We start from the raw sequence: 57,281 nt of genomic DNA, 5'->3' as shown, positions 1-57,281 counted from the left end.
CCGTGGCTGACGTTGGCCGATCCCTGGGACCCGGTGGACCAGGGGGCCGCGTGCACGTACTCGCCGCTCCAGGTGACCCGGGTCGCGTAGTAGACCGGCAGGTCGTACGAGTCGGCGCTGCCCTCGGAGATCCCGATGCTGGTACCGCGCATCCGTACGAAGTACTCCTTGCCGAGCACGACCTTGACGCCGTTGCGGGTCTCGAAACCGGGCTTGCCGGTGGTGACGGGGATCTCGTTGATCTCCTCGTCGTTGCGGTAGACCCGCATCGTGTGCGCGGCGGCGTCGGTCAGGGCCACCACCCGGTCGCCCGTGCTGAGGCTCAGCGGTTTGGCCTCGCCGCCCCACAGCCGGTCGCCGATCTTGATGCCGTCGAGGTTGGCGTGCGCCTGGATGGTGGCGTGCGCGGGCCAGTACTCCTTGGGGCGGAAGTGGAGTTCCTTGTCGTCCACCCAGTGCCAGGCGCCCTCGACGGCGGGTGTGGAGTCCACCTTGAGCGCGCGCTCCACGACGGCCCGGGACGCGTTGTCCTTGATGGGGGCGCTGAGTTCGGCGGTGACGGGCTGGCCCACGCCGTACTCGCCGGCCTTCGGCCCGAAGGTGACGTCCAGCCGCTTCTTCGCGGTGGGCCTGCTGGTGTCGAAGGCGAGGACCTTGCGGCCGGGCGCACCGTCCTCGTTCTCGGTGCTCACCCGGACCGTGTAGTGGGCGTTCGCCGCGAGCGGTGAGGTGCTGTGCCAGCGGGTGCCGTCGGCGGACAGTTCGCCGGCGACGTACCTGCCGGTCGCGTCCACGGCCGTCACGTCCGTGATGCGGCTCTCCGAGCCCTTGGCGGTGATCTCCAGGGGCTTGTCCGGGTCGGCCTTGCGGCTGCCGCCCGCGGGGCCGCTGAAGGCCACCTGGCCCGCCGCGTCGTACGGCTCGGCCGTGAGCGGCTTGTCGTCCCCGCCGCAGGCGACGGTGCCCGCGCCGAGGGCGGCCACCAGCACGGTGCAGCCCACGACCGTGCGGACGCGGCGGCGTGGCGGTGTCGAGAGGCCGAGGGCGCGCGGGCCCGAAGGGTCGAGCACGGTCGGCCTCTCGACACCGGCTCTTGCGCCTCGGAAGAACACTGTGTGGTTCATGGCCTCACGCTACGAACCCCGGTCGGCTCCGGCGCGGCGGGTGAGCCGTGCGGGGGACACCGTGTAGGGCAAACGAGGGAGCCCGGACCCTCCTGACGGAGTGTCCGGGCTCCCGTGCGCTCGAAGCGTGCTACTGGGTGCGGTTCTCACCGCGGTAGTACTCGAAGACCCAGCCCCACAGACCGATGAAGATGATCGGGAGCGAGAAGTAGAGCAGCCACCAGCCGAAGACGACGCCCATGAAGGCGAAGGCGCCACCGATGCCGAGGGCGAGGGGCTGCCAGCTGTGCGGGCTGAAGAAGCCCAGCTCGCCGGCCTCGTCCGCGACGTCGGCCTCCTTGTCGTCCTGCGCGAGCTTGTCGACCCGCCGGGCCGTGAAGGCCAGGTAGTAGCCGATCATGATGCTCAGGCCGAAGCCGAGGAACAGTGCCGTGGTACCGGCCGGCTCCTTCGACCACACGCCATAGACGATCGCCATGACGAGGATGAAGACGGCGAGCCAGATGAACATCTTGCCCTGGATCTTCACTTGCCGGCCTCCTTGCCACCCGCGAGGGCACTGGCACCGTGGCCGCCGTGGCCGAGCTGCTCCAGGGCGGCGATCTCCGGGTGGTGCAGGTCGAACGCCGGGGATTCGGAGCGGATCCGCGGCAGGGTGAGGAAGTTGTGCCGCGGCGGCGGGCAGGAGGTCGCCCACTCCAGCGAACGGCCGTAGCCCCACGGGTCGTCGACCTCGATCTTCTTGCCGTACTTGGCGGTCTTCCAGACGTTGTAGAAGAACGGCAGGATCGACAGGCCGAGCAGGAACGAGCAGATCGTCGAGATCGTGTTGAGGGCGGTGAACCCGTCGGCCGCGAGGTAGTCCGCGTACCGGCGCGGCATGCCCTCGGCGCCCAGCCAGTGCTGCACCAGGAACGTGCCGTGGAAGCCCACGAACAGCGTCCAGAAGGTGATCTTGCCGAGCCGCTCGTCGAGCATCTTGCCGGTCATCTTCGGCCACCAGTAGTGGAAGCCGGAGAACATCGCGAACACCACGGTGCCGAACACCACGTAGTGGAAGTGCGCCACCACGAAGTACGAGTCCGAGACGTGGAAGTCCATCGGCGGCGAGGCCAGGATGACGCCGGTCAGACCACCGAAGGTGAAGGTGATCAGGAAGCCGGTGGCCCAGAGCATCGGTGTCTCGAAACTCAGTGAGCCCTTCCACATCGTTCCGATCCAGTTGAAGAACTTCACGCCGGTCGGTACGGCGATGAGGAACGTCATGAAGGAGAAGAACGGGAGGAGGACGCCGCCGGTGACGTACATGTGGTGCGCCCACACGGTCACGGACAGGCCGGCGATGGCGATGGTCGCGCCGATGAGGCCCATGTAGCCGAACATCGGCTTGCGGGAGAACACCGGGATGACTTCGGAGATGATCCCGAAGAACGGCAGGGCGATGATGTACACCTCTGGATGGCCGAAGAACCAGAAGAGGTGTTGCCACAGCAACGCGCCGCCGTTCGCGGCGTCGAAGATGTGTGCCCCGAATTTCCGATCCGCCTCCAGGGCGAACAGGGCCGCCGCGAGCACGGGGAAGGCCAGCAGCACCAGGACCGCGGTGAGCAGGACGTTCCAGACGAAGATCGGCATGCGGAACATCGTCATGCCGGGCGCGCGCATGCAGATGATCGTGGTGATGAAGTTGACCGCGCCGAGGATCGTGCCGAAGCCGGAGAAGGCCAGACCCATGATCCACATGTCGGCGCCGATGCCCGGCGAGCGGACCGCGTCCGAGAGCGGGCTGTAGGCGAACCAGCCGAAGTCGGCCGCGCCCTGCGGGGTGAGGAAACCGCCCACCGCGATCAGCGAGCCGAACAGGTAGAGCCAGTAGGCGAACATGTTCAGCCGCGGGAACGCCACGTCGGGCGCGCCGATCTGCAGCGGCATGATCCAGTTGGTGAAACCGGCGAACAGCGGCGTCGCGAACATCAGCAGCATGATCGTGCCGTGCATCGTGAACGCCTGGTTGAACTGCTCGTTCGACATGATCTGCAGACCCGGCCGCGCCAGCTCCGCACGCATCAGCAGCGCCATGACGCCACCGATGCAGAAGAACGCGAACGACGTGATCAGGTACAGCGAGCCGATCGTCTTGTGGTCGGTGGTGGTGAGCCACTTGACCACGACGTTGCCGGGCTGCCTGCGCCGGACCGGCACCTCGTTCTGGTAGTGCTCAGCGTCCGCCCCGGCAGCACCCTGAGGTTCGTTGAGGATGCTCACAGTACGTTGCTCTCCCGGTTCTTCTCGTGGTCCGTCTGCTCGATGCCGGCCGGGACGTAACCGGTCTGCCCCTTCTCGGCGAGCTCCTTGAGGTGGGCCTCGTAGCGCTCGGGAGAGACGACCTTCACGTTGAACAGCATCCGGGAGTGGTCGACGCCGCAGAGCTCGGCGCACTTGCCCAGGAAGGTGCCCTCCTTGTTGGGGGTCACCTGGAAGGAGTTGGTGTGCCCCGGGATGACGTCCTGCTTCATGAGGAACGGCACCACCCAGAAGGAGTGGATGACGTCACGCGAGGTGAGGACGAACCGGACCGTCTTGCCCTTGGGGAGCCAGAGGGTCGGGCCGGGGTTCTTGGTCTGCGGGTTCACCGTGCCGGGCGTACCGACGTCGTAGACGCCGCCGGCGTTCGCCGGGAAGTCGTCCTTGTACTTGCGCGGGATCGCGGCCAGGTTCTTGTCGGTCTTCGCGTTCCCGGTGGAACCGTCGACGTTCTCGATGTAGTTGAAGCCCCAGCTCCACTGGTAGCCCACGACGTTGACAGTGACGTCGGGCTTCTTGTCGAGACTGAGGAGCTTCGACTCGTCGCGGGCTGTGAAGTAGAACAGCACGGAGACGATGATGAGCGGGACCACCGTGTACAGCGCCTCGATGGGCATGTTGTACCGGGTCTGCGGGGGAACTTCGACCTTGGTGCGGCTGCGCCGGTGGAACATGGCGCTCCACAGGATCAGGCCCCACACCAGCACGCCAACGGCGAGCGCGGCCGCCCACGACCCCTGCCACAGGGAGAGGATCCGCGGAGCCTCTTCCGTGGTCGGGGTGGGCATACCAAGGCGGGGGAAGTCCTTGTATGTGCAACCGGTGGCGGTCGCCAGGACCAGGCCCGCAGTCAGTGCCTGCAGCAGCTTCCGCCGCATCGGGCGCCGCGGCGAGCGGTCGGAGCCGTTGGGACTCACGTAGCGCCTTCCCGAGAGTCTCGCCCGCGCGGTCGGCTGCGGCCTTCTCGCTGGTCGGTCGCCGCCCTGCGTCGGGCAGGGGTTTGGATGTTTATGCGGACCAAACCCTACTGGACGCTATTTGGGGTCGCGCGGGGAGGGTGCCCAACGCGCCGTCGGGCACCCCGAAGGGGTGCCGTTCGCCCTGGAGAGCACCCCGGGAAGCTCCGGAATGCCCCGCTCCGGCCGTTTCTGACGTTCTCTCCGGGCCGGGGACGGAAGAGTTAGCGTGTGGGCGTGTCCTACTTCGACGCCGCGTCGTCCGCACCTCTGCACCCCGTCGCCCGCCAGGCCCTGCAGGCCTCCCTCGACGAGGGGTGGGCCGATCCGGCCCGGCTGTACCGCGAGGGGCGGCGGGCCCGGCTGTTGCTCGACGCCGCCCGCGAGGCGACCGCGGAGGCGGTGGGCTGCCGGCCCGACGAACTGTCCTTCACCTCGTCGGGGACGCGGGCGGTGCACACGGCGATCGCGGGCGCCCTCGGGGGCCGGCGGCGCGTCGGACGCCACCTGATCGTGTCAGCGGTCGAACACTCTTCGGTGCTCCATTCGGCCGAGCTCCACGAGTCGGGCGGCGGGACGGTGACGCAGGTCCCGGTACGGCGCACCGGTGCCGTCTCCGCCGAGGTCTACGCGGGCGAACTGCGTCCCGACACCGCGCTCGCGTGCCTGCAGTCCGCCAATCACGAGGTGGGCACCGTGCAGCCGGTGGCCGAGGTCGCACAGGCGTGCGGGGAGGCGGGTGTGCCGCTGCTGGTGGACGCGGCGCAGTCGCTGGGCTGGGGCCCCGTGGAGGGTGATTGGTCCCTCCTCGCGGCGAGTGCCCACAAGTGGGGCGGCCCGGCGGGGGTCGGGCTCCTCGTCGTGCGCAAGGGCGTCCGGTTCGCGCCCCAAGGGCCGGTGGACGAGCGCGAGTCGGGCCGGGCGGCCGGGTTCGAGAACATCCCCGGGATCGTGGCCGCGGCGGCCTCGCTGCGGGCCGTGCGGGCCGAGGCGGCCGCGGAGGCGGACCGGCTGCGGGAACTGACGGAGCGGATCCGGGTCCGGGTCCCCGCGCTCGTCCCCGACGTGGAGGTGGTCGGCGACCCGGTCCGCCGGCTGCCCGGCATCGTCACCTTCTCCTGTCTCTATGTCGACGGGGAGACCCTGCTGCACGAGCTGGACCGGGCCGACTTCTCGGTCTCGTCGGGCTCGTCGTGCACGAGCAGCACGCTGACCCCGAGCCACGTCCTGAGGGCGATGGGTGTGCTCAGCGAGGGCAACGTCCGGGTGTCGCTGCCGCCGGGCACCGCGGCGGAGGAGGTCGAGCGCTTCCTGTCGGTGCTGCCGGGCACGGTCGCCGCGGTCCGCGAGAAGCTGGGCGCCCCCGCCGGACCGACGAGGACGCCCGCCGCGTCGGACGCCGTCGTGGTGGACGCGCTGGGGAGGCGCTGCCCGATCCCCGTCATCGAACTGGCCAAGGTCATCGGCGACGTACCGGTCGGCGGCACCGTCCGGGTCCTCGCGGACGACGAGGCGGCGCGGCTCGACATCCCGGCCTGGTGCGAGATGCGGGGGCAGGAGTACGTCGGCGAGGAGCCCGCGGACCGGGGCTCGGCCTACGTGGTGCGCCGCCTGTCGTGACGCCCGGGCGGGAGGGCGCCGCCGGGCTCCGGAACGGCGGGGCGCACGGGGGTCCCGCCCGGGTGACGGCGTCACCCGGCGGACCCGCGCGGCCGGCCGGCGTCAGGCGAGGTGCGCCCGGACGTCGGCGGCGGCCTCGTCGCCGTACGCCTTGGTGAAGCGGTCCATGAAGTGGGCGCGGCGGAGCTGGTACTCCTGCGTGCCGACGGTCTCGATGACCAGGGTGGCGAGCATGCAGCCCACCTGGGCGGCGCGCTCCAGCGAGACGCCCCAGGCCAGGCCGGACAGGAAGCCCGCGCGGAACGCGTCGCCGACGCCCGTGGGGTCGGCCTTGCGCTCCTCCTCGGGGCAGCCGACCTCGATCGGGTCCTCGCCGGCCCGCTCGACGCGCACGCCGCGCGAGCCGAGCGTCGTCACGCGGTGGCCGACCTTGCCGAGGATCTCCTCGTCCGTCCAGCCGGTCTTGGACTCGATGAGCCCCTTCTCGTACTCGTTGGAGAAGAGGTACGTGGCGCCGTCCAGCAGTATCCGGATCTCGTCGCCGTTCATCCGGGCGATCTGCTGCGAGAAGTCGGCCGCGAAGGGGATCCCGCGGGAGCGGCACTCCTCGGTGTGGCGCAGCATCCCCTCCGGGTCGTCCGCGCCGATCAGGACGAGGTCGAGACCGCCGACCCGGTCCGCCACCGACTTGAGCTCGATGAGGCGGGCCTCGCTCATCGCGCCGGTGTAGAAGGAGCCGATCTGGTTGTGGTCGGCGTCGGTGGTGCAGACGAAGCGGGCGGTGTGCAGCACCTCGGAGATGCGCACGGACGCGGTGTCGACGCCGTGCCGCTCCAGCCAGGCGCGGTACTCGCCGAAGTCGGAGCCGGCGGCCCCGACCAGGACCGGCGACGTACCCAGCTGGCCCATGCCGAAGGCGATGTTCGCGCCCACTCCGCCCCGGCGCACGTCGAGGTTGTCGACCAGGAAGGAGAGGGAGACCGTGTGGAGCTGGTCCGCGACGAACTGGTCGGCGAAACGGCCGGGGAAGGTCATGAGGTGGTCGGTGGCGATGGAGCCGGTGACTGCGATACGCACGGCGAGGACACGCTCCTGCGGGAGGGAGGGGATGACAGTTCACGCTACCCGGTGCACCGGCCGCCCTGAAGCGGGCAAAACTACCCGATAGTAGATCTTTCTTCGTACCCTCTCCGTGCATACGGTGCCCCTATGACGAACCTCAAGGTCCACGGCCCGGCCCCGCTCGACCTCGACGGCGACCTGGCGTCGCTGCGCGGCGACTGCGCCCGCATGGCCGGGCACTGGGCTGCGCCCGACCAGGCCGCCCCCCTCCCCGTCTCCCCGTCCCTGATCCACGGCGTGACCGTCCCCTCCACCTCCGCCCGGCTGCTGGACGCGATGTCCGACTACGGCGACTGACGGCACCGACCGGACGGGCCCGGCGCCCGGAAGGGAACCGCGCGCTCCCCCGCTGCGTCTCATCGCCGTCCCCCGTCGAGGGGACGGGGTATACGACCCCTGAGCATCCGCCTTTGACAGGGCCGGGTCATCAGGGACAGCAGCGGAGCCGAAGGAGCGATGCGGTGAGCACCGAGCGACCCGACAACGACGCGACCGAACCGACCGAGGACGCCTCCGGTACGGCCGGGACGCGCCGCCGGCACTCCCCGGTGGCCGTCGTCTCGGTCGCGGCCGCGGTGCTGCTGGTCGGCGGCGGCGGGGCGTACGTCGCCACGACCGCCTCCGGCGGCGACGACCGGAGCGCGGCCGGCGCCGGCCGCGACGGCACTCCCCCGCCGCTGGTCCTCGACGGCTACACGGAGGGCGGCGCCGGGGACACCGAGGGCATCGCGCCCGGCGAGCCCGACCCGTACGGCGTGACCTACCGCGCGGACGGCGAGCTGCCCGACGGCCCCGGCTCCGCGCCCGTGTACCGGGCGAAGGGCCAGGTCACCGAGGGCGAGGTCGCCCGGCTGGCGAAGGCTCTCGGCCTCTCGGGCACGCCGAGGCTCGCCGGGGAGACCTGGAAGGTGGGACCGGACAAGGACGGCTCGGGACCGAGCCTCCAGGTGAACAAGCGGGCGCCGGGGACCTGGACGTTCAGCCGGTACGCGCCCGGCACCGACGACTGCGGGAGTGCCACCAAGTGCGGGAGCGCCCCGGCCGCCGGGAGCGGGGACCCGGTGAGCGAGGCCGCCGCGCGGAAGGCCGCGGCGCCGGTGCTGAAGGCGGTCGGGCAGGACGACGCGAAGCTGGACGCGCGGCAGCTCATGGGCGCCGTCCGCGCCGTGAACGCCGAGCCGCGCGTCGGTGACCTGCCGACCTCCGGCTGGACGACCGGCATCCAGGTGGGCACCGACAGCCGCGTGGTGGGCGGCAGCGGCCAGCTGAAGGCTCCGGTGAAGGGCGACACGTATCCCGTGATCGGCGCGCGCCGGGCGCTGGACCTGATGAACGGGCCGGCGCCGGAGGGCGGGCGCAAGGGCATCGGGGGCTGCGCGAGCCCCGTACCGCTGAAGGACCGCGACGAGACTCCGTGCGAGGGATCGGCCGCGACGCCGGCACGGGAGTCGGTGGCGGTCGAGAAGGCCGTCTTCGGGCTCGCCTCGCACTTCGTGGACGGCCGGCAGGCCCTGGTGCCGTCCTGGCTGTTCGAGGTGCGGACCGAGGGGGCGAAGGAGGCGTTCACGGTGACGCATCCGGCCGTCGACCCGCGGTACCTGGCCTCACCCGATCCGGCGGAGACCCCCACGGAGCAGCCGAGTCCGCGGCCGACCGGGCCCGGTGACGAGCCGACCTCGCAGCCGGCCGAGCGCGACGTGCGGGTGCAGGGCTACACCGCCGACGGCAAGGACCTGACCGTCAGCTTCACGGGCGGGGTCTGCGCCGACTACTCGGCCACCGCCAAGGAGAGCCCGGGGAAGGTGGAGGTCACCGTGACCGAGAAGCCGCACCGGGGCAAGGCCTGCATCCTGATCGCGAAGGTCTTCCATCAGACGGTCCGCCTGGACGCGCCGCTCGGCGGCCGCGAGGTCGTGGGGACCGACGGCAAGGAGGTCCGGGAGGGGAAGGTGACCACCCCGGAGGGCAGCGCGAGCCCGCGGTGACGGCAGGCCGGCCCGGGTGCGGGACCCCGGGTCATCTGCCGGATGCCGATCGCGTGGAGTCCACGCCGGGCCGGGTGACGGCAGGCCAGTGCGGGTGTGGTGGGGCTCGGTGATCCCAGGCCGGTCCGGGTGACGGTCCCGGGCCACGGTGGGAGACCCGCCCCCGGAACACACGAAGGCGGCGCCCCTTACGGGGACGCCGCCTTCGTCGTGTGTCCTGGCGTACGACCGGGCCGCACCACCGGCTGCGCCCAGCCGGAGGACCGACTAGCTGAAGGAGTCGCCGCAGGCGCAGGAACCCGTCGCGTTCGGGTTGTCGATCGTGAAGCCCTGCTTCTCGATGGTGTCCACGAAGTCGATGGAGGCACCGCCCAGGTACGGGGCGCTCATGCGGTCGGTGACGACCTTGACGCCGCCGAAGTCCTTGACGACGTCGCCGTCGAGGGAGCGCTCGTCGAAGAAGAGCTGGTAGCGCAGGCCGGAGCAGCCGCCGGGCTGAACGGCGACGCGCAGCGCCAGGTCCTCACGGCCTTCCTGGTCGAGCAGGGCCTTGACCTTGGCAGCGGCGGCGTCGGACAGGATGATGCCGTCGCTCACGGTGGTGGTCTCGTCCGATACGGACATCTGCTTCTCTCCCGGGTTGTACGGAGACTGCTTGCCGACGGTTCCAACCGGCGGGGCCGCGGATTCATTCCGGGCCGATGCGTGTCTTTTCGCTTCTCTGCTCTTCATGCTCGCACATGCGAGAGGGAGCGGACAGCGCCTGTGGACAACCATGCCCCGGGATTCACGTCACATCGACGCTATGGGCATCGTCAGCATGACGTGAAGCGGTTATCATAGATAGCGTCATTTAGACGAGAAGGCTTGTCCCACATGTCCCGCCGGAACGGTCGAACGGTCCGGCGAGCCGCAGAACAGAAAGGGTGCGTGTGGTGACCACCGCCCAGCCCCAGGAGCTCGACGTACAGCCGACGCCTCTCGCCCTGCTGCTGCTCGGCCGCGAGGCCGACCCGCGCAGCGAGCGCGGCGTCGAGTGCCCCGGCGACCTGCCCTCCCCGTCCGACCCGGACCTGGTGGAGCGCGCCCGCGCGGCCAAGGAGAAGCTCGGGGACAAGGTCTTCGTGCTCGGCCACCACTACCAGCGCGACGAGGTCATCCAGTTCGCCGACGTGACGGGTGACTCGTTCAAGCTGGCCCGGGACGCGGCCGCCCGCCCCGAGGCGGAGTACATCGTCTTCTGCGGTGTGCACTTCATGGCCGAGTCCGCGGACATCCTGACCTCCGACGACCAGAAGGTGGTCCTGCCCGACCTCGCCGCGGGCTGCTCGATGGCCGACATGGCGACGGCCGAGCAGGTCGCCGAGTGCTGGGACGTGCTGACCGAGGCCGGCGTCGCCGAGCAGGTCGTGCCCGTGTCGTACATGAACTCGTCCGCGGACATCAAGGCCTTCACCGGCAAGCACGGCGGCACGATCTGCACCTCGTCCAACGCCAAGAAGGCGCTGGACTGGGCGTTCGAGCAGGGCGAGAAGGTGCTGTTCCTGCCGGACCAGCACCTGGGCCGCAACACCGCCGTCCGGGACATGGGGATGTCCCTGGAGGACTGCGTCCTGTACAACCCGCACAAGCCGAACGGCGGCCTGACCGCCGAGCAGCTGCGCGACGCGAAGATGATCCTGTGGCGCGGCCACTGCTCCGTTCACGGCCGCTTCTCGCTGGAGTCGGTCGAGGACGTGCGGGCCCGGATCCCCGGCGTGAACGTCCTGGTCCACCCGGAGTGCAAGCACGAGGTGGTGGCCGCGGCGGACTACGTCGGCTCGACCGAGTACATCATCAAGGCGCTGGAGGCGGCCCCGGCCGGCTCGAAGTGGGCGATCGGCACGGAGCTGAACCTGGTCCGCCGCCTGGCGAACCGTTTCGCCTCCGAGGACAAGGAGATCGTCTTCCTCGACAAGACGGTCTGCTTCTGCTCGACCATGAACCGCATCGACCTCCCGCACCTGGTCTGGACCCTGGAGTCCCTGGCCGAGGGCAACCTCGTCAACCGCATCGAGGTGGACAAGGAGACGGAGGCGTTCGCCAAGCTGGCGCTGGAGCGGATGCTGGCCCTGCCGTAGCCCTCGCGCTTCTCGTACACGCCGACGGGGCGCCCCTCCTTCCGGAGGGGCGCCCCGCGCGTGTGCAGTGAGCTGCCGCGTCAGACCTGGGCGGGTTCCGGGTCCTCGGCGTCGGTCCGCGCGGAGGACTGCGGCGGGACGCCGGCCTTGTCCGCGCGCTTCGCCGCCCGCTTCTTCGCCCGGCGCTCCTTGCGGAGCTCGATCATCGCGTAGAGCGTCGGGACGAGGAGCAGGGTGAGCAGGGTCGACGTGATCAGGCCGCCGATGACGACCACGGCCAGCGGCTGGGCGATGAAGCCGCCCTCGCCGGTGACGCCGAGCGCCATCGGGAGGAGGGCGAAGATCGTCGCCAGCGCCGTCATCAGGATCGGGCGCAGCCGGTGCCGGCCGCCTTCCAGCACGGCCTCGACGACGCCGTAGCCCTGCCGGCGGTACTGGTTGATCAGGTCGATCAGCACGATCGCGTTCGTCACCACGATGCCGATGAGCATCAGCATGCCGATCATCGCCGGGACGCCCATGGGGGTGCCGGTGACGACCAGCAGACCGATGGCGCCGGTGGCCGCGAACGGGATGGACACGAGCAGGATCAGCGGCTGGACCAGCGAACGGAAGGTCGCGACCAGCAGCATGAAGACGATCGCGATCGCCGCGAGCATCGCGAGACCGAGGGACGAGAACGCGTCGTCCTGGTCCTGCGAGACCCCGCCGATCTCCGCCGTCGCGCCGGCCGGCAGCTTCAGCTTGTCCAGCTTCGCCGTCAGGTCCGCGCTGACCGCGCCGGTGTTGTCCCCGGTCGGCTTCGCGGTGATGGTCGCCGCCCGCTGACCGTCGATCCGGGTCATCGAGACCGGGCCGTCGACCAGCTTCACGGTCGCGATGTCGCCGAGCTTCACGGCGCCGAGCCGCAGGCCCTTGAGCTCGGCGAGGGTGTCGGCGGGCTTCGCCGACCTGATGACGACGTCCCGCTCGGTGTCGTCCAGGATCGCCTTGCCACTGGTGGTGCCCCGGACGGCTTGGGCGACGGCGGCACCGAGCGTGGTGTCGTCGAACCCGGCGGCGGCCGCCTCGGAGTTGGCCTTCACCGAGATCCGCGGCACGCTCTGCGACAGGTCGCTGGTGACGTCGGTGACGTGGTCGAGCCCCGCCACCTCGTCGCGGACCTGCTCGGCGGCCTTGCGCAGGACGTCGCCGTCGGCCGCCTTCACGACCACGCTGAGGTCCTGGTTGCCGAAGCCGTCACCGGCCGCGACGGTCGTCGTACCCGCCCCGGAGAGCTTGCCGAGCCCCTCCTCGATGCGGTCCTGGACGTCCTCGTACGACGCCGAGTCCTCCAGCATCACCTGGTACGAGGCCTGGTTGGTGTCCGTGCCGCCGCCGAAGGCCGCGAGGAAGCCGGACGAGCCGATGGTGACCTGGTAGTCCTTGATGCCGTCGACACCGTCGAGCATCTTCTCGACCTTCCGCGCCGCGGCGTCGGTCGCCGCCAGGCTGGTGCCCGGCTTCAACTCCTGCTTGACGGTGAGGACTTCCTGGTCGCCCTGGTCGAAGAAGTTCGTCTTCAGCAGCGGCGCCATGCCGAACGTGCCGACGAGGACGACGACCGCGATCGCCACGCTCGTCAGCCGGCGACGCGTCGCGAAGCGCAGGACGGGGACGTAGAGGCGCTGCAGACGGCTGCGCGCCTCCTTCTCCTCCGCCTCCCGGCGCGCCTCGTCGGCGTCCTCCGGGGTGCCCTTGGAGGCGCGCAGGAACCAGTACGACAGAACCGGGACCACCGTCAGCGACACCAGCAGCGACGCCAGCAGGGCCGCCGTGACCGTCAGGCTGAACGAGCCGAACAGCTCGCCCACCATGCCGCCGGTGAGCCCGATCGGCAGGAAGACGGCGACCGTGGTGAGGGTGGACGAGGTGACGGCGCCCGCGACCTCGCGCACCGCCTTGAGGATCGCCTCCTCGCGCTCCTCGCCGTAGCCGAGGTGCCGCTTGATGTTCTCCAGGACCACGATCGAGTCGTCCACGACACGGCCGATGGCGATGGTGAGCGCGCCAAGCGTCAGCATGTTGAGCGACAGGTCGCGGGTCCACAGGACGATCAGGGCCAGCACCACCGACAGCGGGATGGAGACCGCGGTGACCAGCGTCGAGCGCACCGACGCCAGGAAGACCAGGATGACGAGGACCGCGAAGAGCAGGCCCAGCGCGCCCTCGGTGGTCAGCCCCTTGATGGACTTGGAGACCGCCGGGCCCTGGTCGCTGACGACGGTGATCGCGGCACCGGAGCCGAGGTCGGCCCGCAGGTCCGGCAGCTTGTCGTGGACGGCGTCGGAGATGGCGACCGCGCTGCCGTCGTGGTCCATGGTGACCATGACCGCGAGGCTGGGCCGGCCGTCCGTACGCGTGATCGAGTCGGCCTTCGCCTGCTCCTGCCGGACGGCCGCGACGTCGGCGAGGCGCACCGGCTTCTTCACGCCTTCGCCGGTGATCCGGAGGTCCTCGATCTGCTTCAGCGACGTGAAGCCGCCGCCGACCTGGACGGTGCGGTTGGCGCCGTCCTCGTCGAAGGAGCCCGCCGGGACGGTCGCGCCGCCCGCACGGAGCGCCTGGCCGAGGGCGGCCGTGGTGAGCCCGGCCCTCGCGAGCTTCCGGTCGTCCGGGGTGACCGTGACCTGGAGGTCGCGGACGCCGTCGACGGTGACCTGGCCGACGCCGTCGATGTCCTTCAGCGCCGGGACGACGGTCCGGTCGAGCTGGTCGGAGAGGGCCTGCTGGTCCTTGCCCGAGGTGACGGCGAGGACCACGGTCGGCATGTCGTCCGTCGAACCGGCGACGACCTGCGGGTCCACGTCGTCCGGGAGCTGGACGCGGGCCCGGTTGACGGCCTGCTGGACGTCGGCGACGAGCTGCTTGGTGTCGTTGCCGTAGTCGAAGGACGCCATGATCACGGCGTTGCCCTCGCTCGCCGTGGAGGTGACACCGGTGATGCCGTCGACGGCTTCGAGGTTGTCCTCGATGGGCTCGACGACCTGCTTCTCGACCACGTCCGGGGACGCACCCTGGTACGGCGCCAGGACGGACACCATGGGCAGTTCGATGGTGGGCAGCAACTGTTGCTTGAGCTGCGGGATCGCTATCGCTCCGAAGGCGATCGCGATGATCGACATCAGTCCGATCAGGGCCCGTTGCGCGAGGCTGAATCTGGACAGCCAGGACATGGGTGGCGGGTCTCTCTTCCGTGGTGTGAGCGGCAGGAGGGGCACATGTGAGCGCCCCACGTCACACCCTGAGCCATCGCCGGAAGCCGATCCGTAGCCCCCAGGTCCATTTCCTCGCCCGGGCCTACTGCGGGCGCAGTACACCGCGGTGCGGCTCAGTCCACCCTCGGACGTACCAGCCCCGACTCGTACGCGATCACGACCAGCTGCGCCCGGTCGCGCGCGCCCAGCTTGGCCATGGCCCGGTTGACGTGCGTCTTCACGGTGAGCGGGCTGACCACGAGCCGCTCGGCGATCTCGTCGTTGGAGTGCCCGCCGGCCACCTGCACGAGCACCTCGCGCTCCCGCACGGTGAGGGTGTCCAGCCGTTCGGAGCGGGCCGGGTCCCGGCCGTCGTCCGACGGGTCGCCCTGCGCGAGGAACTGCGCGATCAGTCCCTTGGTGGCCGCCGGCGACAACAGCGCCTCGCCGCCCGCCGCGATGCGGATCGCGCTCAGCAGTTCCTCGGGCTCGGAGCCCTTGCCGAGGAACCCGGACGCGCCCGCCCGCAGCGACTGCACCACGTACTCGTCGACCTCGAACGTCGTCAGCATCACCACGCGGACGTGCGCGAGGCCCGGATCGGCGCTGATCAGCCGGGTCGCGGCCAGCCCGTCGGTACCCGGCATGCGGATGTCCATGAGCACCACGTCGGCGCGCTCCTCGCGCGCCAGGCGCACTGCCTCCGCGCCGTCGGACGCCTCTCCGACGACCTCCATGTCCGGCTCGGAGTCGACCAGGACGCGGAAGGCGCTGCGCAGCAGGGCCTGGTCGTCGGCGAGCAGGACGCGGATGGTCATGCGGAGTCCCCCGTGACGGCTGTGCGGTTCTTGACCGGAAGGATCGCATGGACCCGGAAACCGCCGCCGTAGCGGGGACCGGCGGTGCAGGTGCCACCGAGCGCGGTGACCCGTTCGCGCATGCCGAGGAGGCCGTGGCCGCCGCCGTCCCGCGGCCCCTGGTCCTGGCCCGGCCCGTCGTCGAGCACGGTCACCTCGACGTTCGGCCCCACGCGTACGACGCTGACCTCGGCCTTCGCGCCGGAGCCCGCGTGCTTGCGGACGTTGGTCAGGGCCTCCTGGATGATCCGGTACGCGGCGAGGTCCACGGCGGCGGGCAGGCTGGTGCCGTGGTCGGTGCGGGCGACCTCCACGGGCAGCCCGGCGTTGCGGAAGGTGTCCGCGAGCTCGTCGAGGCGGTTCAGGCCGGGGGCCGGTTCGGTCGGCGCCTCGGGGTCGCCGCTCTGGCGCAGCAGGCCGACGGTGGCCCGCAGCTCGTTGAGCGCCGAGCGGCTGGCCTCCCGGACGTGCCCGAGCGCCTCCTTGGCCTGGTCGGGCCGCTTGTCCATGACGTGCGCGGCGACGCCCGCCTGCACGTTGACCAGGGCGATGTGGTGCGCGACGACGTCGTGCAGGTCGCGGGCGATGCGGAGGCGCTCCTCGGCGACGCGGCGGCGTGCCTCCTCCTCGCGGGTGCGTTCCGCGCGCTCGGCGCGTTCCCTGATCGCGTGCACGAAGGCCCGCCGGCTGCGTACGGCGTCGCCCGCGGCGGCGGCCATGCCGGTCCAGGCGAAGATGCCGAGGTTCTCCTGGGCGTACCAGGGCAGCGGGCCCGCGAGCATCGCGACCGCGGTCAGCACGGTCATGGTGAGCAGTCCGACGCGCCAGGTGGTGGGGCGGTCGGTGGCCGAGGCCACGGTGAAGAGGGCGACCACGGCACACATCGCCACCGGGGCGCGGGGGTCGCCGGTCACGAGTTCCACGAGCGAGACGGCGACGGTCCCGGCGAGGACGGCCACGGGGGCGCGGCGGCGGAGGACCAGGGCCGCCGCGCCGAGCACCATCAGGGTCAGGCTCATGGCGTCGGGGGTGCGGGCGCCCCAGGTCGCGCCGTCCTCGCCGTGCGGGTCGACGAAGGAGCCCGCCACCATGCAGGCCAGGACGCCGGCGGCCAGGGCCGCGTCCAGGGCGAGGGGGTGGGCCCGGAGTCTGCACCGGGTGCGGTCTAGGGTGCTCACCCGGCCACGGTACGGGGGGTGGCGCCTCGGGGGGCGCCCTCTCTCCTGGCCCGGGTGGGATCGGGCGGGTTCGTCCGGCGTGCGGGGGCCTGTGGGGGTCGGGGGCGCCGTTCCCCGCGCCCCCTGACGGGGCACCCCGAGGGGGGTGGATTTCCCGGCCCGCCGTGGTGGTTGCTCGCGCCGTTCCCCGCGACCCTGGCAGGGCACCCCGGGGGGGGGTGGATCTCCTGGCCCGCCGTGGTGGTTGCTCGCGCCGTTCCCCGCGCCCCTATCGGGGCCGCCCCAGGAGCGTGGATCGGTGGCCCGCCGTCGTGGTTTCTCGCGCCGTTCCCCGCGCCCCTGACGGGGCCGCCCCAGGAGCGTGGATTACCCGCGCCGCCGTCGTGGTTGCTCGCGCCGTTCCCCGCGCCCCTGACGGGGCACCCCCGGGACGTGACTTCCCCGCGCCACCGTCGTGGTTTCTCGCGCCGTTCCCCGCGCCCCTGTCGGGGCACCCCTGGGGTTTGGGTCAGCCGGGGATCAGGCCGTCGTCGCTCAGGAGGTTTCTTACCTCTTCCAGGGACGCGTCGGAGGAGGGGAGGATCAGCTCGGACGGCTCCAGGGAGTCGTCCGGCAGGGGTGTCCCCAGGCGGCGGACCGCGTCCAGGAGGGCGGCCAGCGTGCGCCGGAAACCCTCCTGGTCGCCGCGCTCCATCTCGGCGAGCAGCTCGTCGTCGAGCTTGTTCAGTTCGGTGAGGTGGCCGTCGGCCAGCGTCACCTGCCCCTCCCCCATGACCCGTACGATCATGTCACCTCCTCAGGCGTGGGACCCGGCGGATTCCGGTGCGTGCCTACTGCTTGTCGAAGCGCGGAGTGTCCTGCGGCTGCTGCGGGGACCGGGACCGGCTCTCGCCGCCCTCGATCGCCTGCTGCGGCGAACCGCCCGCCAGCTCCGCCTTCATGCGCTGCAGTTCCAGCTCCACATCAGTACCACCGCTGAGCCGGTCCAGCTCGCTCTGGATGTCGTCCTTGGCGAGCCCGGACTGGTCGTCGAGCGCCCCGGAGGCGAGCAGCTCGTCGATCGCGCCGGCCCGCGCCTGGAGCTGGGCGGTCTTGTCCTCGGCACGCTGGATGGCCATGCCCACGTCGCCCATCTCCTCGGAGATGCCCGAGAAGGCCTCCCCGATCCGGGTCTGCGCCTGGGCCGCGGTGTACGTGGCCTTGATGGTCTCCTTCTTCGTGCGGAAGGCGTCCACCTTGGCCTGGAGCCGCTGGGCCGCGAGGGTGAGCTTCTCCTCCTCGCCCTGGAGGGTCTGGTGCTGGGTCTCCAGGTCGGTCACCTGCTGCTGGAGCGCGGCCCGGCGCGAGAGCGCCTCGCGCGCCAGGTCCTCGCGGCCCAGGGCGAGCGCCTTGCGGCCCTGGTCCTCCAGCTTGGAGGACTGCGACTGGAGCTGGTTCAGCTGGAGTTCCAGGCGCTTGCGCGAGGTCGCCACGTCGGCGACGCCCCGGCGGACCTTCTGGAGCAGCTCCAGCTGTTTCTGGTACGAGTAATCGAGGGTCTCGCGCGGGTCCTCGGCCCGGTCAAGGGCCTTGTTCGCCTTCGCGCGGAAGATCATCCCCATACGCTTCATGACACCGCTCATGGGCTTCGCGCGCCCCCTTCTGACGGACTACGGCCTCAGCACCTGCGACAGAACCCACAGTACGGGCCCTGCATCCATTACCGCACTGTTCGGGGACGGATGCGCTCATCCCCAAGGACGACTGCGCACGGCCCCGCTCCGGCGTAGGGAGTAGGTGTCTCTCGGGGTCCCCCGGAGGTCCTGGCGGAACTCCCGGGTCGAACGACACGCAACGTCCCCCTTGTCCCAGTACAGACGTCCGGTGTTGCCGGATCGTTCCCCGGTCGGCGGCGGTCCATGCCCCCGCACCCCGTACCCTTGGGTTTTGTGTTCCGTAGCCGTGCCAAGGAAGAGAAGGCCCCCGCCGTCAAGGCGCAGGTGACCGACTCCAAGCAGCCCCGCGACCCGCAGGCCCCCAAGGGTCGCCCCACGCCCAAGCGCAGTGAGGCACAGACCCAGCGCCGCAGCGTCGCCAACACTCCGACGTCGCGGAAGGAGGCGGCCAAGCGGCAGCGCGACGAGCGCCGGACCCAGCTGGAGAAGCAGCGTCAGGCGCTGGCGAGCGGCGACGAGCGCTACCTGCCCGCGCGCGACAAGGGCCCCGTGCGCAAGTTCGCGCGGGACTTCGTCGACTCGCGGTTCTGCGTCGCCGAGTTCTTCCTGCCGATGGCCGTGGTCATCCTCGTGCTGAGCATGGTGCGGGTGGGCTCGCTGCAGAACATCGCGCTGCTGCTGTGGCTCGTGGTGATCGCGATGATCGTGGTCGACTCGGTCGGCATCGCGATCCGCCTCAAGAAGCAGCTGAACACCCGCTTCCCGGACGCACCCAAGAAGGGCGCGGTCCCCTACGCGCTGATGCGCACCCTGCAGATGCGTCGGCTCCGGCTGCCGAAGCCGCAGGTCAAGCGCGGAGAGCGGCCCTGAGCGCGACGTCTTTCTCCGGAGGCGCGGCGGACGCCTGGCTGAGCAGGCTGGGCGGGCTGCGTGATGTCGTACGGCAGGAGCTGGTGGCCCGGCAGCTCGACGAGCAGATAGCCGGGCGGTTCCCCGTCGGGCAGCGGCTGCGGATCCTCGACGTCGGCATGGGGCAGGGCACGCAGGCGCTGCGGCTGGCCAGGGCCGGGCACCAGGTGACCGGTCTGGAGCAGGACGCGAGGATGCTGGGCGTCGCCCGGGAGGCGCTGGCCGCCGAGCCCGAGGGCATCCGGAGCCGCGTCCGGCTCATCGAGGGCGACGGCCGGGAGACGGGGGTCCACTTCCTGCCCGGCAGCTTCGACGTGGTGCTGTGCCACGGGGTGCTGATGTACGTCGAGGAGCCCGACGCCCTGCTGGCGGGCCTGGCGCGGATGCTGGCCCCCGGCGGCCTGCTCTCGCTCCTCGTGCGGAACGCGGACGCGCTGGCCATGCGGCCGGGGCTGGCCGGGGACTGGGCGGGCGCCCTCGGGGCGTTCGACACCGTCGCCTACCGCAACCGGCTCGGTCTCGACGTCCGCGCCGACCGGCTCGCCACCCTGACGGCGACGCTCCTGGGCATCGGGGCACCGCTGCACGCCTGGTACGGGGTGCGGGTCTTCACGGACACGGCGGCCGACGGGGCCGAGGTCCCGGCGGACGTGGACGCCCTGCTGGCCGTCGAGGAACGCGCCGGACGCACCGATCCCTACCGCCGGGTGGCGGCGCTGCTGCACCTGTGCGGAGTGCGCGGCTGAGTCGTCCGCCCGGGCGGACGAACACGGCGGTGACACCGCCTGTTCGGGTGTGCAACGCGGGCCGGACCACCGTCCGGAAGGGACACTTCGGGCATGGATGCCTCCCGTGCCCGCACGCGTCTGTGCCTGTCCGCGGCCGCCGCCTGCTCCGCCTCCCTGCTCGCCGGCTGCTCCGCCGCGGGCCCCGCGGCCACGGAGCGTCCGGCGACCACGGCGCGGGCCGCCGCGCCGAGGGCCGCCGGTGACCTCCAGGACGACTACCAGCGCGTCATCAGGGACGTCCTGCCGTCGGTCGTGCAGATCCAGGCACGCGACGACCTCGGCTCGGGGGTCGTGTACGACGACCGCGGGCACGTGGTCACCAACGCGCACGTGGTCGGGAACGAGAAGACGTTCCAGGTGACGACGGCCAACAGCGAGGACGTGCTGACCGCCCGGCTCGTCCACGCCTACCCGGAGCAGGACCTCGCCGTCATCAAGCTGGACAAGGTACCGCGCGGCATGCGGGCGGCGACGATGGGCGACTCGTCGAAGGTGGCCGTCGGCCAGATCGTCCTCGCGATGGGCTCGCCCCTCGGCCTGTCGTCCAGCGTGACGCAGGGCATCGTGTCGGCGACCGGACGCACCGTCAGCGAGGGCAGGTCGGGCGGCGGGACCGGCGCGACGATCCCGAACATGGTGCAGACGTCGGCCGCGATCAACCCGGGCAACAGCGGGGGCGCGCTGGTGGACCTGGACGGCAGGGTCGTCGGCATCCCGACGCTGGCCGCGGCGGATCCCGACCTGGGGGGCGGCGCGGCTCCCGGCATCGGGTTCGCCATCCCGGCGTCGATGGTGAGGACGGTCGCCGACCAGATCATCAAGGACGGCCGCGTCACCGACTCGGGACGGGCCGCGCTCGGCATCACGGGCCGCACCGTCGTGGACGGCGGCTACCGGGCCGCGGGGGTCGCCGTGGTCGAGGTCCAGCGGGGCGGCGCGGCCGGCCGGGCCGGCATCGAGCCGGGCGACATCATCACCCGGTTCGGCGGGACGGCCATCGGGACGATCACCTCGCTGACCGAGGCGCTGGCGGCCGAGAAGCCGGGCGACCGGGTCCCGGTCACGTACACCCGGAACGGCGGCGGGAAGACCGTCGACGTGACGCTGGGCGAGCAGTGAGCCGGCGGAGCCGCGCGGGGCGGGCCCTGCTCCCGCGGGCTCGCGCGGGACGGACGGCGGGCGGTGCTGCCGGGAGCGCGGCCCCCGGCAGCACCGGGGAGCTACGCCTCCTCGGCGTGCAGGCTCATCGGCCCGTAGATCTCCGCGCTGTCCTCGAACAGCCGCACCTGGTCGGCACCTCCGTCCGCGAGGTCCTTCCAGTGCTCCCCGATCCAGGACTCGGCGTCCCCCTGCGTGGTGAACTCCTCGGGCACGACAGCGGGCGGGACCTCCGCCCCGTCGGCCTTCTCGAACCGCCACGTCCATGCCGCCATGTACGCCTCCAAGGTATGAGCACACTGCACAGCGGGGGCCGGACAAGATCCAGCCCCTGCCCGAAGCCTAGCCGGACGCGCAAGACCTGCACCGACAGGCGAAAATCAGCTCCGTGGAACTGACACTGCTCGGCACCGGTGCCCCCGCGGGCCTCCCCCGCCCCGACTGTCCCTGCGCCGCCTGCGCCGCCGCGCTCGGCTCCGACGCGCGGGCGGCGACCGCGCTGCTGGTGGACGGGACCCTGCTGCTCGACCTCACGCCCGGTGTCGCGTTCGCCGCCGCCCGCGCCGGACGCTCGCTGGGCGGCGTACGGCAGGTGCTGCTCTCGCATCCGCACAACGGGCCCGCGGTCGAGGTCCCGGCGGGGCTGGCGCAGCCCGGGCGGGTGCCGGACGGGCGGGAGCTGGCGCTGCTGACCGGGCACCGGGTGCGGGCGGTGCCGCTGGACGCGCCGGGCACCGGGTACGCGGTGACGGGGCCCGACGGGCAGCGGCTGCTGTATCTGCCGCCGGGTGCGGCGCCGGCCGGGCTCGACGCGAACGGCGGGCCGTACGACATGGTCGTCGCCGACGTGACCGGGCGGCCGGACGCGCTGGCGAGGCTGCGGGCCGTGGGCGCCGTCGGGCCTACGACCGACGTCGTCGCGGCGCACCTGGACCACGACGTGCCGCCGGGGGCCGAGCTGAGCCGCCGGCTCGCCGCGGCCGGGGCGCGGGCGGTGCCGGACGGCACGACGCTGACCGTCGGCGTGTACGAGGACGTGCCGGACGTGCCGCGCCGCACCCTCGTGCTGGGCGGCGCCCGTTCCGGCAAGTCGGTCGAGGCGGAGCGCCGTCTGGAGGCGTTCCCCGACGTGCTGTACGTGGCGACGGGCGGCACCCGCGCCGGGGACGGCGAGTGGGCCTCGCGGGTGCACGCCCACCGCGAGCGCCGCCCGGGGTCCTGGCGCACGGTCGAGACCTGCGACCTCGTGCCCCTGCTCACCGAGGACGGTCCGCCGCTGCTCGTCGACTGCCTGTCCCTGTGGCTGACCGACGCCATGGACGCGGTGGGCGCCTGGGACGACGCGGAGTGGGCGGGCGGCGGCGAGCGGGCCCTGCGGCACCGGGCCGGCGAGCTGACCGACGCCGTGCGCCGCACACGCCGGACCGTCGTCGCCGTCTCGAACGAGGTCGGGTCCGGGATCGTGCCGGCCACCGCGTCGGGCCGCCGCTACCGCGACGAGCTGGGACGGCTGAACTCCGCCTTCGCGGCGGAGTGCGAGCACGTACTGCTGGTGGTGGCGGGCCAGGCGCTGCCGCTGCGGTCCTGAAACCGATCTTCACGCCCCGGTTCACGCCCCGCGGCGGGCGATGATCCGGTACGCGTTGGAGAAGCGGGTGCGGCTGAACAGCGGGGCGAGGGCGTGGTCCAGGGCGGAGGCCGCGGCCAGCAGGGGGACGGTGGCCTTCATGAGGACCGCGCGGAGGGCGCGCTGGAGTTCGGTGGGGGGCTTGGCCCGCCAGGGGGCGTCGACGTCGGGCAGCAGCCGGGCGAGCGCCAGCGCGAGAGCGCCCGTCAGGTCGTAGGGGATGTGGGGTTCGCGGCGGTCGGTGGCGACGATCTCGCAGCCCAGGGACTCCAGTTCGGCCAGCAGGTTGGGCAGCGGCAGCAGGTGCAGGTGCTGCGGCTGGCCGGAGTTCACCCACCAGCGGCCCAGCAGGGTGCCGAACACGCAGGCGGGGTCCGGGACTTCGACGAGGAGGTGGCCGCCGGGGCGTAGCGCGGACAGCGCCGCGCGCAGTTCGCCCCGCGGGTCGGGGGTGTGCTCCAGGTGGTGGAACATGCTCACGACGTCGTAGCGGCCCCGCACCCGGGCGGCGATCCCCGGGTCGGTGAGCCGGCCCAGATGGGCCTCGTCGACGCGGCCGGCCGCGTACGCCTTCTCGATCGCCACGGTGGCGTCGACGCCGTCGAAAGCGGTGTAGGGGTGCACCTGCCGGGCCGTCTCCGCGAAGTGCCCGTGCCCGGTGCCGACGTCGAGCCAGCTCTCCGGTTCCCGATAGCGGAGCATCGCGCGGGCGGCGGCGCGGTGGCGTCTGCGGCTGCCGCGGGCGGCGAGGATCCGTTCCGCGAAGCCGTCGTGCCCCTCGTGGAAGTCGAGGTGGTAGAAGGCCAGGCCCTCCGCGGTGAGCCGGGGGTTCTGGAAGGCGTGGGCGCAGTCCCGGCACTCGTCGACGACGAAGGTGCCCGGCTGGTGCCGGCGCAGGTTGGGCGTCCGCAGCCGGGTGCGCAGCCGGGTCGAACCGCACCAGGGGCAGTCCTCCCGGCGCGGTTCGTGGAAGCGGTCGGTGCCCTGGGCGAGTTCGCTGAGGTAGGCGGCTCGGCGCAGGGCGCTCGTCCGCGGGGTGGGGGTCATGAGCGGCTCCTGGACCCGGATGGCAATTCGATGCAAACCGGAACGTATGGGATCCCGATCATGGGTGCAATGACGTGGCTCCGCCGTGTTCGATCGCGGCCGGTACTGTTCGGCGAATGAGCTCGCTTAATCTCGACGACTTCACCGATCTCATCGAGCGCCCCGACGGTGGTGTACGCCGTGACGCCGAGGCGCGCAGGGAGCGGCAGGGCGTGCCGCCCGGGTCGCTCGGCCGCCTCGACGAACTCGGCGAGTGGCTGGCGGCGGCGCAGTCGGCGGTACCGGTGCGGCCCATCGAGCGGCCTCGCGCGGTGCTGTTCGCGGGCGACCACGGAATCGCCGGGCTCGGCGTGTCGGCCCGGCCCGCGGGCACCGCCGACCGGCTCGTGCGCTCGCTCCTGGAGGGTGCGGGACCCACCGCAATCCTGGCCCGCCGGCTCGGCGTGCCGGTGCGGGTGGTCGACATGGCCCTCGACTGCGACCCGGACGGGCTGCCGGACGAGGTCGTACGGCACCGGGTGCGGCGCGGGTCCGGGCGGATCGACGTCGAGGACGCGCTGACCCCCGAGGAGGCCGAGGCCGCGTTCCTGGCGGGCGTCGCCGTCGCGGACGAGGAGGCCGACTCCGGTACGGATCTCGTCGTCCTCGGCGACCTGAGCGTCGGCGGGACGACCGCGGCGGCGGTGCTCGTCGCCGCGCTGTGCGGGACGGACGCCTCCGTCGTCACCGGGCGGGGCGGGCAGCCCATCGACGACCTCGCGTGGATGCGCAAGTGTGCGGCGGTGCGGGACGCGTTGCGCCGGGCCCGGCCCGTGCTCGGGGACCAGCTCCAGCTGCTCGCCGCGGTGGGCGGGGCCGATCTCGCCGCCATGACCGGGTTCCTGCTCCAGTGCGCGGTGCGCAAGACGCCCGTCGTTCTCGACGGGGTGGTGTCCGCCGCGTGCGCCCTGGTCGCCCAGCGGGTCGCCTTCCGGGCGCCGGACTGGTGGCTGGCCGGGCAGCGCAGCGGGGAGCCTGCGCAGGCGAAGGCGCTCGACCGGATGGCGCTCGAACCCCTGCTTGATCACGGGGTCACCGTGGGTGAGGGGGCGGGGGCGTTGCTGGCGCTGCCGTTGGTGCAGGCTGCTGCCGCGTTGGCCGCGGAGTTGCCCGAGGTGGGGCTCGGGTCCCCGGAGAGTTCTCCGGGGGGCTCCTCTGTCGAGGGGGGTGCGGGGGGTGTTTCCTCGGGCGAGGGGGCCGGTGCGGATTCCGGTGCGGGGTCCGGTGCCTCGGAGGGGCGTCCCTGACCGGGCTGGCCTCGGTTTGGTTTCCCGTGCGGGTTTGTGGGGGCTGGGCGCGCCGTTCCTCGCCCCCCTGACCGGGGCCGGTTGGGTCCCGTGTGCGGGTTTGTGGGGGCTGGGCGCGCCGTTCCTCGCGCCCCTGGCCGGGCCTCCGTTGAGTTCTCCGTGCGGGTTTGTGGGGGCTGGGCGCGCCGTTCCTCGCGCCCCTGAACGGCCTCCGTTGAGTCCTCCGTGCGGGCTCGTGGGGGCTGGGCGCGCCGTTCCCCGCGCCCCTGACCGGGGCCGGTTGGGTCCCGTGTGCGGGTTTGTGGGGGCTGGGCGCGCCGTTCCTCGCGCCCCTGAACGGCCTCCGTTGAGTCCTCCGTGCGGGTTTGTGAGGGCTGGGCGCGCCGTTCCCCGCGCCCCTGACGGGGACCCGGGTGTCGTTTCTTGCGGTGTTGGCCCGGGGTGTTTGCGGGTCTTTGGGGGCTCGGGGGTGGCGGCGGGGTGTGAGGGGGCTTGGGACCTATCATCCCGGCTCATGGGAGATGTCCGAATTGCCACTGGGCGGGAGCGGGCCCCGGTCCGTCAGGGTGAGCGGGACGCCCGGCCCGCCGGCGTCCCACGCCGGGCCGCCGCCTTCGCCGTCTGGTATCTGCGGGGTGTCGCGTTCGTCAACTTCCTGAGTGCCGGGTGGGTCTCCCTGGGGCAGGACGTGCGACGGCACAACACGGACGACTACTTCACGCCGTACCTGCTGACGGCGGGCTTCGCCTCCGGTGTCTTCACGATGTTCCTCGCCCTCACCATGCGGCGCCGGAAGCGGGCCGCCTGGATCCTGAACCTGGTGCTCAGCGGTTCGTTCCTGCTGCTGTTCTCGTTCGCGATGACCTTCCCGGAGGTCCGGCGGTACCCCCAGAACTGGGTCTCGCTCGGCCTGACCGCGGCGTTCGTGGCGTCGCTCGTCGTCGGCCGGCGCGAGTTCTACGCGAAGGGCGACCGGTCGAACCCCAAGCTGGCGGCGGCCGTCGCGACCGGCGGGCTGCTGGTCACCTCGCTGCTGGCCGCGCTCCTGGTCACGGCCACCAACCAGGCGCCGGACGCCCGGATCTCGACGTTCACCGACCGCTGGCGCTACGGCACCCTGCGGCTCGTGTCCGTCGCCGCGGACGACGCGCACTTCCCCGGGATCGAGACGCCCAACTGGGTCAACGTCGCCGTCAACGGGTGCAGCACGCTGCTGGTCCTCGCCGTCCTGTACGCGGCCTTCCGCTCCCGCCGCGCCGTCGACCCGCTCACCGAGGACGACGAGAAGCGGCTGCGCGCCCTGCTGGACCGGCACGGCGACCGCGACTCGCTGGGCTACTTCTCGCTGCGCCGCGAGAAGAGCGTGGTGTGGTCGCCGACCGGCAAGGCGGCGGTGGCGTACCGCGTCGTGGGCGGGGTGTCGCTGGCGAGCGGTGACCCCGTCGGCGACCCCGAGGCATGGCCCGGCGCCATCGAGCCGTGGCTGGCCGAGGCGCGGGCGCACGGCTGGATCCCGGCGGTGATGGGCGCGAGCGAGGAGGCGGGCACGATCTACGCGCGGCACGGCCTGGACGCGCTGGAGCTGGGCGACGAAGCGCTCGTGGAGATCGCCGAGTTCACGCTGGAGGGGCGCGCCATGCGCACCGTCCGGCAGGCCTTCAACCGGATCAGGCGGGCGGGGTACGCGGTCCGCATCCGGCGGCACGAGGACATCCCCGCCGAGGAGCTGGCGTATCTGCTGCGGCGTGCGGACGACTGGCGGGACGGCGCCACCGAGCGCGGCTTCTCGATGGCGCTCGGGCGGCTCGGCGACCCGGAGGACGGGCGCTGCGTGATGCTCGAATGCACCGACCGGGACGGCGAGTTGCGGGCCGTGCTGTCCTTCGTGCCGTGGGGGCCACACGGTCTGTCGCTGGACCTGATGCGCCGGGACCGGGACTCCGACAACGGGCTGATGGAGTTCATGGTGATCGAACTCCTGCGCCGGGCCCGGGAGATCGGGATCACCCAGGTGTCCCTCAACTTCGCCATGTTCCGGTCCGTCTTCGAGCGGGGCGCCCGCCTGGGCGCGGGCCCGGTGCTGCGGCTGTGGCGCTCGCTGCTCAGCTTCTTCTCCCGCTGGTGGCAGATCGAGTCGCTGTACCGGGCCAACGCCAAGTACCGGCCGATCTGGGAGCCCCGCTTCCTGCTCTTCGAGAAGAGCGCGGACCTGCTGCGCATCGGGGTCGCCGCGGCGCGCGCCGAGGGGTTCCTGGAGGCGCCGGGGCTGCCGAAGTGGCTGCACCGCAAGCATCTGCAGACGCACCGCTGAGCACTCCGCCCGGCGGCGGTGTCAGTCGCCGCCGGGCAGGGAGCGGGCCGGCTCCGGGTCGGGCTTGCCGCCGATCAGGTCCTGGAGTCTGCGCCGGGGCGTCGCCCAGCGCCGGTCGTGGTGGTAGGCGCGCAGGCTGGACCGGGCGCGGGCGCGGGGCCGCCGGCGGTAGAAGCGCCTGGCCCACGGGGAGCCGGGGCGGGCCAGCCGGACCGCGCCGACGAGGGCCACCAGGGGGACGATCACCCCGAAGATCGCGGTGCGGGCCTTGCCCTTGCTGAGGGCGAGCAGCGCGAAGAGGAAGTTGACCGCGACGCTGACGATCACGCCGCCGCGGTCCTGTAGCTCGTCCTCGGTGAGGTCGTTGACCCCGAACGGCAGGAACCCGCTGAGCACGAGGCCGACCAGGGCGGCCGTGACCACGACGACCTCGACGCTCTTGCGTCCGGCCTCGGTCCAGTAGACGTCGTCCAGGTGCAGGATCAGCGCGAACTCGTCGAGGACCAGCCCCGCCCCCATGCCGAAGACGACGGCGAACGCGCCGGCGCCGAAGCCGTGCCGGCCGCTGGCCACCGCGCCGAAGCCGCCGATCACGGTCAGCACGACCCCGGGGACGACGTGGTGGATGTGCAGGTCGCCCGCCTTGACGTTGCCGAACGGGCCCTTGCCCGCCCGGATCATCCGGACGACGACACGGGTGATCACGAAGGTCAGCACGAAGGAGCCGAGCGCCAGCAGCAGGGGCAGCTTGCCCGGCTCGACGATGTTGCGATACACCCAATGACCCATATGCGAACTTTATCCACGACCGCTGTCCGCGCTCGTCCAGTCGGCGGATAGCCTGCGCCGGTGCCCAGGACCCCCCTTCCCGACAGCCTCCGCTTCGCCTTCGGCACCCTGACGGTGCTGCCCGTCGAGGTGACCCGCTGGGACCGCGACGCCGCCCGCGGCGGGATGCTGTGCGCGCCCGCGGCCGGACTGGTGGTCGGACTCGGCGCCGCCGGGGCCGGCGTGCTGCTGCTGGCGCTGGGCGCCGGTCCCCTGACGGCCGCCGTGGCCTCCGCCGCCGTACCGGCCGTGCTCACCCGGGGGCTGCACCTCGACGGGCTCGCCGACACGGCGGACGGTCTGGGCAGCGGGAAGCCCGCCGAGGACGCGCTGCGGATCATGAAGCAGTCGGACATCGGCCCCTTCGGGGTCATCACCCTGCTGTTCGTCCTGCTCGGCCAGGTGGCCGCCCTCGCGCAGGCGTACGGCGGCTCGTGGGGGCGCGGGGCCTGCGCGGCGGTCGTCTCGGCACTCGCCGCCCGGCTCGCCCTGACACTGGCCGCCCGCGCCGGGGTGCCGCCGGCCCGCCCCGAGGGGCTGGGGGCGGCGGTCGCGGGAGTGGTCCCGGTGCGCGGCGCGCTGCTCGTGGCGGCGCTGGTCCTCGGCGTGGCGGCGGGCACGGGGACGCTCTTCGGGACGTACGGGCCCCTGCGCGGCGCGTTCGCGGTGCTCGCCGCCTGCGCCGCCGCCGAACTGCTGCTGCGCCACTGCGTCCGCCGGTTCGGCGGCGTCACCGGTGACGTCTTCGGCGGGCTCGCGGAGACGGCGGCGACGACCGCGCTGGTCGTCCTGTCGCTGGGCTGAGGCGGGGCCGCCCCGGCGCGGCCCTCAGACCGCCCCCAGGCCGTGTGGCAGCGTCCCCCACGGATGGTCCCCGGCGCCGGGCACCGCGCAGTGCAGGCGGGCGCCGCGGGCCCGGGCCAGCGCGTCGAATCCGGAGCGGGGCGGCACACCGTGGACCAGGTGGCACACCGTCGCCCCGGCGCCGTCCCACGGCGGGGCGTCGAGCGCGCGGTACGTCTCCCAGGTGCCCTCGAAGGTGACCAGGATGTCCGCGACGCGGGCGTACGAGGGGTGCGGGAGCGTGCCGTGGTTGAGGGCGAGGGTGCGGCAGCCGGCGCCCCAGGCGGCCGCCGCGAGGCCCCGGTAGTACGCGAGCCGCTCCGGCCCGGAGGCGGCCTGGTCGAGGAAGGCGCCGTCGACGCCGTACCAGTCGCGGTGCCGGACCAGGTCGGCGACGACGTCGGCGTGCGGGCGGCGCCCGTAGTCCGTGTCGGCGTACCCCAGCACCCGCACGTCCGCGGCGCGCAGCCCGGCGACGACGTCGGCGAAGCCGGGGTCGGGGCGCTCGCCGGGTCCGCTGGCCGGGTTGAGGACGAGGCTGTGCAGGCGGGGCGCGGCGGCGAGGAGCGCCCGCCACTCGGCGGGCCGGACGGCGGGGTGTTCGTAGTAGGGCACGAGGAGCCGGCCGGGCGGGTCGGAGTCGGTCATCGGTGCGCCGTCGCCCTTCCCAGCAGCCCGCAGACCAGGCCGGTCAGCACGGTCGCCGCGGCGCCGGTCACCAGAAGGGCGGTGTGCTCCGGTCCGCCGGTCCCGGTGGCCAGGGCGGCGGTCTGGGCGAGGGCGGCGGCGCAGCAGACCGCGGCGGCGCTCACCACGGCGCCGAAGGACTGCAGCAGCAGCCCGGTCCACAGCACCACGCCGAGCAGCAGCAGCCCGGCGAGGCGGGTGCCGCCGGTACCGGGCGCCTGGGGCCACACGGCGGACGCGGCGACGCCGAGCACGAGCAGCGCCGCGAGGTAGCCGCTGAGGCAGCGGACCAGGGTGAGGGCGGTGGTCCGGCGGAAGTCCCTCGCCGTGCCGCTGGACCGCAGCCCGGCGAGGCTGCCGCTGCGGAACCGGAAGAGGAGCCACTCGGCCGGGCCCATGCTGAGCGTGAGGGCCACCGCGGCCGGCGCGGCGGCCGCGGAGTGCGCGCCGGCCAGGATGTCGCCGAGTCCCGCGTACAGGACGAGGACGCCGGTGCCGAGCCCGAACAGGGCGTAGGGCACGGATCCGGCGAGCGGGGGCGCGGCGGTGCGGGTGCGCGGCCCGGGGGCGCCCGTCGCGCCGTACGGCCCGAACGGCAGCAGCGCCGCGAGCCCGGCGGCCCAGCCGCCCTTGCCGGGTGCGCGCACCGCGGGTGCCACCTCGCGCAGGGCGAGGAGGGCGACCGCGGCGAGCGAGCCCAGCAGCAGTGCCGCCCGGACGGCGCCGGGGACCGGGCGGGCGAGGTCCACCAGGGCGCCGGCCGCCATAGGCAGCAGGGCGGCGGTGAGGGCCCGCTCCCGTCCCATCACCAGGAGTACGGTGGCCGCGCCCAGGTAGCAGGACTGGCCGGCGGCGAAGGCGACGGCGGCGCCCGCGTCGGCGGAGTCCGCCGCGGCGAGGGCCACCAGGGAACCGAGGACGGCCCCCGCGGGGGCACCGGCGAGCAGGGAGCGCCGGGCCGCCGCGCGGTCGCCGAGGCCCAGCCAGGAGTAGGCGCGGTGGGCGAGCCCCTGGTTCCAGGTCCAGCCGCACAGCGCTCCGGCGAGGAGCGGGACGGTTCCGGCCGGGAGGCCGAGGCGGTCGTGGGGCCCGGCGAGGAACGGGGCGCCCAGGACGTAGCCGAGACCGGGCAGGGCGAAGACGACCCCGCGCAGCAGGCAGCCGAGCAGTCCCTGCCGCCACGGGTCGGGGGCGGTTCCCGCCGGTTCGGGATGGCTGCGCTCGACGCGTTCGAAGAGTTCCTCGGCGAGCGCGAAGGAGTTGCGGCAGCCGTAGCGCTCGCGGATCTGGTCGTCCGACATGCCGTCGGACTCCAGGAGGGCGGCTATCTCGTCCGGGTGGACGGAGGCCGCCACGAACTCGCCCAGCCGCTCGGCGAGTTCGTCGATGGGGTCGGGGTGCGGCCGGTCCGGCGAGCGGCGCTGCCGCGGTACGTGCGGGAGGACGTCCTCGTAGGTCCCGGGCGGCATCCGGAGGGAACCGCTCACCAGTCCGCTCCGTCCGTGGCGACCGCCTGGTACCAGGGGTCGCGCAGTTCGAGGGTCCAGTCGGCGACGGTCTCCACGGTCGGCTCGTAGACCTCGGGCAGGCCCGCGAGTTCCTGGTAGATCGTGCGGAAGGCGTCGACGGAGCGGCGCAGGGTGAAGCGGTCGATGACCCGCTGGCGCGCCGACCGGCCCAGTTCCAGGCGCCGTTCGTCGTCCCGGAGCAGGGTCAGGGCGGCGGCGGCCATCTTCTCCGGTTCGCGCGGCGGCACCACGAGTCCGGTGTCGCCGACGGCCTCGCACACCCCGCCGACGTCGGTGGAGACCGTGGTACGGCCGCAGGACATGGCCTCGATGATCGAGAAGGGGAAGCCCTCGGAGATGGAGGAGAGCATCACCACGTGACCGGCCGCGTACGCCCGCCAGACCTCGGTGATGCGGCCCTCGAAGGTCAGGCCGTCGGTGACGCCGAGTTCTGCGGCGAGCTTCTCCAGCCGGGTCAGGTACGCCTCCCCGCCGGGCGGCACCGGCCCGAACAGCCGCAGCCGGGTCTCGGGCATCTCGGCGCGCACCATGCCGTAGGCGCGCAGCAGGGTCTCCAGGTCCTTGATCGGGTCGACGCGGCCGCACCAGGTGAGGGTCGGCACCTCGGGTTCGGGTCCCGCGTGCGGGAAGGCGTGCGGGTCGACGCCGTTGTAGACGGTGCGGATCCGGTCGGCGTCGGCGCCGCCGCGCTCCTCCCAGCGGCGGTTGTACTGGTTGCAGGGCGTGATCAGGTCGGCGGCGCGGTAGCCGAAGGAGTTGAGGGCGCGGTAGAAGCCGAGCATGAACGCCTTGACGGGCCAGCGCTGTTCGGCGCTGCGGTAGCCGAGGTAGCGCTCGCGCAGGTAGATGCCGTGCTCGGTGAGCAGGAACGGGACCCCGTCGAGCCGGCGGGCGGCCAGTGCGGGCAGAGTGGCCAGACCGCTGCTGACGGCGTGGGCGACGGAGTCCTCGGGGATGCGCACGCCGAGCGGGCGCAGCGCGTGTTCCAGGAGGTCGGTGGCGGTCAGCGCGTCGTGCACGGTGGGCCGGGCGGCGGCGGTGGGCAGGTGGGGCATCGTCCATATCCACATCAGCGAGCGCAACGCGGTCTCGGAGCGCAGGGCCGCCGAGAGCCGTCCGTCGCGGGCCAGGGCCGCCAGTTCGCACAGGGCCTGCCCGAAGTCGGTCTGGGCGTCCGGGTCGAGGAAGGACAGCAGGAAGCGCTCGTAGGTGTCGGCGAAGCGGCGGCGGGCTCCTCCCCGGGGCGCCCGGCCGCGTCCCGGCCGCGGTCCCCAGGTCGGCACCGTCGTGTGGCGGCTGATGTTGGGCGGCAGTTCCCAGGTCACGGGTTCGCGGCCGCTGCCGGTGAGCGAGACGACGTGGAAGTCGACCTCGGGCATGCCCTTGACGAGCTGGTCGCACCAGGTGCTGACGCCGCCGTGGACGTGCGGATAGGTGCCTTCGGTGAGCATGGTGACATGACGGCCTGTGCGCATCGTGCGCGTTCCCCCCTGTGGTGTGCCGCTTCCGGGGGGCACCCCGGGCCCCCCGGTCGTGCGGCGCGGCGCGCACCCCCGCCGGTCGGACCGGGGTGCACGCCGCGCCGTCGTGCTGCTGGGCCGCCGGGCTAAGGCAGCGTCAGCTTGAGGGCGGCCTGCAGAGCCTCGGGTGTGGTCCAGGCCGAGCGCCTGCCCGCGTACGGCGTCCCGAACACGCTGGTGCCGAGGAGCATCTGCTTCCTGGTGCCCTCGGGCGCGGTCACCGGGATCTGGGTCCCGGACGGGGCGCTGACGGTCACGGTCCGGCCGACGCGGTACGCGGTGACCTTGCCGTTCGCGACGGCGGTCCGCCAGTCGGCGCGGCGCTTGAGCTCGGTGCCGATCGCGCTCTGCCGGGGGTTCTCCAGCGGGGCGTTGTCGGCGTACAGCGCCCGGTAACCGGCGAGCACCTTGTCCAGGACCGGGTACAGCAGCCGGTCCTCGGCCAGGTTGGACTGGTGCACGTAGTGCGGTCGCGGGTCGTTGGAGATGGCGTGCCCGAGGGCGGTGCGCGCCTCCTGCGGGACGATGTACGACGCGTAGCCGGTGGCCGTGTCGAGGGGCTCCGGCATGCAGGTGGACGTGGGGTTGTCCTCGCAGACGCCGCTGCCGCCGTCGGCCCTGGACGTGTAGACCCAGTTGTACTCGTCGGTCATCTCGGCGCCGGTGCCCACGTTGTAGTACACGTTCATCGGGTGGCGGGGCACGGTCAGCGCGCCGCCCACGGGGCGCTGCTCGGGCTCGCGGGAGTTGTCCGAGCCCGTCCACTTGATGCCGTTGTCGGAGAGCGCTCCGGCCAGGTTCGGGTTGTCGGCGGGCTGCTGCGGCAGCGTCTTGAGGCCCGAGTGCTCGCCGGTCACCAGCTCGGTGCGGTCGAGCGGCAGGCCCTTGGCGACGCCCCAGGCGTGGTTGTCGCGGATCTGCGCCGAGATGTCGGAGCGGCTCATGTACCGGACCGAGCCGTCCGCGTTCTTCGCGCACGTCCAGGGCACCGTCGTGGTGTCCTGCACGCAGCCGAGGAAGGCGTGGGTGTAGGTGTGGTTGATCCAGCGGTACTTGGCCCGGTCGGCGAGCAGCTTGTCGGTGAGGGCGTCGGTGCCGCCGTGCTCGCTCTTCCACTCCTCGCCCGAGCCGGCGTTGTAGACCATGTCGAGCGTGAAGCCGCTGGACTGCTGCCACTGGGCCGCGTAGGAGGCGTCGGCCGCCGTCATCCGGACCGGGGTGGTGGTCTCCTCCCCGTCGCCGCCGACGCAGTCGAGGTCGCCCGGGGTGCAGTTGCGCTCGGTGTCCCAGCGGGCGTCGGGCGCGAAGACGTCGTCGACGTGCACGGCGAAGGAGTTGCGGCTGCGCCCGAGGTGGATGCCCTGGGTCAGCCATTCGACGATGCCGCGGGCGAGGACGCGGAACTGCTGCTGGTACTGGTTGTAGGCGAAGGTCACCACGAGTTCGCGGCGGCCGTCGTGGGCGTACTCGCCGACGAGGCTGGCGCGTCCGGTGCCCTCCGGTACGGCCGTGTCGACGTAGCTGGTGAAGCCGGCCCGGGGCTTCGCCAGGAATCCGTAACTCTCGGGTGTGTCGGCGGAGTTGTCCTCGAAGGTGAGCGGCCCGTCGAGGTAGCCGAAGGGCCCCGCCTGCCCCGCCGTGGTGACGGCCGCCTCCCGGCCGTCGAGGCTGCCGCTGTAGCCGCCGTCGCTGGTGTACTCCAGGCCGACCTCCGGGTGGGCCCAGGTGTAGGCGTCGACCTGCGGGATGCCGAAGGTCTTCTCGTACGCCTCCAGGGCGGTCTGCTCGGCGGAACCGGCGCCGAACGGGGCCTCGTTGGGCAGCACCACCCCCTGGTAGCGGGCGCGCGGCGTGCCGCCCACCGTGTCGCTCAGGAAGGCCGCGTCGATCGTCGGACGGTTCGGGTCGTTGAGGTTCACCGTGGTGTACGGGACGCCGGTGCTCTTGAGCTCGGCGGCGATGGCCTGGACGGGGCTGTCGCCGTTGTCCACGAGCAGGACCTTGAGGTCGATGCGCGGCTCGGCCGCCGCCGAGGCTCCGGGCGCCGCCCCCAGGCCCGTCACCAGCAGACCGGCGGCCGCCAGGGCGGCCGTCGTGTTTCTCCATCGGGGCGCGATTCGCGCCATGTTCGTCCTCCCCCAGAAAAGATCCCCATGTGCTCGCTCCGAGGAGGATCCGTGGAAATGATGCAAAGCGGCGGGTGGGCCGCTCACCGGAACGCGACGAGTGTGTCCCAGGTCACGAGCATCGGGGGCGACAAGTGGCCATGACGCCACTGAGGAGTGAACGGCCGCAGAAATGAGCGAAAGCCCGGCCCGCGCGTAGGCTCGACCCCGGCACCACCGGGCCCGGTCCGAGCGGCCGCCCCCCACCGATCTAGGGTCTGTTGCACAGGCTCGGTCGACCCACCCCCGCTCGACCGTCCACATTTCAACGGAAGCGAGATTTCACCACCGTGACTGCTCTCACTCTCAGCACCTCCGCGGCGTCCGGTCTGCGCGCCGACGCCATCGTGGTCGGTGTCGCGAAGGGCGCCAAGGGCCCGGTCGTCGCCCCGGGCGCCGAGGCCGTGGACAAGGCGTACGACGGCAGGCTCGCCGACGTCCTCCAGACCCTCGGCGCCTCGGGTGCCGAGGGCGAGGTGACGAAGCTGCCCGCGCCGTCCGGCTTCAAGGCCCCCGTGGTGGTCGCGGTCGGCCTGGGCGCCCTGCCGGAGAAGGACGAGGCCCACACCGCCGAGTCCCTGCGCCGCGCCGCCGGTGCCGCCGCCCGCGCGCTGGCCGGCACCAAGAAGGCCGCCTTCGCTCTGCCGCTGGCCGACCCGGCCGACGCCGGTGCCGTCGGCGAGGGCGCGCTCCTCGGCGCGTACTCCTTCGACGCCTACAAGGAGAACGGCTCGGCCAAGGGCGGCAAGGCCGCGGGCAACGGCAAGGCGCCGCTGGCCGAGATCGTGCTGCTCGGCGGCAAGCCCCGCGACAAGGCGTACAAGGCCGCCGTCGAGCGTGCCGTCGCCGTCACGGAGGAGCTGAACCGCGCCCGCGACCTGATCAACACCCCGCCGAACGACCTGACCCCGGAGGCCTTCGCGGCCGTCGCGCAGGCCGCGGCCAAGGAGCACGGCATCAAGGTGCAGGTGCTCGACGAGAAGGCCCTGGCCAAGGGCGGCTACGGCGGCATCCTCGGCGTCGGCGCCGGTTCCGCCGCCGCTCCCCGCCTGGTCAAGCTCTCGTACACCAGCTCCAAGGCGAAGAAGCACCTCGCCCTGGTCGGCAAGGGCATCACGTACGACTCGGGCGGCATCTCCCTGAAGCCGGCCGGCCACAACGAGACGATGAAGTGCGACATGAGCGGTGCCGCGGCGGTCTTCGCCGCCGTCGTCGCCGCCGCGCGCCTCGGCCTGGAGGTGAACGTCACCGGCTGGCTGGCGCTCGCCGAGAACATGCCCTCGGGTTCCGCGACCCGTCCCGGCGACGTGCTGCGCATGTACAGCGGCAAGACCGTCGAGGTCCTCAACACGGACGCCGAGGGCCGCCTGGTCCTCGCCGACGCCCTGTGGAAGGCGTCCGAGGAGCAGCCCGACGCGATCGTCGACGTGGCGACCCTGACCGGCGCCATGGTGCTGGCCCTCGGCAACCGCACGTTCGGCGTGATGGCCAACGACGACGCGTTCCGCACCGCGATCGTGGAGGCCGCGGAGGAGGTCGGCGAGGACTCCTGGCCGATGCCGCTCCCCGCCCACCTGCGCAAGGGCATGGACTCCCCCACCGCCGACATCGCCAACATGGGCGAGCGGATGGGCGGCGGCCTGGTGGCCGGCCTGTTCCTCCAGGAGTTCGTGGGCGAGGGCATCACCTGGGCGCACCTGGACATCGCCGGCCCCGCCTTCAACGAGCAGGGCCCCTTCGGCTACACCCCGAAGGGCGGCACCGGCTCCGCGGTCCGCACGCTGGTCCGCCTCGCCGAGCTGACGGCGGCGGGCGACCTGGGCTGAGGCCCGCCCGACCGAGCCCCGGGCCGTCCGGCCCGGGGCTCGGTCGTCCGTCCGGGCGCCGTCCGGGTGCACACAGACGGCGCCCTCGACGAAATCCGTACATTCGTACGCAGTCCCACCCCTCGCACGTGATGGAACAGACGTCTCACACCCCGGCCCGGCGTCCCGCCTCCGTCCGACAAGTGCGAAGATGGGTTCTCGGCAGGACAGGGCCCCCACCACAGGGCCGAAGAAGAGCGGCCGGACACCAGCCGACCGACCGGTCAACCACCCGCAAGGGACCACGGTGCCGGCGTAGGCGCACATGCATGGAGGACGTGACGTGGCGAACGACGCCAGCACCGTTTTCGACCTAGTGATCCTCGGCGGCGGTAGCGGCGGTTACGCCGCGGCCCTGCGCGGGGCGCAGCTGGGCCTGGACGTCGCCCTGATCGAGAAGGGCAAGGTCGGCGGCACCTGCCTGCACAACGGATGCATCCCCACCAAGGCTCTGCTGCACGCCGGTGAGATCGCCGACCAGGCGCGCGAGAGCGAGCAGTTCGGTGTGAAGGCCACCTTCGAGGGCATCGACATGGCGGCCGTCCACAAGTACAAGGACGACGTGATCTCGGGCCTCTACAAGGGTCTGCAGGGTCTCATCGCCTCCCGCAAGGTGACGTACATCGAGGGCGAGGGGCGCCTCTCCTCCCCCACCTCCGTCGACGTCAACGGCCAGCGTGTCCAGGGCCGCCACGTGCTGCTCGCGACCGGCTCCGTGCCGAAGTCGCTGCCGGGCCTGGAGATCGACGGCAACCGCATCATCTCCTCGGACCACGCGCTCGTGCTGGACCGCGTCCCGCAGTCGGCGATCGTGCTGGGCGGCGGCGTCATCGGCGTCGAGTTCGCCTCGGCGTGGAAGTCCTTCGGCACCGACGTGACGGTCATCGAGGGCCTCAAGCACCTCGTCCCGGTCGAGGACGAGAACTCCTCCAAGCTGCTGGAGCGCGCGTTCCGCAAGCGCGGCATCAAGTTCAGCCTGGGCACCTTCTTCTCGAAGGCCGAGTACACCCAGAACGGCGTCAAGGTCACCCTGGCCGACGGCAAGGAGTTCGAGGCCGAGGTCCTCCTCGTCGCCGTCGGACGCGGCCCGGTCTCGCAGGGCCTCGGCTACGAGGAGCAGGGCGTCGCGATGGACCGCGGCTACGTCCTGGTCGACGAGTACATGCGCACGAACGTGCCGACGATCTCCGCCGTCGGCGACCTGGTCCCGACGCTCCAGCTCGCGCACGTCGGCTTCGCCGAGGGCATCCTGGTGGCGGAGCGTCTGGCCGGTCTGAAGACCGTTCCGATCGACTACGACGGCGTGCCTCGGGTGACGTACTGCCACCCCGAGGTCGCCTCCGTGGGCATCACCGAGGCCAAGGCCAAGGAGATCTACGGTGCGGACAAGGTCGTCGCCCTGAAGTACAACCTCGCGGGCAACGGCAAGAGCAAGATCCTCAAGACCGCGGGCGAGATCAAGCTCGTCCAGGTCAAGGACGGTGCCGTGGTCGGCGTCCACATGGTCGGCGACCGTATGGGCGAGCAGGTCGGCGAAGCCCAGCTGATCTACAACTGGGAAGCGCTGCCCGCCGAGGTCGCCCAGCTGATCCACGCCCACCCGACGCAGAGCGAGGCGCTCGGCGAGGCTCACCTGGCTCTCGCGGGCAAGCCGCTGCACTCCCACGACTGATCAGCCGCCCGAGGCCGATCCGTCACTGCGTCGCACCCGGGCGCGACGACCACAGACTTCCGCACATTCGTAAGGAGCAACAGAAACCATGCCGGTTTCCGTAACCCTTCCGGCGCTCGGCGAGAGCGTCACCGAGGGCACCGTCACCCGCTGGCTGAAGGCCGAGGGCGAGCGCGTCGAGGCCGACGAGCCGCTGCTGGAGGTGTCGACCGACAAGGTCGACACCGAGATCCCCTCCCCCGCCGCCGGTGTGCTCGCCTCCATCAAGGTCGCCGAGGACGAGACGGTCGAGGTCGGCGCCGAGCTGGCCGTCATCGACGACGGCACGGGCGCGCCCGCCGCCGCCGCTCCGGCCGCCGAGCCCGAGCCCGAGGCCGCCCCCGAGCCCCAGGCCGCCCCCGAGCCGGCCCCGCAGGCCACCCCGTCCACCGAGCAGGCCGCGCCCGCGCCCGCCCCGACCGCCGAGGCCGCCACCGGCGGCTCCGGCGCCGAGGGCACCGACGTGGTCCTGCCCGCGCTGGGCGAGTCCGTCACCGAGGGCACCGTCACCCGCTGGCTGAAGGAGGTCGGCGAGGAGGTCTCCGAGGACGAGCCCCTGCTCGAGGTCTCCACGGACAAGGTCGACACCGAGATCCCCTCGCCCGCCTCCGGCGTACTCCTGGAGATCGTGGTCGGCGAGGACGAGACCGCCGAGGTCGGCGCCAAGCTCGCCGTCATCGGCGCGCCCGGCGCCGCTCCGGCCGCGGCCCCCGCCGAGGCCCCCGCGGCCCCGGCCGCCGAGCCCGCCCCGGCTCCGGCTCCGGCTCCCGCCGAGCCCGCCCCGGCTCCGGCTCCCGCCCAGGCCGCTCCGGCCCCGGCTCCGGCCGCCCCGCAGGCGCCGTCGGCTCCCGCGCCGCAGCAGCAGACCACCCCCGCGCCCGACCCGGTCCCGGCGGCTCCCGCCCCGGCCCCGGCTCCCGTCACCCCGGCCCCGGCGCCCGCCGCGACCTCCGGTGACGAGGGTGCGTACGTGACCCCGCTGGTGCGCAAGCTCGCCGCCGAGAACGGCGTCGACCTGTCCTCCGTCAAGGGCACCGGCGTCGGCGGCCGCATCCGCAAGCAGGACGTCATCGCCGCCGCCGAGGCCGCGAAGGCCGCCGCCCCGGCTCCGGCCGCGGCCGCCGCCCCCGCCGGCCCGAAGGCCCCCGCGCTGGAGGCCTCCCCGCTGCGCGGCCAGACCGTCAAGATGCCCCGCATCCGCAAGGTCATCGGCGACAACATGGTCAAGGCCCTGCACGAGCAGGCCCAGCTGTCCTCGGTCGTCGAGGTCGACGTCACCCGCCTGATGCGCCTGCGCAACCAGGCCAAGGACTCCTTCGCCGCCCGCGAGGGCGTCAAGCTGTCCCCGATGCCGTTCTTCGTCAAGGCCGCGGCCCAGGCGCTCAAGGCCCACCCGGCCGTGAACGCCCGGATCAACGTCGACGAGGGCACCATCACCTACTTCGACACCGAGAGCATCGGTATCGCGGTGGACTCCGAGAAGGGCCTGATGACCCCGGTCATCAAGCACGCGGGCGACCTGAACATCGCCGGCATCGCCAAGGCCACCGCCGAGCTGGCGGGCAAGGTCCGGGCCAACAAGATCACTCCGGACGAGCTGTCCGGCGCGACCTTCACGATCAGCAACACCGGCTCGCGCGGTGCGCTGTTCGACACGATCATCGTGCCGCCGAACCAGGTCGCCATCCTGGGCATCGGCGCCACCGTCAAGCGTCCGGCGGTCATCGAGACCGCCGAGGGCACCGTCATCGGCATCCGCGACATGACGTACCTGACGCTCTCCTACGACCACCGTCTGGTGGACGGCGCCGACGCGGCCCGCTACCTGACCGCGGTCAAGGCGATCCTGGAGGCGGGCGAGTTCGAGGTCGAGCTCGGCCTGTAGTCCGCATCCGCTTGTACGGCGCCCCCGTCCGGAGCTCTCCGGGCGGGGGCGCCGTGCTGCCGCCCCGTGGTCCCGGGTCCCCGCCGGACCGGCGGTGCGGGCCGGCCGGTCACCGCGTGTAAGTCTCGTCTCACCTGCGCGAAAGCGCCCCCGTGCGCCTCTCCCCCGCAGCGGCACGGCCTTATTGTCTAGACGTCAACGCCCTCGGGGCCCGCGCGTTCCAAAGGAGCTCTCATGACCGCGCCCGTCGTCCACTCGCTGCGCGAACAGATCCGCGAGCACATCGTGGAGGGGATCGTGAGCGGTCGCTGGAAGCCGGGCGAGCGGATCGTCGAACGGCGCATCGCCACCGAGCTGGAGGTCAGCCAGACGCCGGTCCGTGAGGCGCTGCGCGAGCTGGAGTCCCTGCGGCTGATCGAGTCGGCGCCGAACAAGGGTGTCCGGGTACGGAACCTGACCGCCGCCGACCTGGAGGAGAGCTACCCGGTCCGGGCGGGCCTGGAGGCCATCGCGGCGGAGCTGGCGGCCGCGCGGCTGGCCGAGGACTGCTCGGCCCTGGAACCGCACGTCGCGGCCCTGTACGAGGCCGACCGCAACGCGGACGGGACCGGCCAGGTGCGGCACACCGTGGGGTTCCACCGCGAGCTGGTGCGCGCCGCGGACAACTCCGTGCTGCTGCACACCTGGGAGGGCCTCGGCATCGAGGTGTTCACGGCGCTGTCGATCCGCTGGCTCGGCACCGTCCAGCAGTCCTACGCCGAGGAGCACGAGGCCCTCGTGGACGCCTTCCGCCGCCGCGACCCGCTGATCGCGGACCTCGTCAAGGCCCATGTACTGGGCTGCGCGCCCCGCCCGTGACGGATGTGCGTGCCCTCGCTCAGACGTGCTCCGACCTGCGAGAACCTTCGATTTCAAGGCACCCGGTGCCTGCGCTGAAGGCACCGGGTGCCGACTTTGCCGATTCGAAGAGGTTTTCTCTCGCTACCCTTTGATCGATCATCGATCAGGGAGTTACAGTCACCGACGGGCTTCCACCGAGGCCCCACGCCCTGTCCTGCCAAAGACCTAGGGCACCCCCGAACCCTTGCCGATGAGGGAACCCCCTTCGACTGAGGAAGGCGGCGTAATGACCGACCCCACCGCAATCCAGCCGAGCGAGCTCGACCAGCTCCCGGACCGCGACCCCGAGGAGACCGCCGAATGGCAGGCCTCCCTGGACGCCGTCACCCAGGCGGCCGGGCCGCACCGTGCCGCGTACCTGATGCGCCGCACCCTGGAGCGCGCCGAGGGCAACGGCCTGGCGCTGCCCAAGCTCCTCGAGACCGACTACGTCAACACCATCCCCACCTCCGCCGAGCCCACCGTGGACGGCGACGAGGAGATGGAGCGACGCATCACCGCGTGGAACCGCTGGAACGCGGCCGCGATGGTGACGCGCGGCGCGAAACACGGTGTCGGCGGCCACATCGCGACCTTCGCCTCCGCCGCCTGGCTCTACGAGACGGGCTTCAACCACTTCTTCAAGGGCAAGGAGGGTGACGGGTCCGGCGACCAGCTCTACATCCAGGGCCACGCCTCCCCCGGCATCTACGCCCGCGCCTTCCTCGACGGCCGGCTGACCGAGCACCACCTCGACCGCTTCCGCCAGGAGTCCGCCGGCGACGGCCTGCCGTCGTACCCGCACCCGCGGCGGCTGCCCTGGCTGTGGGAGTTCCCCACCGTCTCCATGGGCCTCGGCCCGCTCTCCGCGATCTACCAGGCGCGCTTCAACCGCTACCTGACCAACCGCGGCATCAAGGACGTCTCGCAGTCCCACGTGTGGGCGTTCCTCGGCGACGGCGAGATGGACGAGCCCGAGTCGACGGCGGCACTCGCACTCGCCAGCCGCGAGGGCCTGGACAACCTGACCTTCGTCATCAACTGCAACCTGCAGCGCCTCGACGGCCCGGTCCGCGCCAACTTCAAGATCGTGCAGGAGCTGGAGGCCCAGTTCCGCGGCGCCGGCTGGAACGTCGTGAAGTCGCTGTGGGGCAACGCCTGGGACGAGCTGTTCCGGCTCGACACCACGGGCGCCCTCGTACGCCGGCTGCGCCAGGTACCCGACGCGCAGGTGCAGACGTACCAGACGCGCGACGCCGCCTACATCCGCCAGGACTTCTTCGGCGCCGACCCGGCGCTCGTCGAGATGGCCAAGCTGCTGTCCGACGACAAGATCCTGGAGTGCTTCCACTTCTCGCGCGGCGGTCACGAGGCGCGCAAGGTCTACGCCGCGTACCGGGCGGCCCTGTCCCACAAGGGCGCGCCGACCGTGATCCTGGCCCAGACGGTCAAGGGCCACACCCTCGGTCCCGGCTTCGCGTCGAAGAACGCCAACCACCAGATGAAGAAGCTGTCCACGGACGAGTTCAAGCAGATGCGCGACCTGCTCGAACTGCCCATCTCCGACAGCCAGTTCGTCGACGGTGTGGTGCCCTACGGCCACCCCGGCGCCGACTCCCCCGAGGTCCGCTACCTCCAGGAGCGCCGCGCGGCGCTCGGCGGTCCGGCCCCGGCCCGCCGCACGCACGCGCTCGCGCCGCTGCCCGCCCCCGCCGACAAGGCGTTCACGTCCTTCGACAAGGGCTCCGGCACGCAGAACGTGGCGACGACCATGGCGTTCGTCCGCCTGGTCAAGGACCTCGTGCGCGACAAGGAGACCGGCAGGCGCTGGGTGCCGATCGTCCCCGACGAGGCGCGCACCTTCGGCATGGAGTCCCTCTTCCCCTCGCTCGGCATCTACTCGCCGAAGGGGCAGACGTACGAGCCGGTCGACCGCGACCAGCTGATGTACTACAAGGAGGCGACGAACGGCCAGATCCTCAACGAGGGGATCACCGAGGCCGGCTCCATGGCGGACTTCATCGCCGCGTCGACCGCGTACTCCACGCACGGCGAAGCGATGATCCCGTTCTACATCTTCTACTCGATGTTCGGCTGGCAGCGCACGGCCGACCAGATGTGGCAGCTCGGCGACCAGCTCGGCCGGGGCTTCCTGGTCGGCGCCACGGCCGGCCGCACCACGCTCACCGGTGAGGGCCTCCAGCACGCGGACGGCCACTCCCCGGTCATCGCGGCGACCAACCCGGCGGCGCTGACGTACGACCCGGCGTTCGCGTACGAGGTCGCGGTGATCGTCAAGGACGGTCTGCGCCGGATGTACGGCGAGGCGGCCCCGGGCGAGGACTCGGACGTCTTCTACTACCTCACGGTCTACAACGAGCCGCTGCCGCAGCCTGCGAAGCCCTCGGGCCTCGGCATCGACGAGGGCATCGTCAAGGGTCTCTACCGCTTCAACACCGCCGAGTCGGCCGGCCTCGCGCCCGCCGCCAACGCGGTGCGCATCCAACTCCTCGGTTCCGGTACGGCGATCCACTGGGCCCTCAAGGCGCAGAAGCTGCTCGCCGAGGAGTGGGGCGTGGCCGCCGACGTGTGGTCCGCGACCTCCTGGACCGAGCTGCGGCGCGACGCGCTGGAGGCCGACGCGGCGCTGCTGCGCGGCGAGGAGCGGGTGCCCTACGTCCGCCAGGCGCTGCACGGGGCCGAGGGCCCGGTGCTGGCCGTCAGCGACTACATGCGCCAGGTCCCCGACCAGATCGCGCAGTGGGTCGAGCAGGACTGGTCCTCCCTCGGCGCCGACGGCTTCGGTCTGTCCGACACCCGTGAGGCGGCCCGCCGCCACTTCGGTGTCGACGCCGAGTCGATCGTCGTCGCCGCGCTGGCCCAGCTCGCCCGCCGCGGCGAGGTCAAGGCCTCCGCGGTGAAGGAGGCGCGGGAGCGCTACGGCCTGTAGGAGCCGGGTACGGACGAAGGGGCACGGCGACAGCCGTGCCCCTTCGCCGTCGGCGGGGCCCGGCATCATGAACCCATGCGCGCTGCCCGCCTGATCAAGATGGTGCTGCTGCTCCAGTCCCGGCCGTCGATGACCGCCGCGGAGCTGGCGCGGGAGCTGGAGGTGTCCGAGCGGACCGTCACGCGCGACGCGCAGGCGCTGTCCGAGGCCGGTGTCCCGGTGTACGCGGACCGCGGGCGGGCCGGCGGCTACCGCCTGATCGGGGGCTACCGGACCCGGCTGACGGGGCTGGCGCGCAGCGAGGCGGAGGCGCTGTTCCTGTCCGGGGTGCCGGGGGCGCTCAGGGAGATGGGCCTCGACGACGTCGCGTCGGCGGCCCGGCTGAAGGTGTCCGCCGCGCTGCTGCCCTCCCTGCGGGACGCCTCCCGGACGGCGGGGCAGCGGTTCCACCTGGACGCGCCGGCCTGGTTCAGCGAGCCCGAGACCCCGGAGCTGCTGCCCGCGGTCGCGGACGCGGTGTGGGACGACCGGCGGATCGCCGCGCGCTACCGGCGCGGCGAGGACGAGGTGGAGCGGGCCCTCGAACCGTACGGGCTCGTGCTGAAGGCGGGTGTCTGGTACCTGTGCGCGCGGGAGCCGGCGTCGGGGTCCTTCCGGGTCTACCGGATCGACCGGTTCACGGCCGTCGACGCGGGCCAGGAGCGCTTCGTCCGGGACGAGGGCTTCGACCTGCCCGGCTTCTGGGCGGAGCGGGCCGCGCAGTTCGCGCGGTCCATCCTGCGCGCGGAGGTCGTCGTCCGGCTGTCGGCGGCCGGGGCGCGGCGGCTGCCGCACGTGGTCGACCCGTGGTCGGCGAGACGGGCGCTGGACGCGGCCGGCGAGCCCGACGGGCAGGGACGGGTGACCGTCGCCCTCCCGGTGGAGTCGGAGGAGGTCGCGCACGCGCAGCTCCTGACGCTGGGGCCGGAGGCCGAGGTGCTGGCGCCGGCCTCCCTGCGGGAGCGTTTCGCCGCGGACGCGCTGCGGCTGGCGGCCCTCTACCGCTGACCGCTCGGCGGCCGGAGCGGCGGCGGGCGCGCCCGTGCCGTCGTCGATGACGGCCGTCAGGGCGCCGACCGGCCGCCGCCCTGACGCGTACTGCGCCGGCGGCCGCCTGGACGCCGGGTCCCGCCCGGGCCCCGTGCCGTGCGGGGCGTCAAAGGCCCAGGTGCCCGGGGGTCTTACCGTGGGCATGTGCGCGCATAACAATCTGCGGCACTCCGCGTGCGTCCCTCCCGTCCAGGCCCGATGCTTGACCCGTGATGGACGAGACGGAGTTCTGGGAGCTGGTGGACGCGACCCGCGAGGCCGCCGAGGGCGACCCCGAGGAGCAGGCCGACCTGCTCGTCGAGCGGCTGCTGCGGCTGGACCCCGACTCGGTCCTGGATTTCGCCCGGCACTTCGAGTCCCGCTACAACCGCGCCTACCGCTGGGACCTGTGGGGCGCCGCCTGGATGCTGCTCGACGGCGCCAGCGACGACGCCTTCGACTTCTTCCGCTGCTGGCTGATCGGCCAGGGCCGCGAGGTCTTCGAGGGCGCGGTGCACGACCCGGACTCGCTCGCCGACCTCCTGGGGGACTTCGACGAGGAGGTGGACGGCGACGGCGAGGAGCTGGGGTACGCGGCGGACGAGGCGTACGAGCAGCTCACCGGGGTCGTCGCCCCCGACCTGGGCATTCCGCCCGCGCCCGCAGAGCCGGAGGGCACACCGGTCGACTTCGAGAACGAGGGCCGGCTCGCCGAGCGGTACCCCCGGCTGTGGGAGCGGTTCAAGGACTGACCCCGGGGTGAAGGCCGGGTCGGCCGCTTTCGCGTAGGACCGGGCTGCCTACGCGAACGGACGTGCGGCGGGCGCCGCGTTCACGGGGTCCGCGGCTTACACCACCGGGTGCCCTCTGATTCGGGCGTGCAGCGGGGGCCCGCGTCCGGGCGGGGCGGCTTGTCCAGCGGTGCGCGCGGGGCACGGCGCCGAGCGGTTGCGCGAGGGGGAAGGCGCCCCAGCGTGGGCGCCGCTTTCACTGGGTCCGGGCGTGCAGTGGGGGTGCCGCGTTCGCGCGGTCCAGGGCGGACGCCGTGGCCGCCGCCGGACCCACCACGACCGTCACCACCGCGCACATCACCGTCCACGGGCCGCGCAGGGCGCTCGTCCAGCGCCCCGTCCCGCGTGTACGACCGCTGCTCATCGTCCCCGCCTCCGGTCGGCCCCGCCGTGCCCGCAGCGTAGGGAGCGCGCCTCTGCGTCCGCCCTGGGCCGCCTGTGCGGCGGGTGTGGACGTCACCGGCCCTGGAGGCGGGCGGCCAGCTCCCGCATGGCGGGCAGCCGCGCGGTCAGCGCGGCCCCCGGGCAACTGGTCATGAACCCCGCGTTGTGGCCGGCCAGCGCGGGCAGGGACGCGGTGGCACCGGCCTCGAAGCGGCTGAGGTCGTTGCTGGACACGAGCCGCACCCTGGTGCGCGGGTCGACGTTGCCGAGGCCGAGTTTCCAGGCCGCGACGGCGGCGATGGCGTCGGTCATCGCCCGCGGCACCGGCGTGCCCGCCGTGAAGGTGCCGATGGCGGCGATGCCGACGGTGCGGTGGTTGAAGCCCTGGGTGTGGGCGCCGGTGACGGGCCGGTCGACGCCGCCCGCGCGGCCCTCGTAGATCGTGCCGCAGCGGTCGACCAGGAAGTTGTAGCCGATGTCGTCCCACTGGCGGGCGCCGGTCTGGCCCGCGTACAGGTAGCGGATGATGCGGGGCGTGTCGGCGCAGTCGTACCCGTTGGGCGAGTCGGTGTGGTGCACGAAGACCGCGGCGATGCGGTCGTCGTAGCGCGGGGGCGGCTGGTGGGGCGCGCGGGTGTCGAACCAGCGTGAGCGCGGCACGATGGCCGGGCGCGGGGCCTTGTGCTCCACGGCGGCCCGGCCCGCGACGGGCCGGTCGGCGCCGTCCTCCCCGCCGCCGAGCCCCACGGTGCCCAGCACCAGTGCCAGGACGACGGCGATCCCGGGCAGGAAGAGCAGCGCCACCCGTGCGGGTGCCGGGAGCCCGGACAGGTCGAAGGGGCGCCCGGCGGACCAGGGACGGTGCCCGCCGCCCTCGGGCCCCGCCGGGGCGGTCCCGGGGCGCGGCGGGCTCTCCTCGGAGGGCGGCGGGCTCTCCTCCGGTGGCGACGGCTCGGGGGGAGACGCGACTCGGTCGGCCCCCGGCGGGGGCGGCCCGGACGGAGGAACGCTCTGGCCGGCTTCCGGGGGCGAGGGCGTGACCTCGCCGGCTCCGGTCGGCGGAGGTGCGTCCTGGCCGGCTCCTGAAGGCGGGGGCGTGACCCGGCCGGCTCCGGGGGGCGGTGGCGGCCCGGGCGGGGGGCCGGCCGGGCCGGGGCGTGTCGGGGGTGGCCCGGGCCGAGGCCGCGGCGGGGCCGTGGGCGGGCTGTCGGCGCGGGGAAGGCCGAGGCGGCGTACCGCGGCCCGCAGGCGCGCCGCCCGTGACTGAGGCGTCCCGTCGGTCCGCGCGTGACGCGCGGTCCGACGGAGCGCGCCGCCGGGTATTCGTGTCCCCCGCGCTCTGGGGAAGACACGCATGTCCCCACCCTCACCCGAGTCCGGTCCGTCCGCGACGTGTGCTGTGCCACCCGGTGGAACCATCGTCCCGGTCCGGGACGTTTTTACAGGTCCACGCACGTGTGCCGGTCCTCGCGCCGCACACGCGCGTGCCTGATCACAGGGCCCGCCCCGTGCGTACTACAGGGCCCGAGAGGAAGGCGGCTCCGTGGACCTGCTCGACTTGCTGCTGTCGCTGGTGATCCTGGCCTACGCGGCGTCCGGCTACCGGCGTGGCCTGGTCGCCGGCTGCGTCTCGCTGGCCGGTTTCGTGGGGGGTGCCGTCATCGGCGTGTGGCTCCTGCCGTGGATCATGGGCCTGGTCACGGCGGGGACCCCCGCGGCCACGGTGACCGCCGTCCTGACGGTGCTGATGCCCGCCGTGGTGGGCCACGAGCTGGCGGGACGGCTGGCGCTGAAGCTGCGCCGCGAGCTGCGGGGCGGCCCCCTGCGGGTGGCGGACGGTGTCGGCGGGGCCGCCGCGAACACGGTGGCGGTGCTGCTGGTGGCGTGGGTCGCCGCGAGCGTCCTGGGCGCCTCGTCGTCCACCGTGGTCACCCAGTCGATACGGGGCTCCGCGCTGCTGGGCGCCGTGCAGGACGCGATGCCGGACGCCACGCCGACCTGGTTCTCGCGGGCCACCTCCGCGCTGACCGAGGCGGGCTTCCCGCAGGTCTTCAACCCCTTCGAGAACGAGCCGGCGGCCGGTGTGCCCGAGCCCTCGGGCGACAGCGTCACGGCGAGCGCGACGAACGCGGCCCGCCGCAGCACCGTGAAGGTCGAGGGCGCCTCGGGCAGCCAGGGCCGTGAGGGCAGCGGTTTCGTGTACGCCTCGCGGCACGTCATCACCAACGCCCACGTGGTGGCCGGCATCGACCGGCCCACCGTCCGGGTGGGCGGCGTGGGCCGCGCGTACGAGGCGCGGGTGGTGCTGTTCGACCCCGAGAAGGACGTCGCCGTCCTGTACGTGCCGGACCTCGACGCACCGGTGCTGCGCTTCGACGACGGAGCGGAGCGGGGCGACTCGGCCGTCGTCGCGGGCTATCCGCAGGACGGCGGTCTCGACCTCCAGGCGGCGACGGTCGCGAACCGTATCGACGCGACCGGCCAGAACATCTACAACACGGACACGGTGACCCGCGAGATCTACTCGATCCGCTCGACGGTCCGCCCCGGCAACTCGGGCGGTCCCCTGCTGACCACGGACGGGAAGGTCTTCGGCGTCGTCTTCGCCCGCTCGACCTCGGACGACGGGACGGGCTACGTCCTGACGGTGGACGAGATCGCGGGCGACGCCGGACGCGCGGCGCGGGCCACGGCGCCGGTGGACACGGGCGACCTGGTCACCTCGTGACCGGCGGTCCCCCTCCACCGACCCGCCGTCCCAGGCGGTGCGGTGGCCGGGCTGCCGGGCGGGCGGCGGCCCGCCCCGTACAGCCCCGCGCCTACCGGCGGTTCAGAGCCGGCGCCCCATCATCACGTCGTCCACGTAAGCGCCTTCGAGCAGGAACTCCTCCGGCAGGATGCCCTCGACCGCGAACCCCTCGGACTCGTACAGCTTGCGCGCCGGGGTGTTGTGGCCGAGGACGCGCAGCGTGATGCGCCGCGCCCCCTGGCGCCTGGCCTCGTCCCGCGCGGCCCGCAGCAGCGCCCGCCCGACACCGGCCCCGCGCGCCTCCTCGGCGACGACGAGCCCCTGGATCTGCCGGACGTGGGAGTTGCAGGCGAGCGGGGTCGGGAATCCCAGCCGGATGTAGCCGACGACCTGTCCGCCGAGCTCGGCGACGAGGTGGTCCCGGGGGCCGAACCGCTCGCCGTAGAAGGGCTCGTAGGGCGGCTGGGGGCGGGGCTGGACGGCGTGCACCGGGGACCAGGTGACGCGGTCGAGTCGGCCGAGCGTCTCCTCGTCGTCGAGGGTGGCGTGGCGTATGTGCGGAACCGGCATGACGATCACTGTACGACGGGGGCCGGGCGGCGCGGCCGGTGTTTTCCGGGGGCACCCGGCAGGATGGATCCATGAACTCACCGCTTGCTCCCGGCTCCCGCATCGCGATCGCCGGTGCGTCCGGCCTGATCGGCTCGGCACTGGCGCGCTCCCTCACCGCCGACGGCCACGAGGTGGTCCGGATCGTGCGCCGGGCGCCCCGCGCGAAGGACGAGGTGCGGTGGGACCCCGCGGCCCAGCGGGTCGACGCGGCCGGACTCGCCGGCTGCGCCGCCGTGGTGAACCTCGCGGGCGCCGGGATCGCCTCGCGGCGCTGGACGGAGGACTACCGGCGGAAGATCCGCGACAGCCGGGTGCTCGGGACAGCCGCGCTCGCGGAGGCCGCGGCCTCCCTGGACGCCCCGCCGCGCGTCTTCCTCAACGGCAGCGCGATCGGCTTCTACGGCGACACGGGCGACCGCGCGGTGGACGAGACGGCGCCGCCCGGGGACGGTTTCCTGCCGTCGGTGTGCGTGGAGTGGGAGGAGGCGGCGGGCGCCGCGCGGGAGGCGGGTGTCCGCACCGTGTTCGCCCGCACCGGGCTGGTGGTGGCGAAGGAGGGCGGGGCCTGGGCGAGGCTCTTCCCGCTCTTCAAGGCCGGGCTCGGGGGACGGATGGGCGACGGGCGCCAGTACTGGAGCTACATCTCGCTGCACGACGAGGTGGCCGCGCTGCGCCATCTCCTCGACACGGAGTCGCTGTCCGGGCCGGTCAACCTGACGGCGCCCGAGCCGCTGACCAACGCCGAGGTGACGGAGGCGATGGGGCGGGTGCTGCGGCGGCCCACGCTCTTCGCCGTGCCGGCGCCTGTGCTGCGGACGGCGCTCGGCGGGATGTCGGGGGACGTCCTGGGCAGCCAGCGCGTCCTGCCGTCCCGGCTCCTCGATTCCGGGTTCGCGTTCGCCTTCCCGTCGATCGACGCGGCCCTGCGCTCCGCGCTGCGCTGACCGGCGACGCCCCGGCCCCGCGCGGCACGGCTCCTGACCCCGCGGCCCCGCGCGGCACGCTCCCGACCGCGCTGCTCCCGCATGGCTCCTGACCCGGCGTCACCCGTCCCGGGGTCCGGTTCCCCGTGCTCCCCCGTGCCACCGTGCGAGGGCCGTGCGGGCCTTGCCTCGCGGGGCGGCGGATCTAATCTCGACCGGAACTCGGGTATTCCGGGCCCCTGTCGGGGGCATGACGTCCCCACAGCCGCGCGACCTCCAGGAGGAGCACGTGCTAGAGCCGGCACGCGAAGCGCACATCTCGCAGGACGTGGACGTCGTGATCGTGGGGGCCGGGGCCGCGGGACTCGCGGCGGCCCACCACCTCACCAGGGCGGGCCTGACCACGGCGGTGCTGGAGGCCGCCCCGCAAGTGGGCGGCCGCATGGCGACGGACAAGGTGGACGGCTTCCGCCTGGACCGGCTGGGCCGGCTGCTGTCCACCTCGTATCCCGAACTGCGCCGCACCCCGGGCCTGGACGCCCTGGCCCTGCGGTCGTTCTCACCGGGCGTCCTGCTGCACAGCGAGGGACGGCACCACCGGGCGTACGCCCCCCTCAACCCCCGGAGCGCGAGGGGCGCACTCACCGTCGTGCGCGCCCTGGCGAGCGCCCCCCGGCTCCCACGGCCCGCGGGCTCGGCCGCCCGTCCGGGCGGCCCGCCGGGCACCGCGGGGCGCCCCGCCGGACCACTGGGCCGGCCCGTCGACCAGGCCCGGCTCGGGGCCGCCCTGGCGCGGCTGGCCGCCACTCCGCCGGAGACCCTGCTCGGCCGTCCCGAACTCCCGGCCGCGCGGGCCCTGTCGGCCCTGGGCTTCCCGCCCCGCACGGTCGAGGGCTTCCTGCGGCCCCTGCTCGCCGCCCTGTTGTGCGATCCGGCGCTCACCACCTCCAGCCGCTGCGCGGACCTCGCGCTGCACTCGTTCGCGACCGGACGGCTGTGCGTGCCCGAGGGCGGCGCCGACGCCCTGCCCGAACTCCTGGCCGCGACGCTCCCGCCCGGCACCGTCCGCACCGGCGTGCACGTCACCGCGGTCTCCACGACGTCGGTGACCACCCGGGACCACGGCGAACTGCGCTGCCGCTCCCTGCTGCTGGCCACCGGGGCGCGCGCCGCGGCCGGTCTCCTGCCGGGGCTGCGGGTCCCCGCCTTCCATCCGGTCACCGTCGTCCACCACACCGCCGACGAGCCCCCGCTCGGCGAACCGGCGCTGCTCCTGGACGCCGACCGGAGCGGCCCGGTCTCCCACACCGCGGTGATCAGCCGGGTCGACCCGACCCGGGCACCGGCCGGCCGCGCCCTCGTCACCTCGACGGTGCTGGGCACCCCGCCGCCCGCCGCCGAGCTGGACAGGGCCGTCCGTGCCCAACTGGCCCGCCTCTACGGGACGTCGACCCGCCGGTGGGAGCTCCTCGGGGTGCACCACGATCCCGAGGCGGTCCCCGCGATGCCCCCGCCGCACGACCTGCGCCGTCCGGTGCGCCTGCTGGCCGGCCTGTACGTGTGCGGCGACCACCGCGGCACGAGCACGGTCCAGGGCGCGCTGCGCTCGGGCCGCCGGGCCGCCCGGGCGCTGCTCACCGACCTGGGCGTGCGGCCCGCCCCCCTGGAGAAGCCACTGCGGACGGCGGCCTGAGCGCGGCTCAGCCGAGGGCGGACACCCGGTCCCGGTACCCCCGGACGGGAGCGGCGTCCCGGTACGGTTCGAGCCGGCGTTCGAAGTCGCGTACGTACTCGACCGCCCGCACCGACCGCATCTCCGCCGCCTGTCCGGCCGCCTCCGCCCCCAGCTGGCAGGCCTGGTCGAGTTCGCCGAGCGCCAGCCGGGCGGTGGCGAGCACGACCCGGCAGAACAGCCGGCTGCGGGCGTACGCGGGCGCCCGCAGCTGGAGCGAGCGCTCGGCGTGCTGGGCCGCGGCCCGGTACTGCTGGAGGTCGCGGTGGCAGTGCCCGAACTCGTCGGCGAGCTGCGCCTCGTCGAAGAAGCGCGCCCAGGGCGGGACCTCGTCGGCGGGCCGGGCCGCCTCCAACGCCCGCTCGGCGCGCACCAGGGAGGCGGTGCAGGCCCGCACCTCGCCCAGGACGCCGTGTGCCCGCGCCTCGACGGAGTGCAGCATGGCCTGCATGACCGGCGGGGCGGCGGAGCCGACGCCCTGCTGCGCCACCCGCGCCAGCTGGACGGCCTCGCGCCCGTGGCCGAGGTAGACGGCCTGCCGGCTCATCGTGACGAGCACGTACGACCCGTAGGCCCGGTCGCCGGCCGCCTGGGCGAGGCGCAGCGCCTGGACGAAGTACCGCTGGGCGAGCCCGTGCGCGGCGATGTCGTACGAGGTCCAGCCCGCGAGGCGGGTGAGGTCGGCGGCGGCCGCGAAGAGGCGGCGGCCGGTCTGCTCGCCGTAGCTGCCGCGCAGCATCGGCTCGGCCTCGTGCTCCAGGTAGCGCACGAGGGCCTGCCGGGCGTGGCCGCCGCCGTACGCGTGATCGAGCGACCTGAACAGCTCGCCGACGGAGCGCAGGGCCGCGATGTCGCCGCCGGTGACCCGCTGGCCGGGTCCGCGCTCGGCCGTCCCGCGCTGGCGCGGCACCGCGGGGCGGCCCTGCACGGGCACGCGGAGGGCGGCCGGTTCGCCGCGGCCGACCCGGTCGTCGGCGCGTCCGATGAGCCAGTCCCGGCTGGGGACGACGAGTCCGGCCGGGGTGAAGGCGATCTTGCGCAGTTCGGCGTGGCTGCCGGAGTCCTTGCGCCACAGGCCGCTGACGATGTCGACGGCCTCCTCGGGGCTCGCGGCGAACTCGAGGCCCGCGTACACGGGCGCACAGGCGTCGAGCCCGAGGTCCTGGGCGGTGAGCCGCCGGCCGAGGCGGCGCGTGAACACCTCGGCGATGAGGGCGGGTGTGGTGCCCCGGGGCTGCTGTCCGCGCAGCCAGCGGGTCACCGACGTCTTGTCGTATCTGAGGTCGAGGCCGTGTTCGAGGCCGAGCTGGTCCACGCGACGGGCGAGACCTGCGTTGGAGAACCCCGCTTCTGCGATGAGCGCGGCGAGCTGTCGGTTGGGGGTGCGCTGCGCGGGTCGTTCCGTCATGGTGCGGTGCGGTCTCCTGCCTTCCGGGCACGTCAAGTGCCCGGATTGCCTGTGAGCAGCCCTTATGGCCTCGTGAACGCGAGAATGTAGCGGTGTGTGAGCACGCCGTCGCACACTTCGGCGTTCATTCATCCGATCGTGTGAGGATTGACCCCGGGGCTGACGAACGCCGGCCGGACGTACAGTGGCGTAGGCGTGCTTCGTGCCTTACGGGCCTCGCCCCGCGTCTCGCGCGGGGCGTCCCCGGGGCGCGGCCCGGTGCCCGTGGCCCGCGCGCCGCCAGTCCGTGCCCGTGGGAGCTTCGAGAAAGGCGCTTGCCGTGAGTGAGTTGCGGTTCGTCCGGATGGGATTCGGTGCGGAGGCCGTCGAGTACCAGGCGGCCTGGGACGAGCAGCGTCGCGTGCACGCCGCCCGGTTCCTGGACGAGGTCCCCGACACCTGCCTGCTGCTGGAGCACCCGCCCGTCTACACGGCGGGCCGGCGCACGGCCGACAGCGAGCGCCCCCTCGACGGGACCCCGGTCGTCGACGTGGACCGCGGCGGCAAGATCACCTGGCACGGTCCCGGCCAGCTCGTGGGCTACCCGATCCAGAAGCTGCCGCGCCCGGTGGACGTCGTGGCGCACCTGCGCCGGCTGGAGGAGGCGATGATCCGCGTCTGCGCCGAGTTCGGCGTGGAGACCAGCCGGGTCGAGGGCCGGGCCGGCGTCTGGGTCCTCGGCGACCCGGTGGAGCGGCGCCCCGCCCCGGGCGGCCTCTCCCTCGACTTCGACCCGCGGCTGACGGACGACGAGTTCGACCCCCGTCTGGACGGCCCGGAGTACGCGCCCTCCAACGCGGGCCAGCGGCGCGAGGACCGCAAGATCTGCGCCGTGGGCATCCGCGTCGCCAAGGGCGTCACCATGCACGGCTTCGCCCTGAACGTGAACCCGGACACCTCGTCCTTCGACAAGATCATCCCGTGCGGCATCCGGGACGCGGGCGTCACCTCCCTCGCGTACGAGCTGGGGCGCGACCTCACCATCGCCGACGTCCTGCCGGTGGCCGAGAAGCATCTGCGGGACGTCCTGGAGAACGCGGAGCTCAAGCCGCGCGAGGTGGAGCGGGCCTCGGCCTGACCCCCGGGGAATGCACCCCCGGACCCGAAGGTTGCCCATACGCAGGGCCGAAAACAGCACGGGCGTACCCTGGTGTACGCCGACGAATCGAAGTTGTAGGGAGCCGGACGTGTCCGCAGTCGCACCCGACGGACGCAAGATGCTGCGCCTGGAGGTCCGGAACAGCCAGACCCCCATCGAGCGCAAGCCCGAGTGGATCAAGACCCGGGCGAAAATGGGTCCCGAGTACAACGCGCTGCAGAAGCTCGTGAAGAGCGAGGGCCTGCACACGGTCTGCCAGGAGGCGGGCTGTCCCAACATCTACGAGTGCTGGGAGGACCGCGAGGCCACGTTCCTCATCGGCGGTGACCAGTGCACCCGGCGCTGCGACTTCTGCCAGATCGACACCGGCAAGCCCGAGGCGCTGGACCGCGACGAGCCCCGCCGGGTCGGCGAGTCCGTCGTCACGATGGACCTGAACTACGCGACGATCACCGGCGTCGCCCGCGACGACCTGGAGGACGGCGGCGCCTGGCTGTACGCCGAGACGGTCCGCCAGATCCACGCGCAGACCGCCGGCCGCGAGTCCGGCCGCACCAAGGTCGAGCTGCTCGCCCCCGACTTCAACGCGGAGCCCGACCAGCTGGCCGAGGTGTTCTCCTCGCGCCCCGAGGTCTTCGCGCACAACGTCGAGACGGTCCCCCGCATCTTCAAGCGCATCCGCCCCGGTTTCCGCTACGAGCGCTCGCTGAAGGTCATCACCGAGGCCCGCGACTACGGCCTGGTCACCAAGTCGAACCTGATCCTCGGCATGGGCGAGACCCGCGAGGAGGTCAGCGAGGCGCTGCGGCAGCTGCACGAGGCCGGCTGCGAGCTGATCACCATCACGCAGTACCTGCGGCCCTCCGTGCGCCACCACCCCGTGGAGCGCTGGGTCAAGCCGCACGAGTTCGTCGAGCTGAAGGACGAGGCCGAGCAGATCGGCTTCTCCGGCGTCATGTCGGGCCCGCTCGTCCGCTCCTCGTACCGGGCCGGCCGGCTGTACCAGATGGCCGTGGAGAAGCGCGGCGCGTACATCGCCTCGCAGGCGGTCTGACAGACGGCCGAAAGGGGCGGTGGCACGGGGTGCCAGGCGCGCGTGTGAATCCGCGCACAAGCAACCGCCGCCCGGAAATGGCCAGTTCGACGCGGTTCTGACCGTCCTCGCAGATGAGGGCGTCCGTCAGGGCCGCGTCGGCGTTCAGCCCCTCCGCTTCCAGGCTTCACGGGCGTTTGACCGGTCGGTCACGCCCTGGTAACACCATTCAGTGACCCTGGTTCCACGCACCGTATCGCCTCCGCCAGAGCCGCCGTCCCGAGGGGGGACCACCATCATGCAGGCCGCGCCCGTACGCGCCACCGCCATTCCTTCGTTCACCGACGCACTGCGTGCCGTCGAGTCGCTGCTCATGAGCAGCGGACAGCGCACGGCCCGCCGCAACGCCTGGACCTCCGTGCTGGAGGACCGCCGCCGCGCCAAGGACCGGGTCGAGACCCAGCGCGCCCTCGAAGAGGCCGTGGGCCCCCGCCTGTCCTAGCGGCGGCACCGCCGTCGTCGGCGCTTCCCGGGCCACGTAGACTCGTGGCATGGCGAGGAAGGAAACCGCAGCGGACGCTGCGAACCCCGGGCGACTCAAGCAGATCGCCCTGACCTACAAGATGACCCGCAAGGCCGACTCCAAGATCGGTCTTGTACTCGCGGCTGTCGGAATCGGCACCCTCGGTGTCTTTCTCGCGATCGGCTTCTTGATCGGCCACCCGGTCTATCTCGGCATTCTCGGCCTCCTGCTCGCCTTCCTCGCGTCGGCGATCGTCTTCGGACGCCGGGCCGAGCGTGCGGCCTTCGGGCAGATGGAAGGACAGCCGGGCGCCGCGGCGGCCGTGCTGGACAACATCGGCAGGGGCTGGACGACGACCCCGGCGGTGGCGATGAACCGCAGCCAGGACGTGGTGCACCGGGCCGTCGGCAAGGCCGGCATCGTGCTCGTGGCCGAGGGCAACCCGAACCGGGTGAAGAGCCTGCTGGCCGCCGAGAAGCGGAAGATGGCGCGGATCGTCTCGGACGTCCCCGTGCACGACGTGCTCGTGGGCACCGGCGAGGGCCAGGTGGAGCTGAAGAGGCTCCGCACGACCATGCTGAAGCTGCCGCGCGTGCTCACCGGCCCGCAGGTCACGACGACCAACGACCGGCTGCGCGCGATGGGCGACCTGATGAGCAACATGCCGCTGCCGAAGGGCCCGATGCCCAAGGGCATGCGGATGCCCCGCGGCGGAAAGACCCGCTGACACCCCTCCTACGTAACGCGAAGAGGGCGCCCGGACCACTCCGGGCGC

Annotated in this window: 47 protein-coding genes (1 of these 47 running past the window's edge); 25 read left to right on the top strand and 22 right to left on the bottom strand. The window is 73.0% G+C overall.

Translation table 11 applies throughout. From position 1 onward, the window contains the following. The 4 genes from ACWGIS_RS18905 to ctaC all read right to left on the bottom strand — a co-directional run. Positions 1–1,070 carry the 5' portion of an Ig-like domain-containing protein gene (locus ACWGIS_RS18905; RefSeq protein ID WP_453363634.1) on the bottom strand. It extends 232 nt beyond the left edge of the window, so only the first 1,070 of its 1,302 coding nucleotides appear in the window; its start codon is at positions 1,068–1,070; the stop codon falls past the left edge of the window. Positions 1,071–1,254: 184 nt separating this feature from the next. After that, positions 1,255–1,653 (bottom strand): cytochrome c oxidase subunit 4, encoded by a 399-nt coding sequence (locus ACWGIS_RS18900; protein ID WP_453363568.1) that lies wholly within the window; start codon positions 1,651–1,653, stop codon positions 1,255–1,257. Further along, entirely contained in the window at positions 1,650–3,389 is a 1,740-nt protein-coding gene (ctaD, locus tag ACWGIS_RS18895) for an aa3-type cytochrome oxidase subunit I (protein ID WP_453363567.1), read from the bottom strand. The genes ACWGIS_RS18900 and ctaD overlap by 4 nt, the downstream gene beginning before the upstream one ends. Then, positions 3,386–4,345, bottom strand: a complete 960-nt coding sequence (ctaC, locus tag ACWGIS_RS18890) for an aa3-type cytochrome oxidase subunit II (protein ID WP_355794510.1) — start codon at positions 4,343–4,345, stop codon at positions 3,386–3,388. The genes ctaD and ctaC overlap by 4 nt, the downstream gene beginning before the upstream one ends. Before the next feature lie 276 nt (positions 4,346–4,621). Here ctaC and ACWGIS_RS18885 point away from each other — a divergent pair, with 276 nt between their 5' ends. Continuing rightward, complete coding sequence (locus ACWGIS_RS18885) at positions 4,622–6,004, top strand: aminotransferase class V-fold PLP-dependent enzyme (RefSeq protein WP_453363566.1); 1,383 nt, start codon at positions 4,622–4,624, stop codon at positions 6,002–6,004. 102 nt (positions 6,005–6,106) lie between these two features. Here ACWGIS_RS18885 and ACWGIS_RS18880 read toward each other — a convergent pair whose 3' ends face one another. Next, positions 6,107–7,081: a carbohydrate kinase family protein gene (locus ACWGIS_RS18880; RefSeq protein WP_453363565.1), complete on the bottom strand. Its 975-nt coding sequence runs from the start codon at positions 7,079–7,081 to the stop codon at positions 6,107–6,109. Positions 7,082–7,213: 132 nt separating this feature from the next. Between ACWGIS_RS18880 and ACWGIS_RS18875 the strand changes: the two genes are divergently transcribed. Continuing rightward, positions 7,214–7,423 carry a hypothetical protein gene (locus ACWGIS_RS18875; protein WP_453363564.1) on the top strand — a complete coding sequence of 70 codons (210 nt, stop codon included), beginning with the start codon at positions 7,214–7,216 and terminating at the stop codon, positions 7,421–7,423. Positions 7,424–7,587: 164 nt separating this feature from the next. Then, positions 7,588–9,111 (top strand): hypothetical protein, encoded by a 1,524-nt coding sequence (locus ACWGIS_RS18870; RefSeq protein ID WP_453363563.1) that lies wholly within the window; start codon positions 7,588–7,590, stop codon positions 9,109–9,111. 267 nt (positions 9,112–9,378) lie between these two features. Here ACWGIS_RS18870 and ACWGIS_RS18865 read toward each other — a convergent pair whose 3' ends face one another. Further along, positions 9,379–9,735, bottom strand: coding sequence for an iron-sulfur cluster assembly accessory protein (locus ACWGIS_RS18865; RefSeq protein ID WP_161305473.1), 357 nt, complete (start codon positions 9,733–9,735; stop codon positions 9,379–9,381). 302 nt (positions 9,736–10,037) lie between these two features. Here ACWGIS_RS18865 and nadA point away from each other — a divergent pair, with 302 nt between their 5' ends. Next, a complete protein-coding gene (nadA, locus tag ACWGIS_RS18860; protein WP_453363562.1) occupies positions 10,038–11,231 on the top strand; it encodes a quinolinate synthase NadA in 1,194 nt (397 codons plus the stop codon). 80 nt (positions 11,232–11,311) lie between these two features. Here the strand turns inward: nadA and ACWGIS_RS18855 are convergent, their stop codons facing one another. The 5 genes from ACWGIS_RS18855 to ACWGIS_RS18835 form a co-directional block, all read right to left on the bottom strand. Beyond that, on the bottom strand, positions 11,312–14,446 hold the full coding sequence (locus tag ACWGIS_RS18855; protein WP_453363561.1) for an efflux RND transporter permease subunit: 3,135 nt from the start codon (positions 14,444–14,446) through the stop codon (positions 11,312–11,314). Between the two features lie 155 nt (positions 14,447–14,601). Next, positions 14,602–15,285 carry a response regulator gene (locus ACWGIS_RS18850; protein ID WP_453363560.1) on the bottom strand — a complete coding sequence of 228 codons (684 nt, stop codon included), beginning with the start codon at positions 15,283–15,285 and terminating at the stop codon, positions 14,602–14,604. Next, the gene (locus tag ACWGIS_RS18845; protein ID WP_453363559.1) at positions 15,282–16,502 is read right to left on the bottom strand and encodes a sensor histidine kinase; all 1,221 of its coding nucleotides are present in this window, start codon (positions 16,500–16,502) and stop codon (positions 15,282–15,284) included. Before ACWGIS_RS18845 ends, ACWGIS_RS18850 begins: the two co-directional genes overlap by 4 nt. A 508-nt stretch (positions 16,503–17,010) precedes the next feature. Beyond that, positions 17,011–17,289, bottom strand: a complete 279-nt coding sequence (gene pspAA, locus ACWGIS_RS18840) for a PspA-associated protein PspAA (RefSeq protein ID WP_453363558.1) — start codon at positions 17,287–17,289, stop codon at positions 17,011–17,013. Positions 17,290–17,332: 43 nt separating this feature from the next. Then, positions 17,333–18,124, bottom strand: a complete 792-nt coding sequence (locus ACWGIS_RS18835) for a PspA/IM30 family protein (RefSeq protein ID WP_453363557.1) — start codon at positions 18,122–18,124, stop codon at positions 17,333–17,335. Positions 18,125–18,400: 276 nt separating this feature from the next. On the opposite strand from ACWGIS_RS18835, the gene ACWGIS_RS18830 reads away from it, so the two are divergent. The 3 genes from ACWGIS_RS18830 to ACWGIS_RS18820 all read left to right on the top strand — a co-directional run bounded on the left by ACWGIS_RS18830 (position 18,401) and on the right by ACWGIS_RS18820 (position 20,973). Then, positions 18,401–19,027, top strand: coding sequence for a DUF3043 domain-containing protein (locus ACWGIS_RS18830; protein WP_453363556.1), 627 nt, complete (start codon positions 18,401–18,403; stop codon positions 19,025–19,027). 83 nt (positions 19,028–19,110) lie between these two features. Continuing rightward, positions 19,111–19,812 carry a class I SAM-dependent methyltransferase gene (locus ACWGIS_RS18825; protein ID WP_453363555.1) on the top strand — a complete coding sequence of 234 codons (702 nt, stop codon included), beginning with the start codon at positions 19,111–19,113 and terminating at the stop codon, positions 19,810–19,812. Between the two features lie 93 nt (positions 19,813–19,905). Beyond that, entirely contained in the window at positions 19,906–20,973 is a 1,068-nt protein-coding gene (locus ACWGIS_RS18820) for a S1C family serine protease (RefSeq protein WP_453363554.1), read from the top strand. Positions 20,974–21,074: 101 nt separating this feature from the next. Here the strand turns inward: ACWGIS_RS18820 and ACWGIS_RS18815 are convergent, their stop codons facing one another. Next, positions 21,075–21,287 carry a hypothetical protein gene (locus tag ACWGIS_RS18815; protein WP_453363553.1) on the bottom strand — a complete coding sequence of 71 codons (213 nt, stop codon included), beginning with the start codon at positions 21,285–21,287 and terminating at the stop codon, positions 21,075–21,077. Between the two features lie 113 nt (positions 21,288–21,400). Here ACWGIS_RS18815 and ACWGIS_RS18810 point away from each other — a divergent pair, with 113 nt between their 5' ends. After that, positions 21,401–22,600: a bifunctional adenosylcobinamide kinase/adenosylcobinamide-phosphate guanylyltransferase gene (locus tag ACWGIS_RS18810; protein ID WP_453363552.1), complete on the top strand. Its 1,200-nt coding sequence runs from the start codon at positions 21,401–21,403 to the stop codon at positions 22,598–22,600. A 21-nt stretch (positions 22,601–22,621) separates the two neighbouring features. On the opposite strand, the gene ACWGIS_RS18805 is transcribed toward ACWGIS_RS18810, so the two are convergent. Then, positions 22,622–23,686, bottom strand: coding sequence for a class I SAM-dependent methyltransferase (locus ACWGIS_RS18805; protein WP_453363551.1), 1,065 nt, complete (start codon positions 23,684–23,686; stop codon positions 22,622–22,624). A 116-nt stretch (positions 23,687–23,802) separates the two neighbouring features. Between ACWGIS_RS18805 and cobT the strand changes: the two genes are divergently transcribed. Beyond that, positions 23,803–24,972, top strand: coding sequence for a nicotinate-nucleotide--dimethylbenzimidazole phosphoribosyltransferase (gene cobT, locus ACWGIS_RS18800; RefSeq protein WP_453363550.1), 1,170 nt, complete (start codon positions 23,803–23,805; stop codon positions 24,970–24,972). A 514-nt stretch (positions 24,973–25,486) separates the two neighbouring features. Further along, positions 25,487–27,283 carry a phosphatidylglycerol lysyltransferase domain-containing protein gene (locus ACWGIS_RS18795; RefSeq protein ID WP_453363549.1) on the top strand — a complete coding sequence of 599 codons (1,797 nt, stop codon included), beginning with the start codon at positions 25,487–25,489 and terminating at the stop codon, positions 27,281–27,283. 21 nt (positions 27,284–27,304) lie between these two features. On the opposite strand, the gene ACWGIS_RS18790 is transcribed toward ACWGIS_RS18795, so the two are convergent. Then, positions 27,305–28,072, bottom strand: coding sequence for a hypothetical protein (locus ACWGIS_RS18790; RefSeq protein ID WP_453363548.1), 768 nt, complete (start codon positions 28,070–28,072; stop codon positions 27,305–27,307). Positions 28,073–28,132: 60 nt separating this feature from the next. On the opposite strand from ACWGIS_RS18790, the gene ACWGIS_RS18785 reads away from it, so the two are divergent. Beyond that, positions 28,133–28,915, top strand: a complete 783-nt coding sequence (locus tag ACWGIS_RS18785; protein ID WP_453363547.1) for an adenosylcobinamide-GDP ribazoletransferase — start codon at positions 28,133–28,135, stop codon at positions 28,913–28,915. 24 nt (positions 28,916–28,939) lie between these two features. On the opposite strand, the gene ACWGIS_RS18780 is transcribed toward ACWGIS_RS18785, so the two are convergent. The 4 genes from ACWGIS_RS18780 to ACWGIS_RS18765 all read right to left on the bottom strand — a co-directional run bounded on the left by ACWGIS_RS18780 (position 28,940) and on the right by ACWGIS_RS18765 (position 34,816). Further along, positions 28,940–29,602: a spherulation-specific family 4 protein gene (locus ACWGIS_RS18780; protein WP_453363546.1), complete on the bottom strand. Its 663-nt coding sequence runs from the start codon at positions 29,600–29,602 to the stop codon at positions 28,940–28,942. Continuing rightward, positions 29,599–31,128, bottom strand: coding sequence for a hypothetical protein (locus ACWGIS_RS18775; RefSeq protein WP_453363545.1), 1,530 nt, complete (start codon positions 31,126–31,128; stop codon positions 29,599–29,601). Before ACWGIS_RS18775 ends, ACWGIS_RS18780 begins: the two co-directional genes overlap by 4 nt. Continuing rightward, positions 31,125–32,645, bottom strand: a complete 1,521-nt coding sequence (gene pelF / locus ACWGIS_RS18770) for a GT4 family glycosyltransferase PelF (RefSeq protein ID WP_453363544.1) — start codon at positions 32,643–32,645, stop codon at positions 31,125–31,127. Before pelF ends, ACWGIS_RS18775 begins: the two co-directional genes overlap by 4 nt. A gap of 131 nt (positions 32,646–32,776) precedes the next feature. Continuing rightward, the gene (locus ACWGIS_RS18765; RefSeq protein ID WP_453363543.1) at positions 32,777–34,816 is read right to left on the bottom strand and encodes a hypothetical protein; all 2,040 of its coding nucleotides are present in this window, start codon (positions 34,814–34,816) and stop codon (positions 32,777–32,779) included. A gap of 329 nt (positions 34,817–35,145) precedes the next feature. On the opposite strand from ACWGIS_RS18765, the gene ACWGIS_RS18760 reads away from it, so the two are divergent. From ACWGIS_RS18760 to ACWGIS_RS18730, 7 genes are all read left to right on the top strand, one after another. Next, positions 35,146–36,681 (top strand): leucyl aminopeptidase, encoded by a 1,536-nt coding sequence (locus ACWGIS_RS18760; RefSeq protein ID WP_453363542.1) that lies wholly within the window; start codon positions 35,146–35,148, stop codon positions 36,679–36,681. A gap of 322 nt (positions 36,682–37,003) precedes the next feature. Next, complete coding sequence (gene lpdA / locus ACWGIS_RS18755) at positions 37,004–38,392, top strand: dihydrolipoyl dehydrogenase (RefSeq protein ID WP_453363541.1); 1,389 nt, start codon at positions 37,004–37,006, stop codon at positions 38,390–38,392. 88 nt (positions 38,393–38,480) lie between these two features. Beyond that, on the top strand, positions 38,481–40,316 hold the full coding sequence (gene sucB / locus ACWGIS_RS18750; protein ID WP_453363540.1) for a 2-oxoglutarate dehydrogenase, E2 component, dihydrolipoamide succinyltransferase: 1,836 nt from the start codon (positions 38,481–38,483) through the stop codon (positions 40,314–40,316). Positions 40,317–40,550: 234 nt separating this feature from the next. Then, entirely contained in the window at positions 40,551–41,174 is a 624-nt protein-coding gene (locus ACWGIS_RS18745) for a GntR family transcriptional regulator (RefSeq protein ID WP_453363539.1), read from the top strand. Positions 41,175–41,442: 268 nt separating this feature from the next. After that, positions 41,443–44,145: a pyruvate dehydrogenase (acetyl-transferring), homodimeric type gene (gene aceE / locus ACWGIS_RS18740; protein ID WP_453363538.1), complete on the top strand. Its 2,703-nt coding sequence runs from the start codon at positions 41,443–41,445 to the stop codon at positions 44,143–44,145. Between the two features lie 75 nt (positions 44,146–44,220). Then, a complete protein-coding gene (locus tag ACWGIS_RS18735) occupies positions 44,221–45,192 on the top strand; it encodes a helix-turn-helix transcriptional regulator (protein ID WP_453363537.1) in 972 nt (323 codons plus the stop codon). A 254-nt stretch (positions 45,193–45,446) separates the two neighbouring features. Then, a complete protein-coding gene (locus ACWGIS_RS18730) occupies positions 45,447–45,965 on the top strand; it encodes a DUF4240 domain-containing protein (protein ID WP_453363633.1) in 519 nt (172 codons plus the stop codon). A gap of 235 nt (positions 45,966–46,200) precedes the next feature. Here ACWGIS_RS18730 and ACWGIS_RS18725 read toward each other — a convergent pair whose 3' ends face one another. Continuing rightward, positions 46,201–46,368: a hypothetical protein gene (locus tag ACWGIS_RS18725; RefSeq protein WP_453363536.1), complete on the bottom strand. Its 168-nt coding sequence runs from the start codon at positions 46,366–46,368 to the stop codon at positions 46,201–46,203. Between the two features lie 92 nt (positions 46,369–46,460). After that, positions 46,461–47,192: a peptidoglycan recognition protein family protein gene (locus ACWGIS_RS18720; RefSeq protein ID WP_453363535.1), complete on the bottom strand. Its 732-nt coding sequence runs from the start codon at positions 47,190–47,192 to the stop codon at positions 46,461–46,463. Positions 47,193–47,931: 739 nt separating this feature from the next. On the opposite strand from ACWGIS_RS18720, the gene ACWGIS_RS18715 reads away from it, so the two are divergent. Further along, on the top strand, positions 47,932–49,116 hold the full coding sequence (locus ACWGIS_RS18715; RefSeq protein WP_453363534.1) for a MarP family serine protease: 1,185 nt from the start codon (positions 47,932–47,934) through the stop codon (positions 49,114–49,116). A gap of 102 nt (positions 49,117–49,218) precedes the next feature. Here ACWGIS_RS18715 and ACWGIS_RS18710 read toward each other — a convergent pair whose 3' ends face one another. Further along, positions 49,219–49,707: an N-acetyltransferase family protein gene (locus tag ACWGIS_RS18710; protein ID WP_453363533.1), complete on the bottom strand. Its 489-nt coding sequence runs from the start codon at positions 49,705–49,707 to the stop codon at positions 49,219–49,221. A 71-nt stretch (positions 49,708–49,778) separates the two neighbouring features. Between ACWGIS_RS18710 and ACWGIS_RS18705 the strand changes: the two genes are divergently transcribed. After that, positions 49,779–50,693 carry a TIGR01777 family oxidoreductase gene (locus tag ACWGIS_RS18705; RefSeq protein ID WP_453363532.1) on the top strand — a complete coding sequence of 305 codons (915 nt, stop codon included), beginning with the start codon at positions 49,779–49,781 and terminating at the stop codon, positions 50,691–50,693. 268 nt (positions 50,694–50,961) lie between these two features. Next, positions 50,962–52,365: an NAD(P)/FAD-dependent oxidoreductase gene (locus ACWGIS_RS18700; protein ID WP_453363632.1), complete on the top strand. Its 1,404-nt coding sequence runs from the start codon at positions 50,962–50,964 to the stop codon at positions 52,363–52,365. Positions 52,366–52,372: 7 nt separating this feature from the next. Here ACWGIS_RS18700 and ACWGIS_RS18695 read toward each other — a convergent pair whose 3' ends face one another. Next, complete coding sequence (locus ACWGIS_RS18695; RefSeq protein ID WP_453363531.1) at positions 52,373–53,812, bottom strand: regulator; 1,440 nt, start codon at positions 53,810–53,812, stop codon at positions 52,373–52,375. A gap of 319 nt (positions 53,813–54,131) precedes the next feature. Here ACWGIS_RS18695 and lipB point away from each other — a divergent pair, with 319 nt between their 5' ends. From lipB to ACWGIS_RS18675, 4 genes are all read left to right on the top strand, one after another. Then, complete coding sequence (gene lipB, locus ACWGIS_RS18690) at positions 54,132–54,929, top strand: lipoyl(octanoyl) transferase LipB (protein ID WP_453363530.1); 798 nt, start codon at positions 54,132–54,134, stop codon at positions 54,927–54,929. A gap of 109 nt (positions 54,930–55,038) precedes the next feature. Beyond that, positions 55,039–56,004, top strand: a complete 966-nt coding sequence (gene lipA, locus ACWGIS_RS18685; RefSeq protein ID WP_355790733.1) for a lipoyl synthase — start codon at positions 55,039–55,041, stop codon at positions 56,002–56,004. A 277-nt stretch (positions 56,005–56,281) separates the two neighbouring features. After that, positions 56,282–56,485 carry an SCO2195 family GlnR-regulated protein gene (locus ACWGIS_RS18680; RefSeq protein WP_453363529.1) on the top strand — a complete coding sequence of 68 codons (204 nt, stop codon included), beginning with the start codon at positions 56,282–56,284 and terminating at the stop codon, positions 56,483–56,485. 49 nt (positions 56,486–56,534) lie between these two features. Next, the gene (locus ACWGIS_RS18675; protein ID WP_355790737.1) at positions 56,535–57,233 is read left to right on the top strand and encodes a DUF4191 domain-containing protein; all 699 of its coding nucleotides are present in this window, start codon (positions 56,535–56,537) and stop codon (positions 57,231–57,233) included. The last annotated feature ends 48 nt before the right edge of the window (positions 57,234–57,281 follow it).

This window comes from Streptomyces sp. NPDC054842, assembly GCF_053611025.1.
This window is presented reverse-complemented; position numbering and strand designations above follow the sequence as displayed.

Bases quoted from the DNA above. Each gene is read 5' to 3' on its own strand.
- sucB (WP_453363540.1), top strand. From the start codon at position 38,481: ATGCCGGTTTCCGTAACCCTTCCGGCGCTCGGCGAGAGCGTCACCGAG.
- ACWGIS_RS18710 (WP_453363533.1), bottom strand. From the start codon at position 49,707: ATGCCGGTTCCGCACATACGCCACGCCACCCTCGACGACGAGGAGACG.
- ACWGIS_RS18815 (WP_453363553.1), bottom strand. From the start codon at position 21,287: ATGGCGGCATGGACGTGGCGGTTCGAGAAGGCCGACGGGGCGGAGGTC.
- ACWGIS_RS18820 (WP_453363554.1), top strand. From the start codon at position 19,906: ATGGATGCCTCCCGTGCCCGCACGCGTCTGTGCCTGTCCGCGGCCGCC.
- ACWGIS_RS18735 (WP_453363537.1), top strand. From the start codon at position 44,221: ATGCGCGCTGCCCGCCTGATCAAGATGGTGCTGCTGCTCCAGTCCCGG.
- ACWGIS_RS18725 (WP_453363536.1), bottom strand. From the start codon at position 46,368: ATGAGCAGCGGTCGTACACGCGGGACGGGGCGCTGGACGAGCGCCCTG.
- ACWGIS_RS18695 (WP_453363531.1), bottom strand. From the start codon at position 53,812: ATGACGGAACGACCCGCGCAGCGCACCCCCAACCGACAGCTCGCCGCG.
- ACWGIS_RS18680 (WP_453363529.1), top strand. From the start codon at position 56,282: ATGCAGGCCGCGCCCGTACGCGCCACCGCCATTCCTTCGTTCACCGAC.
- ACWGIS_RS18835 (WP_453363557.1), bottom strand. From the start codon at position 18,124: ATGAGCGGTGTCATGAAGCGTATGGGGATGATCTTCCGCGCGAAGGCG.
- ACWGIS_RS18675 (WP_355790737.1), top strand. From the start codon at position 56,535: ATGGCGAGGAAGGAAACCGCAGCGGACGCTGCGAACCCCGGGCGACTC.
- ACWGIS_RS18855 (WP_453363561.1), bottom strand. From the start codon at position 14,446: ATGTCCTGGCTGTCCAGATTCAGCCTCGCGCAACGGGCCCTGATCGGA.
- pspAA (WP_453363558.1), bottom strand. From the start codon at position 17,289: ATGATCGTACGGGTCATGGGGGAGGGGCAGGTGACGCTGGCCGACGGC.
- ACWGIS_RS18865 (WP_161305473.1), bottom strand. From the start codon at position 9,735: ATGTCCGTATCGGACGAGACCACCACCGTGAGCGACGGCATCATCCTG.
- ACWGIS_RS18745 (WP_453363539.1), top strand. From the start codon at position 40,551: ATGACCGCGCCCGTCGTCCACTCGCTGCGCGAACAGATCCGCGAGCAC.
- ACWGIS_RS18780 (WP_453363546.1), bottom strand. From the start codon at position 29,602: ATGACCGACTCCGACCCGCCCGGCCGGCTCCTCGTGCCCTACTACGAA.
- pelF (WP_453363544.1), bottom strand. From the start codon at position 32,645: ATGCGCACAGGCCGTCATGTCACCATGCTCACCGAAGGCACCTATCCG.
- ACWGIS_RS18795 (WP_453363549.1), top strand. From the start codon at position 25,487: ATGGGAGATGTCCGAATTGCCACTGGGCGGGAGCGGGCCCCGGTCCGT.
- ACWGIS_RS18830 (WP_453363556.1), top strand. From the start codon at position 18,401: ATGCCCCCGCACCCCGTACCCTTGGGTTTTGTGTTCCGTAGCCGTGCC.
- ACWGIS_RS18790 (WP_453363548.1), bottom strand. From the start codon at position 28,072: ATGGGTCATTGGGTGTATCGCAACATCGTCGAGCCGGGCAAGCTGCCC.
- ACWGIS_RS18705 (WP_453363532.1), top strand. From the start codon at position 49,779: ATGAACTCACCGCTTGCTCCCGGCTCCCGCATCGCGATCGCCGGTGCG.
- ACWGIS_RS18765 (WP_453363543.1), bottom strand. From the start codon at position 34,816: ATGGCGCGAATCGCGCCCCGATGGAGAAACACGACGGCCGCCCTGGCG.
- ACWGIS_RS18875 (WP_453363564.1), top strand. From the start codon at position 7,214: ATGACGAACCTCAAGGTCCACGGCCCGGCCCCGCTCGACCTCGACGGC.
- cobT (WP_453363550.1), top strand. From the start codon at position 23,803: ATGAGCTCGCTTAATCTCGACGACTTCACCGATCTCATCGAGCGCCCC.
- ACWGIS_RS18805 (WP_453363551.1), bottom strand. From the start codon at position 23,686: ATGACCCCCACCCCGCGGACGAGCGCCCTGCGCCGAGCCGCCTACCTC.
- aceE (WP_453363538.1), top strand. From the start codon at position 41,443: ATGACCGACCCCACCGCAATCCAGCCGAGCGAGCTCGACCAGCTCCCG.
- ACWGIS_RS18730 (WP_453363633.1), top strand. From the start codon at position 45,447: ATGGACGAGACGGAGTTCTGGGAGCTGGTGGACGCGACCCGCGAGGCC.
- ACWGIS_RS18850 (WP_453363560.1), bottom strand. From the start codon at position 15,285: ATGACCATCCGCGTCCTGCTCGCCGACGACCAGGCCCTGCTGCGCAGC.